The following is a 55,592-nucleotide window of genomic DNA, read 5'->3' on the forward strand; positions in this document are numbered from 1 at the left end:
CTTCTACAACATCTACAACCCGGCCCAGGGCAGCGTGGGTGGTGTGCTGTCGCTGCCCAACTTCGCCAACCCGGTGCAATTCATCTGCGGTGGCGTCTTCGACACCGGCACCACGGCCAACGCCGACAACATCAAACGCGCCGAACTGTGCCGCCAGCGGATGGGCCCGGTGCTGCGCCGGATCACGATGAACTTCCCGCCGGTGCTGTTCCACCCGATCAACAGCATCACGGCCTACAAAGGCCAGATCATCTACGACACCCCGGCCACCGAGGCCAAGTCCCAGACCCCGGTGCCGTATCTGCAGTGGCAGCCGGCCCCGGGCGTCACGCCACCGGTGATTCCACCCGGCGCCACCCTCGGTGACCTGGTGTTGCCGCCGCCGGCGGTGGAAGGCCAGATCTCGCCCGGACCGCCGCACATAGTGGGCAGTGGTCCGGCACCCGGCCCGGCACCGGATCCGGTGGCCGCGCCCGCGACTCCGGAAGGTGGTGGCTGATGCGGTTGGCTCCCATCGCGCGGATGGGCCGACTCACGGTGGCGCTCGGCAGCACCGCGGCAGTTCTGGCCGGCTGCTCGTTCGGCGGGTTGAACTCGTTGAACATGCCGGGCACCAAGGGCCACGGCGCGGGTTCGTTCACCATCACCGTCGAGTTGCCCGACGTTGCGACCTTGCCGCAGAACTCACCGGTGATGGTCGACGACGTCACGGTCGGCAGCGTTTCGGGTATCGACGCCATCCAGCGCCCGGACGGCACGTTCTATGCCGCGGTGCAGGTTTCGCTGGAGCCGGGCGTGCAGTTGCCCGCCAATGCCACCGCGCAGGTCGCGCAGACCTCGCTGCTGGGTTCCCAGCACCTGGAATTGGCCGCGCCGGCCGACGGCGGCGACGAAGGCCGACTGGTCCAGGGCTCCACCATCGGCATCGACAACGCCGGGCGCTACCCGAGCACCGAGGAAGTGCTGTCGTCGCTGGGCGTGGTGGTCAACAAGGGCAATCTCGGTGCGCTGCAAGACATCACCGATGAGGTGTATGCGGCGGTGGCGAACCGCTCGGGTTCGTTCACCGGTTTGATGCCCCGGCTGGTGGAACTCACCAGTTCGTTGCGTGGCCAGACCGGCGACATCATCCGGGCGATGGAGGGTCTCAACCGGCTGTCCACTGAGTTGGCGTCGAACAAGGAGGCGCTGGCCGACACGCTGGAAACGCTGCCGGCCGCGCTGAAGGTGCTCAACGACAACCAAGCCAACATCGTCGACACCTTCGCCGCGCTGGGCCGGGTGGGTGCGGTGGCCGCCGACGTGCTGGCCAAGACCAAGGACGACTTCGCCGCGGACTTCAAGGACCTGTACCCGGTGATCAAAGAGTTGGCCGACCACGCCGACTACCTGGTCTCGGGTTTGACCTTCATCCCGACGTTCCCGTTCGACCGTCGCTATCTGCGCAATGCTGTGCGCGGTGACTACCTGAACGTGTACGCCACCTTCGACCTGACGTTGCGGCGGTTCGGCGAATCGATGTTCACCACCTCCGCAATCGATCCGAACATGAAGCACATGTCCGAGATCCTGAACCCGCCGGACTTCATCATCGGTTCGATGGCCAACCTGTCCGGTCAGGCCGCTGATCCGTTCAAGATCCCGCCGGGCACCGTCGCAACCGAGGGAGGTGGCTGATGCTCTCTCGTCTCACCCGGATCCAGCTGGCCATCTTCTCGGTCGTCACGCTGCTGACCGTCGTCGCGATCGCGGTGTTCTACCTGCATGTGCCGGCCAAGCTGGGGATCGGCTCCTACCAGGTGGCGGCGCAGTTCGAAACCGGCGGCGGGATCTACCAGAACGCCAACGTCACCTACCGCGGTGTCACCGTCGGCCGGGTCGAATCGGTCGGGCTGGCCGAGAACGCCGTCGTCGCCAGGATGCGACTGAACAGCAACACCCCGGTGCCGGAGAACGTCACCGCGACGGTCAAGAGCGTGTCCGCGGTCGGTGAGCAGTACATCGACCTGGTGCCACCCGAGCAGCCGGCCGCCGCGCGGCTCGGCGACGGCGCGGTGATCACCCCGGACCGCACGTTCGTCGGTCAGGACATCGTCGGTCTGCTCAAACAGGCCGATGCGCTGGTGAGTTCGATCAGCAACAGTCGACTGCAGGACGTGCTGCGGGAAGCGTTCCAGGCGTTCAACGGCTCCGGCCCCGAGCTGGCCCGGATGCTGCAGTCGGCCCGGCTGCTGGTCGACGAGGCCAACGCCAACTACGACCAGACCGCGCAGTTGATCGACCAGGTCGGCCCGTTCCTGGACGCCCAGGTACGTAGCGGCGACGACATCCAATCGCTGGCCAACGGACTGGCCCGGCTGACCACCGAGTTCAACAACGCCGACCCGCAATTCCGCACGTTGCTGGCCAACACCCCGGGTGCGGCCGACCAGTTCAACGAGACGTTCACCGGCATCCGGCCCAGCTTCCCCATGCTGGCGGCCAACATGGCGAATTTGAGCCGGATCGGCGTGATCTACCACCGCTCGATCGAACAGGCCCTGGTGATCTTCCCGGCCCTGATCGCCGGTCTGATCACGGTGGCCGGCGGGGTGCCGCCGGACGAAGGCGCCAAACTGGACTTCAAGGTCGACCTCGGTGATCCGCCGCCGTGCCAGGTGGGGTTCATCCCGGCCACCGAGATCCGCTCGCCGGCGGACCTGACGGTGCGCGAGCTGCCCAAGGATCTCTACTGCAAGACCGCGCAGAGCGATCCGACCGTGGTGCGCGGTGCGCGTAACTACCCGTGCATGGAGTTCCCGGGCAAGCGAGCACCGACGGTGCAGTTGTGCCGCGATCCGCAGGGTTACGTCCCGATCGGCAGCAACCCGTGGCGCGGGCCGCCGATCCCGTACGGCACACCCATCGAGGACGGCCGAAACATTCTGCCGCCCAACAAGTTCCCGTATATCCCGCCGTCGGCAGAGTATGATCCGGGCAACCCGGTGGTGCAGTTGCCGCCCGGTGAGGTCTCCGGTCCGGGACCGGCGCCGCACGCGCCGTTCCCGTTGCCGTATCCGCCCAACGACAACCCGCCGGCGCCCAACTGGCCGTTCTTCGCGCCCGAGGATCAACTGGTGCCGCCGTACGCCCGGCCCGCGCCCCCGGCGGACCCCGCCGCCCCGGCCGCAGAACAACCGGCTCCGGCCGAACCCGGGCCGCTACCCGCCGAGGCCGGGCAGCCGCAGGCCAGTGCGGGCGCGTACGCTACCTACGACCAGAACGGCAAGTTCGTCGATCCGGTGACCGGCGAAGTCGGCATCCTGGAGCACCGGCCGGCCGAGAACTGGGTCGACCTCATGCTGGATCCAAGGCAGGTTTGATGGCGGACAACACGACTTCGGGGTCCGATGCGGCCACGAAGCCGGTGCGTCGGCGCGCGTCCCGCGCGGCCGGGCCGACGTCGGACAACCCCGCTGCGGCCACCATCACGACCCGCAGCGAGCCGAGCAGCGAAACCGAACTCGGCCCCGACGTGACGGTGCCCTCGGCGAGTTCGCGCAGCTCGCCGGTCTCCGCCGCCCGCCGCCGGCCCAACGCCACCGCGGCTGCAGTGGCGGCCGTCGGGCTCGGTCTGGTGCTGGCCGCACTGCTCGGTGCGGCGGTGTTGTTCCTGGGCTGGCAGCAGAACGAGACGGACCGCCAACAGGCCCGGGAACAGCGGTTCGTCGACACCGCCAAACAGACCGTGACCAACATGTTCACCTTCACCCAGAACGATGTGGACGAAACCGTCAACCGGTTCGTCGACGGCACCAGTGGCCCGCTGCGGGACAAGATGAGCCAAGGCAACAACGTCGACAACCTCAAGGCACTGCTGCGCGATTCGCAAACCAGTTCGGAGGCGACCTTCGACGGTGTCGCGCTCGAGCAGGTCGACCCGGAAGTCGATCAGGCTGCCGTGTTGCTGGCCGTGCACGTCACCCCCACGGACATCAACGGCGTCAACCGGCCGTCGCAGAGTTTCCGGATGCGGATCATCGTGCGCGAAGACGACAACGGGCGGATGACCGCCTACGACCTGATGTATCCCGAGGGTGGTAACTGATGCCCCGGTTGCTGCGCGCCCTGGGTGTGGCATTGGTGGCCTTCACCGTCGCTGCCCTGGTGGTTCTGGGCGGGGTGGCGGGCTGGCTGTACTGGGGCCGGATGCAAACGCATGCCGCGGAGGTGACGGCCGCCGAGTTGGTGCCGTTGGCCGAGCAGAACGTACCCGAGGTACTCACGTTCGACTATCAGAACGTGGAACGCCGGATGATCGAGGCTCAGCCGTTGCTCACGCCCGATTTCCGGCAGGAGTTCGAGCAACGCGCCAACACCGAGATCATCCCGCAGGCCCGCGCCGGTGAGGTGGTCAGCCAAGCGCACACGGTGGGCGTCGGCGTGCTCGAAGCCGAGCGCAACTCCGGTACCGTCCTGGTGTTCTTGAACAGCGCCATCACCGACAAGTCCAAGCAGACGGTGCACCGCGGCAGCCGGCTGAAGGTCAGGTTCGAAAAACTCGACGGCAAGTGGCTGATCGACTCGATCAACCCGATCTAGACCGAGTCGGCCGATTCCTCTGGCTGTCCCGACGGACTGGGGTTCCGATCGGCCAACGCGTCCAGGAACGACCTGGCCCACAGGTCCACATCGTGGGTCAGCACCTGGCGGCGCAACGTGCGCATCCGGCGTCGGCCTTCTTCGGGCTCCTGTTCCAGCGCCGCCTGGATGGCGTCCTTGACATTGTCCAGGTCGTGCGGATTCACCAGGTAAGCCTGCCGTAATTCGGCTGCGGCACCGGTGAATTCGGACAGCACCAGGGCGCCGCCGAGGTCACTGCGGCAGGCTACGTACTCCTTGGCCACCAAGTTCATCCCATCGCGCAGCGGAGTCACCAGCATCACGTCGGCGGCCACGAAGAAAGCGATCAGCTCGTTCCGCGGGACCGGGCGGTGTAGATACTGCACCACCGGGCGGCCGACTTCGCCGAACTCGCCGTTGAGGTGACCGACTTGGCGTTCGATGTCGCCGCGCATCGCGCGGTAGCTCTCCACCCGCTCCCGACTGGGGGTGGCCAACTGGACCAGCACGGTGTCCTCGCTCTTGGCGCGACCTTCCTCGAGCAACTCGGTGAAGGCGTCCAGTCGGACGTCGATGCCCTTGGTGTAGTCCAGTCGGTCGACGCCGAGCAGGATCTTGCGTGGGTTGCCCAACTCGGCGCGGATCTCCCGGGCGCGACGGCGGATGGCGCGGTCGCGTGCGGTGGCATCCAGGGCGGCCGAGTCGATCGAGATCGGGAATGCGCCCACCTTGACGGTGCGGAACCCGACTTGCACCTGGCCGAACTTGGAGCGCACCCCGACGGCTGCGCGGGTGGTGTTGCTGCCGATCAGGCGGCGGGCCAGGAACAGGAAGTTCTCCGCGCCGCCGGGCCGGTGAAAGCCGACCAGGTCGGCGCCCAGCAGACCCTCGGTGATCTCGGTGCGCCACGGCATCTGCATGAACAGCTCGACCGGCGGGAACGGGATGTGCAGGAAGAACCCGATGGTCAGGTCCGGACGCAGCATCCGCAGCATCTTGGGCACCAGTTGCAGTTGATAGTCCTGCACCCAGACGGTGGCGCCGTGCGCCGCGGCCCGCGCGGTGGCCTCGGCGAACCGGCGGTTGACCTGGACATAGCGTTCCCACCAGCGCCGGTGATAGATCGGTTTGACGATCACATCGTGATACAGCGGCCACAGGGTGGCGTTGGAAAATCCTTCGTAGTACTCGGCTATGTCCTGCTCGCTCAACCGCACCGGGTAGAGCCGAAGCTCCTCTTCGAGCAGTGGGTCATCGATCTCGTCGACGTCGTCCTCGGCGATGCCGGCCCAGCCGATCCAGGCGCCCTGACGTTTGCGCAGCAAAGGCTCCAGGGCGGTGACCAAACCACCCGGGCTGCGCTTCCAGGTGACGGTCCCGTCAGGATGGCGCTCCATGTCGATGGGCAACCGATTGGCCACCACGACGAAGTCGGAGGCGCCGACGTCTGCGCGACTGCCCTGCTCGGGCGCCGTCATTTAGGCCTCTAGCTTCGACGGACCAATGCCGAGCATGGAAAGGAACACCCGACACTCATCGGCGTCGGTCGCGTAGGCGGCCACCACGCGCCGAGCCTGGCTCGCCGTATCGTCGGCAAGTGGTTCGACGTCGCCTAGTTCGGCGGAATCAGATTTTGCGGGCATGATCCAACCTTAGGCGACGCCCCCGGTTGCGTCACGCTCCGCTGATTACGGGCTCGACGACAGCGTGGAGTGCGGGTGCACGATCGGCATCTGGCCGGCCTCCGACTCCTCCAGGCCGATGCACTGGCCCGGGTTGTTGCAGGGCACCCCGTCGATCTCGGGGACGCTGAACTGACTTCCGGGTGTGGACGGCGTGATCTGGCCGGCATCGTTGGGGGTCGCCACCACGGGCGCCTGCACGGTCACCGTGGGATGGTGCCCGCCCGCAACGTTGGGCGACAGCTCCGGGATGCAGTGGTGGGTGTAGACGTCCTCGGCCTCGCCGGCGGGGCAGGCCAGGGCGGCACCGGGGGCCGGTTGCGACAGCACCGTGGCAAACGGTGCGGCAGCGGCCGCGGCCGCGAACATGCCGACGCCCAAGGCGCGCCGCAAAGGTGAGGAAGACATGTGCTGGGGTGTCCTTTCGATTGGGGAATCGCTGCTGGTCTGGTGATCGCTGCTGGCTGTTGGAGCCCCGGACGGCCTGGCGGGCATAGGTCGTGGTGGGCGCACCTCGACTGCGGGGGACATGGGCACGCGCTTTCTTCCGGGCGAATTCGGGTCGTCGCTGGTGGCAATGCTAGTACGGCAACGCCCGAATGCGCTCGGGATGCGGATCGAGCGGGCGGGTCCGGGCTGCTTTCGCCAGGGTCGAGAGTTTACGACTGCGGGCGTGGACGTAAAGTGCAACCATGGCCCGGCCCGAAGAGTTCAACCCGACTTCCACCAACGGTGACGCCCCCGAATTCGTCTCCTACGAGACGCTCGACGACGGGCGAATCGCCCGGATCTGGCTGAACCGGCCCGAAGAGCACAACGCGCAGAACCGCACCCTGTTGGTGCAGCTCGACGATGCGTTCCGGCGCGCCGAGGCCGACGACGAGGTCAGGGTGATCATCCTGGCCGCGCGCGGCAAGAACTTCTCGGCCGGTCACGATCTGGGCTCCGAGGCCGCGCTGGCCGAGCGCACCCCCGGCCCGACCCAGCACCGCAGCTACCGGCAGGACGGCGCGACCCGGGCCAGCATGACCGAGACGCTGTACCTGCAGGAATGGCACTACTACTTCGAGAACACCTCCCGCTGGCGGGATCTGCGCAAGATCACCATCGCCCAGGTGCAGGGCAACGCGATCTCGGCCGGACTGATGCTGATCTGGGCCTGCGACCTGATCGTGGCCGCCGACAACGCCAAGTTCAGCGACGTGGTGGCGGTCCGGCTCGGCATGCCGGGTGTCGAGTACTTCGCGCACCCGTGGGAGTTCGGGCCGCGCAAGGCCAAGGAACTGCTGCTCACCGGTGACAGCCTGGACGCCGAGGAAGCCTACCGGCTCGGCATGGTGTCCAAGGTGTTCCCGGTCGACGACCTTGAGGACAAGACCTTGCAGTTCGCCCGGCGGATCGCTGATCGGCCCACCATGGCCAGCCTGTTGATCAAGGACTCGGTCAACGCGGCCTCGGACGCCATGGGCTTCGCCGAGGCGTTGCGGCACGCGTTCCACATCCACGAACTCGGGCACGCGCACTGGTCGACCAAGAACGAGAACCGCTTCCCGGTTGCGCAGCCGCCGGACGTCGAAGACTGGCGCACCGCCAAGCGGACCGAACCGGCCCGCAAGGATGTGCCCTGACGCTAGCCTGACCGGGTAACTAGAACCTGTTTCAGTTCGCTAGGAGGTATGGCGTGCAGCTGTCGTTCGACGATCGGGTCTACCTGGTCACTGGTGGCGGCAGCGGAATCGGCCGGGGCGTGGCGCTGGCTCTCGCGGCTGTCGGTGCGCACGTGCTGATCGTCGGCCGCACCGCCGACCGACTGGCCACTACCGCAGCCGATAACACCGGTCCCGGTGAGATTCGTTCGCTGGCAACCGATGTCACCGACGAGGACCAGGTCGCGGCAGCGGTCGAGGCGGCTGCCGCCTGGCGGGGCCGGTTGTCCGGGGTGGTGCACAGCGCCGGTGGCAGCCACACCATCGGTCCGATCACCCAGATCGACTCCGAATTGTGGCGCAGCACGGTGGATCTGAACGTCAACGGCTCGATGTACGTGCTCAAACACGCCGCGCGCGAGATGGTGCGCAAAGGCGGCGGATCATTCGTCGGGATCTCCTCGATCGCGGCCAGCAATACCCACCGCTGGTTCGGCGCCTACGGGCCGGCCAAATCCGGGCTGGAAGCGCTGCTGCTGATGGCGGCCGATGAACTGGGCCCGTCATCGGTGCGGGTCAACGGGATTCGGCCCGGCCTGACCCGCACCGACATGGTGGAGCCGATCTTCGCCGTACCCGAGGTCGTCGAGGACTACCGGGCCTGCACGCCGCTGCCGCGGGTCGGAGAAGTGTCCGACATCGCGAACCTGGCGCTGTTCCTGCTTTCCGATGCCGCCGATTTCATCACCGGGCAGCTGATCAACGTCGACGGTGGACATTGCCTGCGGCGCGGCCCGGACATGTCGGCCATGCTCGGGCCGGTGTTCGGTGCCGACGGGTTGCGCGGCGTGGTCTGAGCTGAACCGGTTGCCGGACTACAGAATTGGTCGGCCACCGGTGACGGCCAGCCGCGCCGCCGTGATGTAGCTGGCTTCATCGGAGGCCAACATGACGTAGGCCGGCGCCAACTCAGCCGGCTGCCCGGCGCGACCCAACGGGGTGTCCGCGCCGAAGTTCTTCACCTTCTCGTCGGGCATGGTGGACGGGATCAGCGGTGTCCAGATCGGGCCCGGCGCCACACTGTTGACTCGAATTCCCTTGTCGCCCAGCAGCTGTGCCAAACTGGCCGAGAAGTTGGCGATCGCTGCCTTGGTGGCTGCGTAGGGCGCCAACGTGGGTGAGGGCATGTCCGAGTTCACCGAGGAACTACCGATGATCGACGCACCCGGCGCCAAATGCGGCAACGCAGCCTTGACCAGATAGAAGTAGTCACCGACGTTGAGCCGGAAGGTGTAATCGAACTCCTCGTCGCTGATTTCGGTGAGGTCGTCGTGGGTCATCTGATAGGCCGCGTTGGAGACCAGGATGTCGATGCCACCGAGTTCGGCCACCGCGCGGTCCACCACGGCGCGGCAGTGCGCGGGATCGGACAGATCGCCGCTGACCAGCACACAGGTGCGGCCGGCTTCGCGGACCCAGTTGGCGACTTCTTCGGCGTCGCTGTGCTCGTCCAGGTAGGAGATCAGCACATCGGCGCCCTCCCGCGCGTAGGCGATCGCCACCGCGCGGCCGATCCCGCTGTCCCCGCCGGTGATGATGGCGCGCTTGCCGTCCAGCCGACCGGAGCCGACGTAGCTGTACTCACCGCAGTCCGGTACCGGATCCATCTTGGACTGCAGACCCGGCGGCTCCTGGTGCTGGACGGGGAAACCCATGATCGACTCCTCGTTTTGGGGGGTGCGGCATGGGTCGGATAGCCGTAAAGCTGCGCGACGAAACGCTGTCGGCTCGCCGATGACGGTGAGCAGCTACTGACCGGCACCGAGGAAGATCGGTGTGCGTGGAGCCTCCTATCGGGATTGAACCGATGACATTCCGCTTACAAGGCGAACGCTCTACCACTGAGCTAAGGAGGCAGGTGGTCGGCACCGCAGACGCGACGGGACCGACGGTCAGGATATCTGGTCAGTCCTCGACGTCGATAATCCGCTGCGATGTCACCGGCCGCGGGTTGGGCCGACGGGGCCGGACCCGGCCCGGCAGCGGGATCCGGTCGGCGATGTTGGACAGCGGGTTGACCACCTGACTCAACGAGATCACCGCCTCGCGCAGGGTGTCGATCGTCGGCGCCAGAGCCTCCAGCCCGGGTGCGAGCCGGTTCAGGGTGTCGGCGACGTCGGCGAGCTGCTCGAGCGGACCATTTCGGGCGGTCAACGTCTCCACCACACCGCCGGGCGCCAGCAGCCGGTCGGCGACGCCGTCGTCGGCCAGCAGCCGTTCCAGCACCCCGTCCTCGGCGAGCAGCCGGTCGATGAGTCCGTCCTCGTCGAGCAACTGATCGACCAGCCCGCCGGGCGCCAATGCGCGTTCCAGCCCGCCGCCCTCGGCGGTGAGCTTGTCCAACAGCCCGTTCGGGGCGGTGAGTCGGTCCAGGATTCCGTCCGGCCGCATCAGCCGGTCGATCGGGCCGCCGGGCGCCAGCGCGCGGCTCAGCGGCGCGTTCTCGTCGAGCAAATCATCGGCCAGCTTGGCGAACCGGTTCGCCCGGGCGACGGTGTCATCGAGGCGCAGCAACTGCACCACCGGATTCCCACCGCCGCTGTCCTCGGAGTCGGCACCGTCGAATGCGCGTTTGACCAGGCCCAAGCCGGTGCCGGCGAGGTCGAGGCCGGCCTCGGTGGCGGCCAGGCCGATCCGAACCGGCGCGGTGGCCAGACCGCTGATGGCTTTCCCGAGGTCCATGAGCGCCAGTGTAGGTGCGCTGCTGCGAAGCGAGCCGGTAACCGCGGCAACCGACGATCCGGATCTCTTAGCAAGTGCACAGCGACCTGCCAGGATGGGTGTCAACCAGATGGAGGACATTGGAAGGATGCCGGCCGTAGCACGTACCGAGAACCAGCCCGAAGCCCGCGTCCTGGTGGTGGACGACGAGGCCAACATCGTGGAGTTGTTGTCGGTCAGCCTGAAGTTCCAAGGGTTCGAGGTCTACACCGCGAGCAACGGCGCCGCGGCGCTGAACACCGCGCGTGAAATCAAACCCGACGCGGTGATCCTCGACGTGATGATGCCCGGCATGGACGGCTTCGGTTTGTTGCGTCGCCTGCGCGACGACGGCATCGACGCGCCCGCGCTGTTCCTCACCGCCCGGGACAGTTTGCAGGACAAGCTCACCGGGCTGACCCTGGGCGGCGACGACTACGTGACCAAACCGTTCAGCTTGGAGGAAGTGGTCGCCCGGCTGCGGGTGATCCTGCGCCGCACCGGGCGCGACGCCGAGAAGCAGCCGCAGACTTCGCGATTGACGTTCGCCGACATCGAGCTCGACGAGGACACCCACGAGGTGTGGAAGGCCGGTAAGCCGGTGTCGTTGTCGCCCACCGAGTTCACGCTGCTGCGGTACTTCATGATCAACGCCGGCACGGTGCTGAGCAAGCCCAAGATCCTCGACCACGTCTGGCGGTACGACTTCGGCGGCGACGTGAACGTGGTGGAGTCCTACGTGTCCTATCTGCGGCGCAAGATCGACACCGGGGAGAAGCGGCTGCTGCACACGTTGCGCGGTGTCGGTTACGTACTTCGTGAGCCGCAGTAACCGTCGGCATCGCAGAATGACGGGATGACCGAGCACGTCCGGCGCGGCGTCCCACTGCGCGTGAGTTTGGTGGCCGCCACCCTGGTTCTGGTGACCCTGGGTCTGCTGGCCTCCGGGGTGGCCGTCACCTCGATCATGCGCCACGACCTGATCAGCCGGGTCGACGAGAGCCTGATGGCCGCATCCAGGGGTTGGGCGCAGGCGCCACGCGGGGTACCGGTGCAGAGCAACGAAGGCCCCAATCCGGTACGGCCACCGTCGAACTTCTACGTGCGCGGCATCACCGAGGACGGTGTGACGTGGATGGCGATCAACGACCGGGAGTCCGAGCCCGCCCTGCCGGAGAACAACGACGTCGGGCCCACACCGGTCACGGTCGACTCGGTGGACGGTTCGGTGCGCTGGCGGGCGGTGTCGCTGCGCGCCGACGGCGGTGAGATCACCACGGTCGCGATCGACCTCACCGATGTGCGCGCGACTGTGCGCTCACTGGTCTACGCGCAGCTCGGTATCGGCGGTGCAGTCCTGGTGGTTCTCGGGATCGCGGCCTACATCATGGTGCACCGCAGCCTGCGACCGTTGGCCGAGGTGGAGAGCACCGCGGCGGCCATCGCAGCTGGTCAGCTGGACAGCCGTGTGCCACAACGGGATCCGAACACCGAAGTGGGTCGGCTGTCGCATGCGCTGAACGGCATGCTGGCGCAGATCCAGCGCGCGGTGGCGTCCTCGGAAGCATCCGCCGAGCAGGCCCGCACCTCCGAGGAACGGATGCGTCGCTTCATCACCGACGCCAGTCATGAATTGCGGACCCCGCTGACCACGATCCGGGGTTTCGCCGAACTGTATCGGCAGGGCGCCGCACGTGATGTCGAGATGCTGATGTCGCGCATCGAGAGCGAATCCAGCCGGATGGGTCTGCTGGTCGAGGACCTGCTGCTGTTGGCCCGCCTGGATGCTCAGCGACCACTCGATCGATACCGGGTGGATCTGCTGGCGCTGGCGACCGACGCGGTACGCGACGCGCAGGCGATCGAACGGCACCGCGACGTCAAGCTGGAGGTGTTCGAGGGTCCCGGTGTGCCCGAGGTGCTCGGCGATGAACCCAGGCTGCGGCAGGTGCTGGGCAATCTGCTGGTCAATGCGCTGCAACACACCCCGCAATCCGCCCGCGTCACGGTGCGAGTGGGCACCGAAGGCGCCGACGCCGTCGTCGAGGTGGCCGACGAAGGCCCCGGCATGAACCAGGCCGACGCCGAGCGGGTGTTCCAACGCTTCTATCGTGCCGATACCTCGCGCGCCCGGTCCAGCGGCGGCACCGGGCTGGGGCTGTCGATCGTGGATTCACTGGTCAGTGCGCACGGCGGCGGTGTCACGTTGGACACCGAACCCGGAAAGGGGTGCCGTTTCACGGTGCGGTTGCCGCGCACCGACGACGACGCCGAGCAGGACGCGGTGTCCTGAACTCCGCTCCGCTCAGCTCAGTTCGGCCAGGGCCGCCTTGATCTTGGCTTGGGCTTCGTCCAGCGATTCCGGTGACGGGTTGCGGTCGACGTTCGCGAAGCCGAAGTCGGACAGGTTGCGGGCCGGGAAGACGTGCACGTGCAGGTGCGGTACCTCGAGCCCGGCGATGATCACGCCGGCGCGTTCGGTGTGGAACGCTTTGCACACGGCCTTGCCGATCCGCTGGGAAACCCCCATCACCTGAGCGAAGACCGCAGGGTCGAGATCCTGCCAGTTGTCCAGTTCGGCGCGCGGCACCACCAGCGTGTGACCCTGCGTCATGGGTTCGATGGTGAGGAATCCGACGACGTCGTCGCCCTCGTAGACGAACCTGCCCGGCAGTTCCCGGTTGATGATCTTGGTGAAGACGGTGGCCATGGCTTGAGCATAGGCTCAGCTGCACCGAATGAGACTGCGCCCAGGGCTGTTGCTTCCGATTCGGAACAACCCTGGACGCAGTCGCGACTCGTCGAATGGAGTGCTTACCGGTCGGCGTCGGTGTAGCGGATCACGCCACGGATGTTGCGGCCTTCCAGCATGTCCTGGTAGCCCTCGTTGATCTGCTCCAGCTTGTACTGGCGAGTGACCATGTCATCGAGGTTGAGCCGGCCCGCCTTGTACATCGACAGCAGCGACGGGATGTCGTGATGCGGGTTGCCGCCGCCAAAGATGGTGCCCTGCAGGTTCTTCTGCAGCAGCGTGAGCATCGACAGGTTCAGCTTGACGTCGGTCTCGGCCATGTTCGCCACCGCGGTCACCACGGCGGTGCCGCCCTTTGAGGTGATGTTGAGGTAGTGGTCGATGTCCTCGCCCTTGAGCTCGCCGACGGTGATGATGGTCTTGGCGGCCATCCGGCCTTCGGTCGCCTCGGCCACACCTGCCATCGCGCTGAAGATGTCGGGGTAGGCGTGCGTGGCACCGAATTTCAGTGCCTGCTCGCGCTTCCACTCCACCGGGTCGACGACGAAGATGTTGCGGGCACCGGCGTTGGCCGCGCCCTGCAGCGCGCCGGTACCGACACCGCCGACACCGACGATCACGACGTCGTCGCCGGGACGCACGTCGGCGCTGCGCACCGCCGAGCCGTAGCCGGTGGTGACGCCGCAGCCCACCAGGCAGGCGACCTCGAACGGGATGGATGGATCGATCTTCACCACCGAACTCTTGTGCACCACCATGTACGGGCTGAAGGTGCCCAGCAGCGTCATCGGGATGACCGGGGTGCCGTCGGCGGCGTGCACCCGGTGGGTGCCGTCGGACACCGCGACACCGGCCAGCAGGCCCGCACCCAGGTCGCACAGGTTGCGCAGGCCGGCCTGACAGGACGGACATTCGCCGCAGGACGGGATGAACGACAAGACGACGTGATCACCGGGTTTGATGTGTTCGACGCCCGGTCCCACCTCGGTCACCACGCCGGCACCCTCGTGGCCGCCGAGCACCGGGAAACCGGCCATCGGGATGTCGCCGGTGACCAGGTGGTGGTCGGAGTGGCACATGCCCGAGGCTTCCATCTGGATCTTGACCTCGTCCTTGACGGGGTCGCCGATCTCGATCTCCTCGATGGACCACGGCTGGTTGAATTCCCAGATCAGGGCACCTTTGGTCTTCATCTGCACCTGCTTTCACGTAGAGCTTGTTGTGATCAGACTAGAGCCTCTAGTTGTGTACGTCACAGGCCCCCCAAACAACCGCTTGGCCGGGAAGCCGTCGCGAGGCGTTGACCAGCTCAGATCGATCTGGTGCGGTGCCCGCAGCAGCCCGGTTGGCCGGGTGCACCGGCCGATTGGACTCGGTTCACCATAGTGGGGTCAGCAGCCCCGGACGGTTCACCACAGCGGCACCGGACCCTGCCCCAGCGGGTAGTAGCCGGGCAGTTTCTCGCCGGACAGCGCCCGCTCGATGCGCTTCTGCATGGTGGGGGTGAGGTCGCCGGATTCGATCAACTTCATGTACGCCTTCTGCACGTGGCCGAAGTCGAAGAAGTCGCGCTGCCACTCGATCAACAGATCGTCGTTGAGCCGGAACCAGCTGCCGCCGATGCCGTAGATCTCGTCGCGGCTGCCGTCGCTCTTGTTGGCGATCTGCTTCCAGAACCCGACGATCTCGTTCTGCTTCTCGTCGATGATCGTCTTCTGGTACTCATAGACCCAGTTCTCCAGGCCCTCCATCTCCAGACCCAGTGCGACGTCGCGGATCTCGTCGCGACCCACGCACATCACGTCTTCCTTGGGCCCGATGTTCCAGCCGTAGGTGGCGTCCTCGGTGAAGAACTCCGCCAACGGCTTCCAGTCGCCGGCTGCCTCGGCATCCTGGTTGGCCTTCAGCCAACGCTCGACCCAGTCTTCCAGTTGTGCACGTGAGGCCATGGGCTCAACCCTTCTCGTTCTCTGTGATTGACAGTGCTCGGGTGGGACACATCTCGATTGCCATTTCCACTGCATCGCGCAGCTCGTCGGGCGGTTCGGGGTCGAGGATCTCGACGACGCCGCGCTTGGGCACCTTGAAGACCTCGGGGGCTTCCAGCTCACACATCGCATGCCCCTGGCACAGGTCATCGTCGAGTTCTATCCGGTAGCAACCCACGGGACTACCCCCTGGTTCGCCTGCGATAGCGGACCTTGGCCGGTCTGGCCAGCTGCACCACCATCTTGGAATGGTCGTTGCGGTAGCTGTCCGCGGGCTGCGACATCTCGAACTCGTAGTCGCGCAACAGCACTGAGAAGATCGCCTTGATCTGCATCTGCGCGAACGCCGCGCCCACGCACCGGTGCTTGCCGGCGCCGAACGGAATCCAGGTCCAGCGGTTGATCAGGTCTTCCTGCCGCGGCTTGTTGTACCGGTCGGGATCGAAGGAGTCCGGGTCCGGGAAGTCCTCCGGGATCCGGTTGGAGATGGCCGGGGAGGCGGCCACCATCTGGCCCCGATGGATCGGGTGGCCGGCCACCTCGTACTCGTCCTGGGCCACCCGCATCAAGATGATCAGCGGCGGATGCAGACGCAGGGTCTCCTTGAGTGCATTGTCCAGATTCGGGATCTGGCGCAGCGCATGGAAACTCACTTCTTGCCCGTCGGAGTAGAGCTCGTCGAGCTCGTTCTGCACCTTGGCGTAGAACTCCGGATTGCGCAGCAGTTCGATCAGCGTCCAGGACGCGGTACCGGAGCTGGTGTGGTGACCGGCGAACATCAGCGAGATGAACATGCCGGTGACCTCGTTGGCCGAGAACCTCGGGTTGCCGTCCTCGTCCTTGATCGACACCAGCACGTCGAGCAGGTCGCGATCGCTCTTGTCCTTGGGCGGGTTGGCAACTCGACCGTGCATGACCTCCTGCACCAACTCCACCAGGCTGGCCCGGGCCTCGTCGCGGATCCGGAAGCTTTCGATCGGCAGGTACGGATCGACGTAGCAGAGCGGGTCGGTGCCGCGTTCCAACAGGTGGTAGTAGTTGGCGAACCGGGAGTCGAGCTGATTGCGGAATTTCAGGCCGATCAGGCAGGCCGTCGAGGTGTAAATGGTCAGCTCGGCGAAGAACTCCAGCAGATCGATCTCACCTTCGTCGCCCCAGTCGGCAATCATCCGGTGCACTTCGTTCTCGATGGTGGCGGCGTGACCCTTCATCTGCTCACCGCGCAGCGCGGTGTTGTGCAGCATCTCGGCGCGCCGCTCCGGGTCGGCGTCGAACACCACGCCCTCACCGAAGATCGGCGTCATGAACGGATAGGCCTCGGCCTGGTTGAGTTCACTGTCGCTGGAGCGGAAGAAGAACTCGTTGGCCTCCGCGCCGGAGAGCAACACCACCTGTTTGTCGGCCAGCTGGAACCAGCCGACGTCACCGCATTCGTCGCGGACCCGCTGCATCAGACCGATCGGGTCGGTGCGGAACTCCTCGAGGTGGCCGTGTTCTGCTTCGCCACCGGAGACCCGTTGCACCTGTTCAAGTTCTGAGCTCGTCATGACCTTCTCAGCCTTCCACTTTCAGCTTCTGGCGATCCGTGACGTCGGACAGCGGCGCCTCGGGTTGAATCTCCAGTTCGGCGATGAAGCCGCCGCGGGGAGTTTCCGCGACGAAGGTGATGGCCCGGGCGAGATCGGCTGCGCGCAGGAAGTAATCGTGTCGAGCCTGACCCCATTTGGCCCAGTCCTCGAGCATCTCGCCGACCTTGTCCATCGGCGCACTCCAACCCATTGCCGTCTTGGTGGGGCCGGGATGGACGACCGATGCCCGAACTCCGGTGCCCTCGAGCTCCATCTGCAAGGTCTTGGCCATGCCCAGCAAGCCGGCCTTTGCAGCGCCGTAACCGCCCATGTGCGGACGTGGCCGCAGTGACACATCGGAGCCGACGAAGATGATATCCCCCCGACGGCGCTCGACCATGCCGGGCAGCACCGCGGCGGCCAGCCGATTGGCGCCGATCAAATGGATCTGGATCTGGTTCTCGAATTCGTCGGTGCTGATTTCGTAGAGCTGACCGAAGTGGGTGTCACCGGCGCCGGCCACCAGCAGTTCGATCTCGCCGAGCGCCTCGGTGGCCGCGTGCACGAACGACTTGACCGAATCGGCGTCGGTCACGTCCAGCGGCAGCGCAACCGCTTCGCCGCCATTGCTTGTGATCTGGTCAACCAGTTCCTGGCATTTCTCCACCCGGCGCGCGCCGAGCGCAACCGGGAAGCCATGCGCGGCCAACTCGGTGGCTGTCGCTGCGCCGATACCGGACGACGCGCCGGCGACGATCGCCGGCCTGCGGTCGGGGTGCGGTTCGAAACGGGCCATTTAGCGTGCCTCCACGGTGTCTCTCAACGTCTTTCGACGGTCATCGGTAGATGCGCGAATCCGCGCACGGAACTGGAATGCACCCGCACAGCCGCGGATTCATCCACTTCGTAGCCACGGATCCGTTTGAACCACTCGGTCAGCGCCACCCGCGCCTCCATCCGGGCCAGGTGCGCGCCCAGGCAGAAGTGCGCGCCGCTGCCGAAACTCACCAGCTTGGAACCGATGTCGCGGCCGATCCGGTACTCGTCCGGATCGTCGAAGGCGCGCTCATCGCGGTTGGCCGAGCCGGCCAGCAACAGCAGCACGTCACCTGCGGGCACCAGGGTGTCGTAGTAGGTCAGGTCTTCGACCACCAGCCGGGCCAACAGTTGGCTGGAGGTGTCATAGCGCAGTGTCTCCTCGACCCACAGCGGGATCCGGGAGTGGTCGGCGAACACCGGGGTCAGTTGGTCGGGGAACTTGAATCCCCAATACGCAGCGTTGGCAAGCAGTTTGGTGGTGGTCTCGTTGCCTGCGACGACCATCAGGAACAGGAACGCCATGATCTCGTCGTCGGTGAGCTTGTCCCCGTCGATCTCGGCGTCCACCAGCGCCGAGGTCAGATCCGCGGTGGGCTGTTTGCGGCGCTGCTTGACCATGTCGGAGTAATAGACCAGCAGTTCCCCGGAGGCCGCGATGGCCGACTCGGGAACATCGGCCACCCCATCCTCGCGGTGCATGACGCCGTCGGCCAGCGCCCGGATCCGCACCCGGTCCGGTTCGGGCACCCCCATCAGTTCGGAGATGACGTCCATCGGCAGCTTGCCGGCGAAGTCGTCGACGAAGTCGAAACTGTGCTGCTGCAGCGCAATATCGAGGTGCTGCACCGCGATCTCGGTGACCCGGCCCTCCAGTTCGCGGATGCGTCGCGGCGTGAAACCCTTCGACACCAGGGTGCGGAGCCGCAGATGCGCCGGATCGTCGAGCGCCAGGAACGACATCACCCGATGGGCTTCGTCATTGCGCGAGATCGGGTCCAGCGACACGCCGTGCCGATTCGACAACGCCACGCTGTTGCGGAAGCCCTTGACCACGTCGTCGTGCCGGGACAGCGCCCAGAACTTCAGTTCATCGTTGCGGTACAGCGGCGCTTCGTCGCGCAGCCGCCGGTAGTACGGGTAGGGATCCTGGTGGAAGTCGTAGTCGTACGGGTCCAGGATCGGCTGGTCGATCTGCACGCTCATCGGATTCCTTTGTCGCTGGGGGCGTCCGGCACACCGTCGCTCAAGATCAGCTGCACCAGGTAGCTCAATCGATCAGCGATCTGGTGGTAGCTGAACGCGCCGCTACCGGCCTGCACCAGCGCGCCGAAGAAAGTCATCTGCAGCGCGCCGGCGGTGCGCGGGTCGGCGTCGGGACCCAACGCCGAGGCGATCCGGCGATGGATCTGGGCGCCGATCCGCTCCCGCACGGTCAGCACCGCCGGATCACCGCCGGACATCAACGCCGTCGTGCAGGCCGCGGCCACCTCGGGGTAGTCGGCGACCACCAGCGCCAACTGGCGCAGCGTGGTGTCCACCCGGGTGAACCGGCTGTCGTTGACGTCGGTGAAGTACGGCACCTGCTTGACCAGATCCAGGTAGACCTCGGCGATCAGGTGATTCTTCGACGAGAAATAGGTGTAGGCGGTGGCCGGGGCGACGTTGGCGCGCTTGGCCACCGCGCGCACCGTCAGGTCTGCGTAGGACGTCTCCCGCAACATCTCCACGCCGGCGGCCAGCACCTTGCGGAAGGTCTCCTGCTGGCGCCGGTTGCGAGTGCTCTCGCCGGCGGCCTGCGTGACGTCTACCACGGCCTCACTGGACACATGTCCAAGTTAGAGGACAAACTGGGCCGGAGGCAAGGCCGGGACCGATAACAGCAGTAAAACATCGGTATTCACTGGATCGTCCGGGCTCTCGCCACGCCCCTCTTGCCCGCGGCGGCATGCTGAGGCTATCTTCAGACCACCAGTCACCGGACACATGTCCAGTACCTCGACCGTGGAGATGCAATGGCGCTACTCGCCGATCGCGACAGCCGACTACTGATCGACGGCAAGCTCGTCGCCGGGGGCGGTGGCACCTTCGAGACCGTCAACCCGGCCACCGAGGAGGTGCTCGGCACCGCGGCCGACGCCGACGCGGCCGACCTGGGCAACGCCGTCGAGGCGGCCCGCCGGGCGTTCGACGACACGGACTGGTCGACGAACACTGCGCTGCGGGTGCGCTGCCTGCGCCAACTCCGCGGTGCGCTGCGCGAGAACGTCGAGGACCTTCGGGAGTTGACGATCTCTGAAGTAGGTGCCCCGCGCATGCTCACCGCCGGGGCGCAGCTGGAAGGCCCGATCGACGATCTGGCGTTCTCGGCCGACACCGCCGAGAACTACTCGTGGCGCACCGAGCTGGGTTACGCCACCCCGCAGGGCATTCCGACCAATCGGGTCCTGGCGCGCGAAGCTGTGGGTGTTGTCGGTGCCATCACGCCGTGGAACTTCCCGCACCAGATCAACCTGGCCAAGGTCGGTCCGGCGCTGGCCGCGGGCAACACCTTGATCCTCAAGCCGGCCCCGGACACTCCGTGGGCGGCGGCGGCCGTCGGGCAGATCATCGCCGAGCAGACCGATTTCCCGCCCGGCGTGATCAACATCGTCACTTCCAGCGACCACGCGGTCGGCGCGCTGCTGTCCAAAGACCCTCGGGTGGACATGGTTTCGTTCACCGGGTCGACCGCAACCGGACGCGCGGTGATGACCGACGCCGCGGCCACCATCAAGAAGGTGTTCCTGGAACTCGGCGGTAAGTCGGCGTTCCTGGTGCTCGACGACGCCGACTTGGCCGGGGCGTGCTCGATGGCGGCGTTCACCGTCGCCATGCACGCCGGTCAGGGGTGCGCGATCACCACCCGACTGGTGGTACCCAGGGCCCGCTATGACGAGGCAGTCGAGGCCGCCGCGGCCACCCTGGCGGGCATCAAGCCCGGTGATCCCACCAGCAAGCGCACCGTATGCGGCCCGCTGATCTCCGCGCGGCAACGCGACCGGGTGCAGTCCTACCTGGATCTGGCGCTGCAGGAGGGCGGCCGATTCGCCTGCGGCGGTGGACGTCCCGCCGACCTGGACAAGGGATTCTTCATCGAGCCGACCGTGATCGCCGGTCTGGACAACGACGCCCGGGTGTCGCGCGAGGAGATCTTCGGTCCGGTGCTGACCGTGATCGCCCATGACGGCGACGACGACGCGGTGCGGATCGCCAACGATTCGCCCTACGGTCTGTCCGGCACGGTGTTCTCCGGCGACGACGCCCGCGCTCAGGCGGTGGCGGACCGGATGCGGGTGGGCACCGTCAACGTCAACGGCGGCATCTGGTACGCCGCCGACGCGCCGTTCGGCGGCTACAAGCAATCCGGTGTGGGCCGCGAGATGGGCCTGGCCGGATTCGAGGAGTACACCGAGGTCAAGGTCATCGCAACCTTGGCAACCTGACCGCGGCCCCGATTCATCCCCCGCGCTGCATCGAAAGATCAGCGCTCACACAGCATTCGAGGAGAGACATGGGACGGTTCGACAACAAGGTCGGCATCATCACCGGTGCCGGCGGCGGCATCGGACAGGCCTACGCCGAGGCGCTGGCCCGCGAAGGGGCCGCGGTGGTGATCGCCGACATCAACCTCGACGGCGCCAAGCAGGTGGCCGACGGTATCAAGGGCGAGGGCGGCACCGCGCTGGCGCTGCCGGTGGACGTCTCCGACCCGGCCTCGGCCAAGGAGATGGCCGATGCGACGCTGGCCGAATTCGGCGGTATCGACTACCTGGTGAACAACGCCGCGATCTTCGGCGGTATGAAGCTGGACTTCCTGGTCACGGTGGACCCGGAGTACTACCGCAAGTTCATGAGCGTGAACCTCGACGGGGCATTGTGGTGCACTCGCGCGGTGTACAAGAAGATGGCCAAGCGCGGCGGCGGTGCGATCGTCAACCAGTCCTCGACCGCGGCCTGGCTGTACTCGAACTTCTACGGGCTGGCCAAGACCGGGATCAACGGCCTGACCCAGCAGCTGTCCCGCGAACTGGCCGGGCAGAACATCCGGATCAACGCGATCGCGCCGGGTCCGATCGACACCGAGGCCAACCGCACCACCACGCCGAAGGAGATCGTTGACGACATCGTCAAGGGACTTCCGTTGAGCCGCATGGGAACCCCCGAGGATCTGGTCGGAATGTGCCTGTTCCTGCTGTCCGACGAGGCATCCTGGATCACCGGACAGATCTTCAACGTCGACGGCGGTCAGATCATCCGGTCCTGACCACCGCCCGTCGTCGCGGCGAGCACCGACTAGCTGAGGAGCAATGTGGGCGAACTGAAACTGGGGTACATCGGACTGGGCAACCAGGGCGCACCGATGGCCAAACGGCTGGCCGGTTGGCCGGGCGGGTTGGTGGTTTTCGACGTGCGCTCCGAGGCGATGGCGCCGTTCGCGGAACTGGGCGCCGAATTGGCCGGCAGCGTCGCCGAGGTGGCCGGCGCCGACCTGATCAGCGTGACCGTGCTCAACGACGAACAGGTGCGCACCGTGGTCGCCGAACTGGCCGAGCACGCCAAGCCCGGAACCGTCGTCGCGGTGCACTCCACGATCGCTGCCGGCACCGCAGCTGAGCTTGCCGAGCAGCTGAAACCCAAGGGGATCCACATCGTCGACGCGCCGGTCAGCGGCGGCGCCGGGGCGGCCGACAAGGGTGAGTTGGCGGTCATGGTGGGTGCCGACCGCGAGGTGTACGAGAAGCTCAAACCACCGTTCAAACTGTTCGCCTCGCTGGTGGTGCACGCCGGTGAGCCGGGCGCGGGCACCCGGATGAAGTTGGCCCGCAACATGCTGACCTTCACCAGCTATGCCGCGGCCTGTGAGGCGATGCGGCTGGCCGAGGCGGCCGGCCTGAGCCTGTCGCAACTCGGCCGGGTGGTGCGGCACAGCGACGCGCAAACCGGCGGGCCGGGCGCCATCATCGTGCGCGAGGACATGTCGGATCTGGCCCCGGATCACTGGCTGTTCGAGGCATTCACCCACACCCGCGGACTCGGCGAGAAGGATCTGAGCCTCGCGCTCGGGTTGGGCCAAGGATTGGACGTCGACCTGCCGCTGGCCGAGGTCGCGCTGCAGACCCTGGCTGCGGGTCTGGGCGTGCCTCACCAGGCAGCGACAACCACGAAGGAGTCATGATGGACGAGTTGCGCAAGGCCGGCCTCGGCAAGATGAACGAGGTCTACGGCTGGGAGATGCCCAACATCGAGGGCGACCCCTATTTCGACCTGACCGTCGACCACCTGTTCGGCAGCATCTGGACCCGGCCCGGGCTCACGATGCGTGACAAACGGCTGTTGACGCTGGCCGCCGTGACCGCGGTGGGCCGCCAGGATCTGGCCGAGATCCAGGTCAACGCCGCCCTGCTGAACGGTGAGCTCGACGAGACCGAGCTCAAGGAAACTGCGGTCTTCCTCACCCAGTACCTGGGCTTCCCGCTCGGCTCGGGCTTGAACGGCTCGGTCGACAAGGTGGTCCGCAACCGCAAGAAGGCTGCCGAGCAGGGACAGGGCGAGGACAAGAAGGCCAACGTCAACGCCGCGCTGAAGATGCACAGCGGCACCTCGCTGGACGAGCTGTAGCTACGCCTCAGCCTTGGGCGAGTGTGCACTGACCTGCATTCCACGGCGATGCAGGTGCTTGTGGCTGCACGCTCGTGCCGGGTAAAGCGCCGCCAGTAGGCTGGTGGCCCATGCGCGTCCTCGTAATCGGATCCGGTGCCCGTGAACACGCTCTGTTGCTGGCGCTCAAACGCGACCCCGCCGTGCAGAGCTTGGCCGTGGCGCCGGGCAACGCCGGCACCGAGCTGATCGCCGATCAGTACGACGTCGACGTCAGCTCGGCCGACGCGGTGGTCGGGTTGGCCCGCAAGATCGAGACCGACCTGGTGGTGATCGGCCCCGAGGTGCCCCTGGTACTCGGCGTGGCCGATGCCGTGCGCGCGGCCGGTATCGCCTGCTTCGGGCCGTCCAAGGACGCCGCCCGGATCGAGGGTTCGAAGGCTTTCGCCAAGGACGTGATGGCCGCTGCCGGGGTCCGCACCGCGAGCAGCGAGGTGGTCGACAACCCGGGTCGGCTGGACGCCGCGCTGGATCGGTTCGGGCCGCCGGCGGGCCAAGCCGCCTGGGTGGTCAAGGACGACGGGCTGGCCGCCGGCAAGGGCGTGGTGGTCACCGCCGACCGCGACGTGGCCCGCGCGCACGCCGCCAGTCTGCTCGACGACGGTCACCCGGTGCTGCTGGAGTCCTTCCTGGATGGCCCCGAGGTGTCGCTGTTCTGCGTGGTCGACGGCGAAACCGTGGTGCCGCTGCTGCCGGCCCAGGACTTCAAACGGGTCGGCAATGGCGATACCGGACCCAACACCGGCGGTATGGGTGCCTACGCGCCGCTGCCCTGGCTGCCCGCCGAGGTGCTCACGGCCATCGTCGACGATGTCGTCAAACCCGTTGCTGCCGAACTGGTTCGACGTGGGAGCAGCTTCTCCGGGCTGCTCTACGCCGGTCTGGTGATCACTTCGACCGGCCCGGCCGTGGTGGAATTCAACTGCCGTTTCGGTGACCCGGAGACCCAGTCGGTGCTGGCGCTGCTGGAGTCTCCGCTGGGCGAGTTGCTGCACGCGGCCGCCACCGGAACCCTGGCCGATGCGGCGGCACCGCGCTGGCAGCCCGGTTCGGCGGTCACCGTGGTGGTCGCGGCCGAGAACTACCCGGGCCGGCCGCGGACCGGTGACGTGATCACCGGATCGGAGGCCGCCGGCGTGCTGCACGCCGGCACTGCCCGGCGCCCCGACGGGGCCATCGTCTCCTCCGGTGGTCGGGTGCTCGCGGTGGTGGGGACCGGTGCCGATCTGGCCGCCGCGCGCGCTGATGCGTACGCCAGGGTGGAGTCGGTTCACTTGCCGGGCAGTCATTTTCGTTCCGACATTGCACTGGCCGCCGAGCGCGGCGACATCTCGGTCTGAGTCCGAACGGGCCCTGCCGCGGCCCGACCGGATCCGGGCGGGCCGGTAGTTTTCGGGTCTTCCCAACACGGTAGCCGTGGTTTACGGTTGAGCGGTTGATTGTAATGACCGGCCCGGCGGGGCCGGGCTAGGAGCCGCTCGTGTCCTACGCATTCGCCGGCAAGCAGGCCCTCGTGACCGGCGCCGGTTCGGGTATCGGTGCGGCCCTGTGCCGAGCGCTGGCACAGCGCGGTGCGCACGTCTTGTGCACCGACATCGACGCTGCCGCCGCGGCGGCCACCGCAGACGCGTTGGGCGCACCGGCGCGGTCAGCTCAACTCGACGTCACCGACGCCGCAGCCGTGCAGGCCGCCGTCGACGACGTCGTCGACCGCGCCGGCGCGCTCGATCTGATGTTCAACAACGCCGGGATCACCTGGGCCGCCGATACCGAGGTGCTCACCCTCGAACACTGGAACTCGATCATCGACGTCAACATTCGCGGCGTGGTGCACGGCGTGGCCGCGGCCTACCCGCAGATGATCCGGCAGGGCGGCGGGTTCATCGTCAACACCGCGTCGATGGCCGGTCTGGCGGCAGCCGGGCAGATCACCAGTTACGTGATGACCAAGCACGCCGTCGTGGGCTTGTCGCTGGCGCTGCGGTCCGAAGCGGCCGGGCACGGGGTTGGGGTGCTGGCGATTTGCCCGGCCGCGGTCGAAACACCGATCTTGGACAAGGGCCTGATCACCGGCATCAACGGCCGGGACTTCTACCGAATGGGTCAGCGCAGCAAGGGTTTCTACGATCCGGACCGACTGGCTCGGGACACCCTGCGGGCGATCGAACGCAACCGGGCGTTGTTGGTGGTGCCCGGAACGGCTCGCGCCGGTTGGCTGCTGGCCCGGCTGGCTCCGGGACTCATGCAGCGGATGTCGATCCGTTTCGTGGCCCGGCAACGTGCGCTGCAGAGTGCAGCCAAGGGAGGACTGTCATGACCGTTCCGGTGTCGATTCCCCGCTACCCCGACGACGTCACGGCCGGCTGGCTGACCTCGGTGCTGGGTGCCGCCGGCGAGGGCGTCGACGTCGACGCCGTCGAGGTGACCGCGGTGGGTACCGGACAGACCGGCGCCACCTACCGGGTCGCGGTGACCTACCGGCGCAACCCCACCGACCTGCCGGGGACCTTCATCATCAAGCTGCCCGCCACCGACGACGCTGTGCGGGAACGCGTGGCGCTGGGCTACCGCAGTGAATGCGCCTTCTACGCGCAGGTGGCCGACCGGGTCGCGGTGCCGATCCCACGCTGCTTTCACTGCGAAATCTCCGAGGACGGCGCCGATTACGCGTTGCTGCTGGCCGACCAGGCGCCCGCCGTGCAGGGCGATCAGATCGCCGGGTGCGGGGAGACCGAAGCGCGTCTGGCAGCCGCCGCGATCGCCGGACTGCACGGACCCACCTGGGGTCAGTCGGAGTGGCTGACCTTCCCCGGCTTGGCCATGACCCTGACCGACGAGGCCGGCAAGCGCGGGCTCGGGGACATCGCGGCCATGAGCGCGGGCATCACGATCGAGAAGTTGGGCGAGCACCTCGGTGCCGCCGATCGGGACACCTTCGTCGAAGCCATGGACCTGGTTGCGCCCTGGCTGATCAACGACTTCGACCGGTTCAGCCTGATCCACGGCGACTATCGCCTGGACAACTTGTTGTTCGACCCGGAAGGCGAACGGGTGTCGGTGGTCGACTGGCAGACCCTCGGCGTCGGGATGCCCAGTCGCGACCTGTCCTACTTCGCGGCCACCAGCCTGGATCCGGAGCTGCGCCGGGCCATCGAGAAAGACCTGGTGGCCGACTACCACAATGCGCTGCTGGATCAGGGTGTGCGCGACTACGATCTGGAAACCTGTTGGCGGGATTACCGATACGGCATGCTGCAGGCCCCGCTGATCACCGGCCTGGGTACCGCTTTCGCGGTGGGCACCGACCGTGGTGACGACATGATGGTCACCATGTTGCGCCGCGGCTGCCAAGCCATCCGCGATCTGGAAACGCTCGAGCTGATCCGCAGCACCGCCGGGGTCTAGGGGCCGGTTTGCGGCCGTGGCCGCGTCCTAAACCGCAGAGCCTGCGCTTTGATCCGCTTCCGACGGCGTGTTGCGTATGAAACTGCAGAATCCGCGGGGGTGGGGGGCGTAGGGCTGACGAAACTGCAGAATCCGCGGGGGTTGGGGGTGGGGTAGCAAGGCTGGTTTACGCACGTCAGAATTCATTGACGCGCGTCAGCACAACTGTTAGCGTCGTCACATCGACTCCGCACGTCCCGCAGGAGGGTGCTCGTGACGTCTCTGCCCAACACCGCGATCATTGGTGCCGGCATCAGCGGTCTGACCTCGGGCAAGATGCTGTCCGACTACGGAGTGCCCTACACCACCTTCGAACTGTCTGACCGGATCGGTGGCAACTGGGCCTTCCAGAACCCCAACGGGCTGAGCAGTGCCTACCGCTCGCTGCACATCGACACGTCCAAGTTCCGGTTGTCGTTCAAGGACTTTCCGATCCCGGAGGACTACCCGGACTTTCCGCACCACGCCGACATCAAGCGCTATCTGGACGACTACGCCGATACCTTCGGGCTGCTGGACAACATCGAGTTCAACAACGGTGTGCAGCATGCGCGTCAGGTCGACGGTGGCTGGGAGATCACCGATCAGCGCGGCGACACCCGGCATTTCGACCTGCTGGTGGTGGGCAACGGGCACCACTGGGACGCGCGGCTGCCGGACTTCCCGGGCACTTTCACCGGGGAGACCATCCACTCCCACCACTACATCGACCCGCACACCCCGCTGGAGCTGACCGGCAAGCGCATCCTGGTGGTCGGCATCGGCAACAGTGCCGCCGACATCACCGTCGAACTGTCCTCGAAGTCGTTGCAGAACAAGGTGACTCTGTCGACCCGGTCCTCGGCCTGGATCGTGCCGAAGTACCTGGCGGGTCAGCCCGGCGACAAGTTCTTCAAGACGACGCCGTATCTGCCGCTGTCCTGGCAGCGCAAGCTGGTCCAGAAGATCGCGCCCTATCTGGGTACCGACCCCACCGCCTACGGCCTGCCGCCGGCGAATCACAAACTGTTCGAGGCGCATCCGACGCAATCGGTGGAACTGCCGCTGCGGCTGGGCTCCGGTGACGTGATCCCCAAACCCAACGTGAGCCGACTCGACGGTGACACCGTGCATTTCGACGATGGCACCAGCGACACCTTCGACGCGATCGTCTACGCCACCGGCTACAACATCACCTTCCCGTTCTTCGACCCGGAGTTCATCAGCGCACCGGACAACCAGATCCGGCTCTACAAGCGGATGTTCAAACCGGGCATCGACAACCTGGTGTTCATCGGCTTCGCGCAGTCCATCCCGACGCTGTTCCCGTTCGTGGAATGCCAATCCCGGCTGTTGGCGGCCTACGCCGTCGGGCGCTATGCGCTGCCGTCGGTGGCCGAGATGGAGCAGGTGATCGACGCCGACCAGAGGCTGCACGCCGGCCATTGCGTCGACCGGCCGAGGCACACCCAACAGGTCGACTACTTCTACTACGAACACGAGCTGCGCACCAAGGAGTTGCCGGCCGGCTTGGCGCGGGTCGGCTGATGCGCTCGGCTACCGATCGACGCGCTCCGCAGCGCAGCGATCTGCGTCGCGATGCCATCCTGGATGCGCTGGAAACCTGTTTGCGGGAACGCGGTTTCGATGACGTCGGAATCGCCGATGTCACACAGGCTGCCGGGGTGACCCGGCCGGCGTTCTACTTCTACTTCGAGAACAAGGCCGCCGCGGTTGCCGCGCTGATGGAGCGGATGGTCGACGACACCTTCTTCGTCAACGACGTGTTCACGCTCGCCGATGCGCCGCCGCAGACCCGCATCCACGTCATGCTGGACGGGCTGTTCGACACCTGGGAACGGCATCGGCACATGTTCAAGGCGATGCTGGAAGCACGAGGGCGCAGCGCGGCGGTGCGTGCGGTGTGGGATCAGGCCCGGGCGTCGTTCGTGGATTCGGTCGCCGAGATGATCCGCGCCGAACGTGCGGCCGGCACCGCGCCGGACGGCGTCGACGCCACGGTGTTGGCCACGGTACTGCTCGAGGTCAACGACCGGCTGCTGGAACGATTGACCTTCGGCGGGTCGCTGTCTCGGGCCGAACTGCTCACCGGGGCGGCCGCGATCTGGCTCGGCGCCGTGTACGGACTGACCTTCGCGGCCGAGGAAACCCAGGAGATGTCATGACTCATCAAGAAACAACCTTCTCCTCGCACGGCACCACGTGCAGCGGGTGGCACTTCCGCGCGGCCGGATCGGGCCGGCGGCCGGTGGTGGTGATGGGACACGGATTCGGCGGCACCAAGGACTCCGGCTTGCAACCGTTCGCCGAGCGACTCAGCGCAGCCGGTCTGGACGTATTCGCCTTCGACTACCGCGGCTTCGGAACCTCGGAAGGCGAACCGCGGCAGAGCATTTCGATCGACCGGCAACTCGACGACTACCGTGCGGCGATCGCCGCGGCCAAGGCGCTGCCCGACGTGGATCCGCAGCGGGTGGTGCTGTGGGGGTCATCGCTGTCCGGTGGCCACGTCATCCGGGTGGCCGCAGATCGCGGCGACATAGCTGCGGTGATCGCAATGACACCGCTGACCAGTGCGCCGGCCACCGCGCGGGCGGTGCTCAAGCAGTACCGGCCCGCTGCGGCAGCGCGCGCCACCGCCGAGGGGGTGGCCAGCCGGGTCGCAGTGGCCCGCGGCCGTCAGCCCGTGCTGATGCCGTTGGTCGGTCGGCCCGGGGAGCCGGGCGCGTTGGCGCTCGACGGTGCCTACGAGAGCTACCTGTCGATGGCCGGACCGTCCTGGCGCAACGAGGTGGACTCGGCGGTGGGCCTGGAGTTGGTCAAGATCCGAACCAAGCCGTACGCCAAGCGGTTACGGGCCAAGCTGCTGGTACAGATCGCCGACTTCGACCGGTACGTGCCGGCCGACGCGGTCGCCAAGACCGCCGAGCAGGGCCGCGCGATCGTGCACCGCTATCCGTGCGATCACTTCGACGTGTGGCCGGGCCACGACTGGTTCGAGCGCGCAGCCGCCGATCAGGTGCGGTTCCTGACCCGGGTCCTGGACCTGCCGGGTCGGGTTCCCGCGGCCGAACAGGCCGAAGCGACTAAGCCTGCCGCTGCGCGGCCTTGACCAGTCCGCCGCCGATGATCAACCGCTGGATCTCGCTGGTGCCCTCGTACAGTCGCAGCAGCCGGACATCACGGTAGATCCGTTCCACCGGGACCTCGCGCATGTAACCGGAACCGCCGTGGATCTGCACGGCCAAATCCGCGACCTGTCCGGCCATTTCGGTGCAGAACAGTTTGGCGGCCGACGGCGCGATCCGGCGGTCCTCGTCATCGACCCACTTGCGCGCAGCGTCGCGCACCAGGGCGCGGCCGGCCAGCACGCCGGTCTGCTGGTCGGCGATCATGGCCTGCACCAGCTGGAAGTTGCCGATCGGCGTGCCGCCCTGGGTGGCGGTGGCGGCGTAGGCCACCGATTCGTCCAGCGCGCGTTGTGCGGTGCCGACCGCCAGCGCAGCGATGTGCACCCGGCCGCGCGCGAGCGATGTCATCGCGGCCCGGTAGCCGATGTCCTCACTGCCGCCAACCAGGGTGGCATTGCTGACCCGGACGTCGGTGAACGCGACGTCGGCGGTCCAGGCGCCCTCCTGACCCATCTTCTTGTCCTTGACCCCGACCTGCACGCCGGGCGCATCGGCGGGGACCAGGAACACCGCGATGCCGGCGCCCTTTTCGTCGGCCGGCCGGGTGCGGGCGAACACCACGAACAAGGTGGCGGTGGGTGCGTTGGTGATGAACCGCTTTTCGCCGTTGATCACCCAGTCGTCGCCGTCGCGCACGGCCTTGGTGCGCAGGCCGGCCGGGTTGGATCCGGCGCCGGGTTCGGTGAGGGCGAACGAAGCCACCACGTCACCGGAGGCTATGCCCTCCAGGTACTGCGCCTTCTGCTCGTCGGTGCCGAAACCGACCAGCACCTGTCCGGCAATCCCGTTGTTGGTGCCGAACATCGAGCGCAGCGCCAGCGAGGTGTAGCCGAGCTCCATCGCCAGTTCGACGTCCTGGGCCAGGTTCAGGCCCAGACCGCCCCACTGCTGCGGGATGGCGTAGCCGAACAGCCCCATCTTCTTGGCCTGATCCCGGATGTCGTCGGGCACCCGGTCGTCGTTCAGGATCTCCATCTCCCGCGGCACCACTGCGCTGCGCACGAAGTGCCTTGTCTGATTCAGGATCTCGGCGAAGTCCTGGTCGCTGACCTCAGCTGCAGTCATGGGTCTCCCGTCCTCGGCGGCGCCCGTCCGGACCCCGCGACGATCATGGATCATATATGAAATACGATATTGGCCAGCACGGGTATTGCCCACGCGCGGTGGGCGCACAGAAGGGACGGTGACCTGATGGCGTTGTTGACTGGCCGGACGGCGGTGATCACGGGCGGTGCCCAGGGCTTGGGTCTGGCGATCGCCGAGCGGTTCGTGGCCGAGGGTGCCCGGGTGGTGCTCGGCGACGTGAACCTGGTGGCCACCGAAGCGGCTGCGGCGGGCCTGGGCGGTGCCGACGTCGCGGTGGCCCAGCAGTGCGATGTCACCTCCGCCGAGCAGGTCGACGCCCTGGTGGCCGCCGCCATCGAGAAGTTCGGCGCCTTGGACATCATGGTCAACAACGCCGGTATCACCCGGGACGCCACCATGCGCAAGATGACCGAGGATCAGTTCGACCAGGTGATCGCGGTGCATCTGAAGGGCACCTGGAACGGGTTGCGCGCGGCCGCGGCGGTCATGCGGGAGCAGCAGCGCGGCGCGATCGTGAACATGTCCTCGATCTCCGGAAAGGTCGGCATGGTCGGCCAGACCAACTATTCGGCTGCCAAGGCCGGCATCGTCGGGATGACCAAGGCCGCCAGCAAGGAGTTGGCGTATCTGGGCGTTCGGGTCAATGCGATCCAGCCCGGATTGATCCGGTCGGCGATGACCGAGGCCATGCCGCAACGTATCTGGGATTCCAAGGTGGCCGAGGTGCCGATGGGTCGGGCCGGTGAGCCCGACGAGGTCGCCAACGTGGCGCTGTTCTTGGCCTCGGACCTGTCGTCGTACATGACCGGGACGGTGCTCGAAGTGACCGGCGGGCGGCACCTGTGAGCACCCTGCGCGAAGCCGTCATCTGCGAACCGGTCCGCACTCCGATCGGTCGCTACGGCGGCATGTTCAAGTCGTTGACCGCGGTCGAGCTGGGGGTGACCGCGTTGACCGGACTGTTGCAGCGCACCGGGGTGGCCCCCGACGCGGTGCAGGACGTCATCCTGGGGCACTGCTATCCCAGCATGGAAGCGCCGGCCATCGGTCGGGTGGTCGCGCTGGATTCCGGTCTGCCGGTGACGGTTCCGGGTATGCAGCTCGACCGCCGCTGTGGTTCGGGGCTGCAGGCCGTGATCCAGGCCTGCCTGCAGGTCGGCACCGGTCAGCACGACCTGGTGGTTGCCGGCGGCGTCGATTCGATGAGCAACGTGGTGTTCCATTCCACCGACATGCGCTGGGGCGGCGCGCGCGGCGGCGTCAAGGTGCACGATGCGCTGGCACGCGGGCGCACCACGGCCGGCGGCAAGGATTACCCGGTGCCCGGCGGCATGCTGGAGACCGCGGAGAACCTGCGCAGGCAGTACTCGATTGCGCGCGAGGAGCAAGACGAGTTGGCGGTGCGCTCGCATCAGCGTGCCGTGGCGGCGCAAGGCAATGGCGTGTTCGCCGAGGAGATCATCCCGGTCACGGTGACCGACCGTAAGGGTTCGACCGTGATCGACACCGACGAGCATCCGCGGGCCGACACCACGGTCGAGGCGCTGGCCAAGCTCAAACCGGTTCTGCTGAACCAGGATCCGGAAGCCACCGTCACCGCCGGCAACTCCAGCGGCCAGAACGACGCGGCCTCGATGTGTCTGGTCACCACGCCGGAGCAGGCCGCCGAGCTGGGCTTGACCCCGCTGGTCCGGCTGGCCTCCTGGGGGGTCGCCGGAGTGCCGCCGAACGTGATGGGCATCGGTCCGGTACCGGCCACCGAAGTGGCGCTGCGCAACGCGGGCCTGTCGCTGAGCGACGTCGATCTGATCGAACTCAACGAAGCCTTCGCCGCCCAGGCGCTCGCGGTGATGAAGGAATGGAAGTTCACCGAGGCGGACTTCGAGCGGACCAACGTGCACGGTTCGGGAATCTCGCTGGGCCACCCGGTGGGCGCGACCGGTGGGCGGATGCTGGCCACCCTGGCCCGTGAGCTGCACCGCCGGAATGCCCGCTACGGGCTGGAGACCATGTGCATCGGCGGCGGCCAGGGCCTGGCCGCAGTGTTCGAGCGGGTTTAGGAGGAACGGGCTCACTATGGCACGACTTGCGCAGACCCTGGGGCTCACCGAGTTCCAGACCGAAATCGTGGCGACTGTACGGCAATTCGTCGACAAGGAGATCATCCCGGTCGCCCAGGAACTCGAACACGCCGACACCTACCCGCAGGCCATCGTCGACCAGATGAAGGAAATGGGCCTGTTCGGGTTGATGATCCCCGAGGAGTACGGCGGCCTGGGCGAGTCGCTGCTCACCTATGCGCTGTGCGTGGAGGAACTCGCGCGCGGCTGGATGAGCGTGTCCGGTGTGATCAACACGCATTTCATCGTGGCCTACATGATCCGCCAGCACGGCACCGATGCGCAGAAGAGCTATCACCTGCCGAAGATGGCCACCGGTGAATCCCGCGGTTCGTTCTCGATGTCCGAACCCGAACTGGGCTCCGATGTGGCCGCGATCCGCACCAAGGCCCGTCGCGAAGACGGCGGCTACGTGATCGATGGCCAGAAGATGTGGCTGACCAACGGTGGCAGCTCGACCCTGGTGGCTGCACTGGTCCGCACCGATGAAGGCGCGGACAAACCGCACCGCAACCTGACCGCATTCCTGATCGAAAAACCGTCCGGTTTCGGTGAAGTGGTGCCCGGCCTGACCATCCCGGGCAAGTTGGACAAACTGGGTTACAAGGGTATCGACACCACCGAGCTGGTCTTCGACGGTTACCGCGCCGGTGCCGACCAGATCCTGGGCGAGCAGCCCGGCCAAGGCTTCTTCCAGATGATGGACGGCGTCGAGGTGGGCCGGGTCAACGTCTCGGCGCGGGCCTGCGGGGTCGGGATCCGGGCGTTCGAACTGGCAGCCCGCTACGCCCAGCAGCGTTCCACGTTCGGCAAGCCGATCGCCGAGCACCAGGCGATCGCCTTCCAGCTGGCCGAGATGGCCACCAAAGTCGAAGCAGCGCACCTGATGATGGTGAACGCGGCCCGCTTGAAGGACTCCGGTGAGCGCAACGACGTCGCCGCCGGGATGGCCAAGTATCTGGCCAGTGAGTTCTGCGCCGAGGTCACCCAGCAGAGCTTCCGGATCCACGGCGGCTACGGCTACTCCAAGGAGTACGAGATCGAGCGGCTGATGCGCGATGCCCCATTCCTGTTGATCGGTGAGGGCACCAGCGAGATCCAGAAGCAGATCATCAGCAAGCGGCTGCTCGACGAGTATCGGATCTGATTTGAGCGCACCGGAGTTCGCCGCCCGGCCGCAGCTCGCCGAAGACGTTGCGCGGCTGGTGCGCCGACGCATCTTCGAGGGCACCTATCGGGCCGGCAGCTACATCCGGCTCGATCAACTGGCGGCCGAACTCGGGATCAGCGTCACCCCGGTGCGCGAGGCACTGTTCGGGCTGCGCGCCGAGGGATTGCTGACCCAGCAGCCGCGGCGCGGATTCGTGGTATTGCCGGTCACCCGACGCGACATCGCCGACGTCGCCGAGGTGCAGGCCCATATCGGTGGCGAACTGGCGCACCGCGCGGTCGGTGAGATCACCGATGAGCAACTGCGCGAACTCGAGCAGATCCAGCGCCGGTTGGAGCAGGCCTACGCCGACGGCGACCACGAACTGGCGGTGCGGCTCAATCATGAGTTCCACCGCGGCATCAACGTGGCGGCGTGCTCACCCAAGTTGTCCCAACTGATGTCGCACACCACGCGCTACGCGCTGGAATCGGTGTTCCCGACGGTCGCCGGCTGGGCCAAACACTCTGCGCGCGACCATCGTCGGGTGCTCGCCGCACTCCGGCGCCGCGACGGCGAGGCGGCGCGCCAAGCGATGTACGAGCACCTGTGTGCGGCCTCGGTGCCGCTGATCGAGCATCTGGCCGAACTGGGTGTGGTCGAAGACTGACGTGAACGGTCCGCGGTTCGGGGCTGCTCGCGGCATGGACGAAGGGGAAGCGATGGGCGTGCTCGACGGGATCAGGGTGCTGGACTACGGGCGGTTCATCGCCGCCCCCTGGTGCGCTGCGCTGCTGGCCGATCTGGGTGCTGACGTGCTGCGGGTGGAGAAGCGCGAAGGCGGCGAGGACCGCTGGGTACAGTCGGTCTCCGAAAGCGGCGAGGGCGGCACCTTCCTACAGTGCAACCGCAACAAGCGGTCACTGACCCTGGATTCGACCACACCCGAAGGCGCCGAGATCACCCGCAAGCTGGTGGCCAGTGCCGACGTGGTGGTGGCCAACATGCCCGCGGCCGGAATGCGGGTCAGCGGCCTGGACTACGAGACGCTACGGGCGGTCAAGCCCGACATCATCTTGGCCAGTGCAACCGCGTTCGGTGAGGGCGGGCCATACAGCGACCGGGTTGGTTTCGACGGCGCCGGACAGGTGATGTCGGGTGCCACCTACCGGCAGGGTCTGCCGGATCAGCCAATCCGGACCGTGGTGCCCTACACCGATTTCGGCACCGCACAGAACTTGACCATCGGGGTGCTGGCGGCGCTGTTCCACCGGGCCCGCACCGGCGAGGGACAACATGTCGAGGGCGCTCTGCTGCCGACCGCGTTGATGCTGTCCAACGCGTTTCTGATCGAGCGGGATCTGCTCGGGGTGGACAAGCCGCGGATGGGCAACAGGGGCACCTCGGTGGCGCCGTGCGATCTGTACCGGACCGCTGACGACGGCTGGGTGCTGCTACAGATCGCCGGACCGTCGATGTTCAAACGCTGGTGTCGGCTGGTGGGCCGGGAGGAGTTATTCGACGATCCACGGTTCGCCGACGACGATCTGCGCTGGACCAACGGCGACGAACTCAACGACATCATGGCGGCGTGGTGCGCGGACAAGACCAAGGCCGAGGTGATGAAACTGCTGGAGGCCGCCAAACTTCCTGCCGCACCCATGCATTCGACCGCTGAGGTACTCGAGGACCCGCATGTGCAGGCGATGGGTTTTCTGCAGCGAGTTCCGTTCCCGGGCACCGCGCACGATGTGCCGCTGATCGAGACCCCGGTGCGGATGTCGGCCACGCCCGGCGCCATCCGGACCCGGGCGCCGCTGCTCGGTGAGCACACCGACGAGGTGCTCGGCGAAATCGGTTACAGCGCCGCCGAGATCGCCGGGCTGCGAGAGCGCGGCATCGTCTAGCCCAGCATTGAGACGTGCATCAGGTAGGGATTCTGCGAGTAGGTAGCGACGCCAGTTCTATCTGAATGTCGATGAAAGCAGCGCGCGTAGCGCGCCGACATCCACTTTGCCGGTGCCGCCGCGCGGAATGTCATCGACGCTACCCACCAGCTTCCACACCGTGGGCACCTTGAACGCGCTCAGCAACTCGCGGGCCGCGGCGCGTAACTGATCGACCGTCAACTGGGGTTCACACACCACGAGCGCGCCCACGGCATTGCCGTCCGAACCAGCAACATTGGTCACCGCCGCCGCCGTGACGCCGGGGATGGTGCGCAGTGCGTCGACCACCTCCGCGGGGTACACGGTTGCGCCTTTGACCTTGAACATGTCGTCGACGCGGCCGTGGAAGAACAGGAAGCCGTCGGCGTCGAGATGTCCGCGGTCGCCGGTGCGGTAGAAACCGTCGGTGGTGAAGACCTCTTCGCGGCTGCGCCGGCAGATGCCCCGCAGGACGTGCGGCCCGCGGACCTCGATCATGCCGGCGGTCCCGGCCGGCACCGGTTCGCCGGTGTCGACGTCGGTGATCCGCACTGCGATTCCCTCGAACGGTTTTCCGCAACTGCCCCAGGCGGATTCGGGCAGGTCGACATCCGCCGGATACCCACAGTAGGGACCGAACGTCTCGGTCATCCCGAACAGATTCGCCCGGGCTCCCTTCGGTGCGCGCTGTTCGGCCGGCAGCAGCGCCTCCAGGCTGCCGACGCGCAGCGCGGACAGGTCGACCTCCTGGCGGGCGGCATGTTTGGCCAGCGCCTCGGCCTGGTCCGGCCAGCCGCGGAACAACGTGACCTGTTCGCGTTCCAGCAGGTGCAGCGTCTGTTCTGGCCGCGGTGTCGGTTCGGTCACCAAGGTCGCACCGGCCAACAGCGCGGACAGGATCCCGGCGCCGAATCCGCCGACCCAGAAGAACGGCATCGGCAGGTACAACCGGGTGTCGGCCGTCACGCACCGCGCTGCCAAACCGGACCGCACGGCGCCGAAGGCGCTGCCGTGCGAATGCTGCACGGCCTTGGGGGCGCCGCTGCTGCCCGAGGTGAAGATGATCGTCAGCGGGTCGGCGGGCCGCACCGTAGCCGCCAGTGCCGCGGCCAACGCGTCATCGCCGGCCGGCAACGCATCGAGGTCCTCGACCCGCCACACCGTGCGCAACGCGGGTGGATGCGGTTGGCCGGCAAGGCCATCCAGGTAACGATGACCGCGGAACTCCTCGACGCAGATCAACTGGGTGACCGCGGCGGTGCGCAGCTGCGCACCGAGCTCGCGGGCCGACAGCAGCGTGCTCAACGGCACCAACACCGCGCCGACTCGCATCACCGCAACCGCGATGCGCACCCACTGAACACCGTTGGGCGCCAGCAGGCCGACCCGAGTGCCCTTCGAAACACCCGCGCAGATCAGCTTCGCCGCCAACTCCAGGCTGCCGGCGTCGAGTTCGCGGTAGCTGATCCGCTCTGCCGGATCGATCACCGCTGCGTTGCCCGGGGCCTGAGCCGACCGGGCCCGGATCAGCGCGTCGACAGTGTCGGCCTGCGTTGTGCGGTCATTCATCGAACAACCTCGACAGCGCCGGCAGGTCGATCTTGCCGCTGGACAGCAGGGGCAGCTGGGCCGGCGTGACCACCGCGAAGCGGCGCGGCACCTTGTAGGCGGACAGTTCGGCGCGCAGGGCGGTGCGGACCGCGGTCTCGTCGAATGCCGCAGGATCGGGGGAGACGACGACGGCTGCGACCAGTTGGCCGCGGTCCGGATCCGGTAACCCGATCACGTAGGCCGGGTGGTCGGTCAGTTTGGTCAGCGCCTTCTCCACCTCGGACGGGGTCACGTTGGCCCCGGCGGTCTTGATCATCGAACCGGACCTGCCCAGAAAGTAATAGAACCCGTCGTCGTCGACCCGGAACAGATCACCGGTGTGGAACCAGCCGTCGGCGTCAAAGCATTCCTCGCGGCTGCGCCCGTAGTAGCCCTGCATCAGATAGGGGCCGCGGATGCACAATTCCCCGACCTGGCCGGCCGAGACCGGTGCGCCGGAGTCCGGGTCGACCAGTTGGACATCGAAGCCCGGCGCAGGCTTTCCGTAGCAGCCGCGCCGATGTTCGGGCTGATCGGTGTCGTCGGCGCTGAGTAACACCACGCTGCCGGCCTCGGTCATGCCGAGCATGTTGTGCCGCAGTTCGGGATCGGTGGGCTGGGCCTCCGGCGCCATGATCGGGTACAGGTTGCCGCGACGTAGTGCCGAAAGATCCCGCACGCCGAAGCTGGGATGGCGGGCCAGTGCGGCCACGCCCGCGGCAAAGCCGTTGGTCACATTGGGCGCTTCGCGCTCCAGCAGGTCCAACGTTTCGGCTGGGTCGACGGCATTGGAGCACAGCAGCGTGGAACCGGCCACCAGGGTGGCCAGCAGACCGAAGGCGAAACCTCCGATCCAGAAGAACGGGGAATTGCAGAACAGTTTGTCCGACTCGGTCAGGTCACGGATCGCGTTCAGATTGCGCTGATGTTCGAGCAGGCCGCGATGCGTGAGCACCGCACCCTTGGGCGGACCGGTCGAGCCCGAGGTGTGGATGATGGCCAGCGGATCGCAGCCGTCGACATCGGACTGCAGGGCCGCCAGCAGCGACTCCGGAGTGCCGGTGCCGGCGGCCTCCAGCTCCTCGAGGTCGAGGACCACCTTTCGCAGCTGCGGCACCGCGGGGCTGAAAACCTGATCAGCAGACCATGTTTGGCCGAGCATCTCGGTGAGGGCAGCGCGATAGTCGTGCCCGCGGTAACCGGGGGTGGCCAACAGTATCGAGATGTCCGCGCCGACCAACTGACTGCGTAGCTCGGTGCTGGTGCTGAAGGTGGAGAACGGCACCAGCACGGCGCCGATCCGGGCGGCCGCGAACGCCGCGATGACGAAGTCGACACCGTTGGGGTAGAGCAGGCCGACATGGGTGCCTTTGCCGGCGCCGACGGCGATCAGCCCGCGCGCCACCCGTGCTGAGCGTTGGTCGGCTTCCAGGTAACCGATCCGTTGTTGATCGCAGATCAACAACGGATTGTCGCGATCCTGCCGGTCGGCCAGCAGCTCGCCGAGTGTGACCGGCTGTGCCGGATCAGGAACCGTCATCGGCGACACTGGGCGCAGTCGCGGTCAACTCGGCGCGGACCGCGCGGAGATCGGGCTTACCGGACGGAGTGCGCGGGATGGCCGACACCACGTCGATGTGCACCGGAATCTCATAGCGGGACAAGCGTGTTCGCAGAAACTCGGCCAGCTCGCCGGCGTCGGTTTCGGTCTCCGGCCGCAGTTCCACCATGGCCACCGGGACCTCACCGAGCCGGCCGTCGGGGCGGCCCACCACCACGGCTCCGGCGACGGCCGGGTGGCGTTCCAGCGCGGCACCGACCTCGTCGGGCATCACCTTGAAGCCGCCGCGGATGATCGCCTGATCGGCCCGGCCCAGGATCCAGACGAATCCGTCGGCGTCGATGCGGGCCAGGTCCGTGGTCCGCATCCAGTCGGCGCCCGGCCCCACCTGGGCGGGGATCACCTCGAGCAGCCCGGGTTGATCGACGCCGACCGGGTTACCCTCGTCATCGACCACCCGCAGCTGGGCGCCGGGATTGATCCGGCCCACGCTGCCGCGTTTGGTGTGCCAGTACTCGCGATGATCGGCCAATGTCCAACTTGCCACGCCACCACCGAATTCGGTTGCGGCGTACGAGGTCAGCACCGGAACGCCGAACTTCTCGGTGAACGCGTCCGCGTCGTCGGCCGACAGCGGCGCGGTGCCGGAGGTGACGACCTGCAAGCTCGACAGGTCCGCACGGGTCAGATCCGAATGCAGCACCATCCGCAGCGCGGCCGGCACCAGTGACACCGCGCGCGGCCGGTGCTCGCGCACCGCGGCGGCCCAGCTGTTCAGCTCGAAGCGCTCCAACAGTACGAAGGGCCGCGCCTCGGCGATGCACAGCAGCACCCGGAACACGCCGCCGACATGCACCAGCGGCGAATTGACGATCGCCACGCCGCGGCGCAGTTCGGCAGGTGCCGGGGATGCCTCGGGGTCGGCCCCGATCACGCTGCGGGCCAACATGTCATAGGTCAGGTCAACCCGCTTGGGCGGCCCGGTGGTGCCGCTGGTCAGCATCCACACCGCGACACCGGGCCGGGAGGCCGCGCCCGGGGTCGGGGACCCGGGCGCGGTGACGACGGGCCCGGAGTCGGTCAGCGTGACGATCCGGGCACCGAGGCCGGGGCCGGTCAGCGCGGCGACGTCGTCGCCGGCACCGATCAGCACCGGAAGATCCAGTGCCGCCAAGTCGGCGCGGGTGCGTTCGTCACCACGCGCCGGGTTGATCACCACCACTGTGCCGCCGGCCCACAGCACGCCGAGCAGCGCTGCCAGCTGGGGTGGGCGGTTGCGCAACATGATTCCGACCAGCGGGGGGTCCTGCGCAGCGGAGTCGGCCACCAAATCGCGCACAACCCCGGCAGATTCGGCCAACTGCCGCCAGGACAGCCACGACCCGTCGAACTGGACCGCACGGGCGTCCGGGTCGAGGTTCAGCACATCGGCGATCCGACGGCTCAGCGGATGCGTCGTCATCGGATCCGGGGTTGCCGTGCCGCTGGGCCACCGGCCGCGCGTTGAGCGGCCAGCTCGGCCTTGCCCAGCGGATTGCCCAACCGGGTGTAGATCAGGCCGTGGTCCAGGGCCGCGCGGTAGGGCTTGTCCAGCGACTCCCAGATGGCCTTGACCGTGCCCTGGGTTGCCGACGGTGGCTTGGCGGCGATGGTGGCGGCGAGCTCGTGCGCCCGGTTCCACAGTTCGTCGGTCTCGACCACCTCGGTGACCAGACCGATCTGCAGCGCAGTCTCGGCCGAGACCCGTTCGTCGTTGCCCAGCAGTGCCATTCGCAGTGCGTCACCGAGGCCGACCTTGCGCATCAACCCGATCGGCTCCAGTGCGGACACCAGCCCGGCGGTGACGTGCGAGTCGAAGAACGTCGCCTCCTGTGAGCAGATGACCACGTCGGCTTCGTTGACGAAGTACAGCGCCCCCGCGGTGCACATGCCCTGCACCGCGCAGACCACCGGTTTCCACATCTTCTGCCACTTCGGGCTGAGCAGTTCGCCGGGGTCTTCGTGGTTCCAGACGTTGTCGGGTTGGCCGTAGTCGGATTTGATGTCCAGCCCGGCGCTGAACGCCCGGGTGCCGGCAGCCCGGAGCACCACAGCGTTGGTGGATTCGTCGAGCTTGACGATCCGCCAGGCGGCCTGCATCTCCTCGCACATGGTGCGGTTGAAGGTGTTCAGTCGGTCTGGCCGGTTCAAGGTGATGGTGGCGACCTTGTCGGCGCGGTCGAACTCCAGCAGGATGGTTTCGAACGGCTGTGCCGCCTCGGTTTGCATGTCGGTCATCTCAGCGGCACTTCCAGTTCGGGGCCCGCTTCTCGACGAACGCCAGTGGGCCTTCGTTGGCGTCCTCGGTGCGCACCACCCGTTCCCGGAACGTCTCGGCCAGGATCTCGCCTTCCAGCAGCGGCAGATCCAGCGTCTTGTGAATGGCCAGCCGGGTGCCGCGGACGGCCAGCGGCGCATTGGAATTGATCACGTCGGCGATCTGGTGGGCGCGTTCGAGCAGCTGCTCGTGCGGCACCACCTCGCTGATCATGCCGAGGTCATACGCGCGTTGGGCATCCATGCGTTCGTGCTTGCCCATCAGCGCCATCCGCAGCGCGATGTTGCGCGGCAGCACCCGAGCCAATCGCACCATCTCGCGCGCGGCCACCAGGCCGATGCTGACGTGCGGGTCGAAGAATGTCGCCTGATCCGAGGCGATCACGATGTCGCCGGTGGTCACCCAGTCCAACCCGGCACCGCAGCAGATGCCGTTGATGGCCGCCAGCACCGGCTTGGCCATCCGGCGAAACGGCGGCGTGCCTTCCTGCGGTGCTTCCCACTGGTCGTAGCTGGACAGGTAGGGCCGTTCGTAGATGACCTTGCCGTCCTCGGGGATCTCCTTGACGTCGGCGCCGGTGCAGAACGCCCGCCCGGTCCCGGTGACGATCGTCAACCAGATGTCGTCGTCGTTCTCGGCTTCGTCATAGGCGGCCCGCAACTCGCTGATCATGTGCGGACTCAGCGCGTTGAGCGCCTCGGGCCGGTTCAGCGTGATGGTGGCGGTGTGGCCGGCCACCTCGTAGCCGATGGTGTCGTAAGCGACCATGTGTTTCCCTTCGTCACCGGCCCCGGAAGTCCGGGGTGCGTCGCTCTCGGAAGGCCGCCAGGCCCTCTTTGAAATCAGAAGTGCGGCATGATAATTCGAGATCAGATAGTTCGGCGGCCATGCTCTGGGTCAAGGTGGCGTGTTGGCCGTAGGCGAGTGCCCGTTTGGCCAGGCCCAACGCCACGGTCGGCCCGGCCGCCAGTTTGGCGACCAACGCCTCGGTGACCTCGGCCAGCTGGCTGCTCGGTACCGCGTCGTGGATCAGCCCCCAGTCCAGCGCCTGGGCTCCGCTGACCCGTTCGCCGAGCAGCAGCATGCGGCGCGCGCGGGCCACACCCGCCAGCCTGGGCAACAGCCAGGTGGACCCAGAGTCCGGACTGAAGCCGCGATCGACGAACGGTTCCCACAGCGTGGCGCCCTCTTCGGCAATGGTGAAGTCCGCTGCCAACGCCAGGTTGCAGCCCAGTCCGACCGCGTACCCGCGCACACTGCACACCACCGGTAGCTGCACCGAGGTGATCAACTCCACGACGCGGTTCGCGCCGTGCGGGACCCGTCGCACCAGATCCCCGGCGCGTGGCCGCTTCCCGCTGGAGTTGGTGGCCACCCAGTCCGCGCCGCTGCAGAAGTCCCCGCCGGCCCCGGTGATGTGGATGGCCCGCAGCGAGTCATCGCTGGCGGCCGACGTCAACGCCTGCACCAGATCCTCGATCATGGCATGGCTCAGGGAGTTTCGCCGCTTCGGGCGATCCAGGGTGATGCGCAGGACACCGGCGTCGTGCGTCAGCGTCACGACGCCGCCGGAGTCGCCGTCGCCGTGCTGGTCGGCTTGCTCGCTCACCTGGGGAGCCGCCTTTCCGGAGGGGTTATAGATAGGGCTACAGTAGACGATACGAGTCCAATCCTGTACAACTTAGCAAGGAATGGGCGTCGGCGAAACAGGGACCCACGACGGCTGGGATCCGGAAGGGAGGCGGCGATGACACCGCCTCGCATCCGGCCACCCCGGGTCGCCGAACTGGTGGCCTCCCGACTGCGTGACGACATCCTGTCCGGCCGACTGGCCGAAGGTGACGTACTGCCGACCCAGGAAACCCTGTTCGGTCAGTTCGGTGTCAGTCCGCCGGCAGTCCGGGAAGCCATCCACATCCTGGAATCCGAAGGCTTGGTCTCGGTGCGTCGCGGCAACGTCGGCGGCGCCATCGTGCACCAACCGTCGGCACAACGCACCGCGCACACCATCGCGATGGTGCTGCAGGCCCGGGCGGCTACCCCGGCCGACGTCAGTGGCGCCCTGATGCAGTTGGAACCGCTGTGTGCCGGCATGTGCGCCGAGCGGCCCGACCGCGCGACCGAGGTCATACCGCATCTGGAAGCCGAGATAGCCCGGCAGACCGAAGCTTTCGACGACGCCGGACAGTTCGTGCCGAACGCGCGACGCTTCCACGAAGCCTTGGTGGCTCGGTGCGGCAACGAGCCGATGATCCTGTTGATCGGTGCGCTGGAGGTGATCTGGTCTGCCCATGAGTCTTCGGTGTGGAGTAGCGCCGACGACGTCGGCGCACCGAGTGAAACCAACACCGTCGCGACCCGGCGGGCCGCACTGCGGGACCATCAGCGGTTGCTCGACGCGATCCGGGACGGCAACTCCGAACGTGCGGTGCGACTGGCCCGCACCCATCTCACGGCCGCACGCAACAACACGCTGGCGGCGGTCCGTGCGCCCATCGATGCCAACAAGATCGTCGGCGTCGGACAGCAATTCGATCCCGGCCGCAACGGCCACGGCAAGACACCTCTGAAGGAGCGGTACTGATGACTTCAGCCCAGAACGGGTCGGCAACCGATGGCCGTGTGCTGTTCGACGTCGATTACGACACCCGGATCGCGACCATCACGCTGAACAACCCGGCCCAACGCAATTCGTATGACGCCGGCATGCGGGATGCCGTCGAACGCTGCCTGGACCGGGTGGCCGAGGACGATGACCTGACCGTCGTACTGCTGCGCGGTGCGGAGGGCGTGTTCAGCACCGGCGCGGACATGAACAACGCCTACGGCTGGTACGGCGAACGCGCCGACGGCAGCCAGCGCACGCCCGATGCCGCACCGGCCAAGTCCCGGCCCAGCCAGCGGCGTCGACTCACAGTGGACCGCAAGACCTTTGGCTTCTATCACAACCTGATGGGCTTCCCGAAGGTCACCGTCGGCGAGATCAACGGCTACGCACTCGGCGGCGGGTTCGAGATGGCGCTGATGATGGACATCTCGGTGATCGGGCGCGACACCAAGATCGGGATGCCGGCGACCCGGTTCCTCGGACCCGCGCTGGGCAGCCTGCACATGTTCTTTCACCGGCTCGGCCCGGTGCTGGCCCGCCGACTGCTGTTGACCGGCGACATCATCGAGGCCGGCGAAGTCGAGAACCTGGGTGTGTTCACCGAAACCTGTGCACCCGAAAAGGTTTCAGCGCGAGCCAGCTATTGGGCGCAGAAGGCGGCCAAGATGCCGGCCGACGGCGTGGTGATCGCCAAGGAGGCGTTCCGGCTGGTCGAGCAGAGCCAGGCGTACCAGGGCGAAGAGGTGTGCAGCTATCTGTTCCACGCCTACGGCACCAACCTGCAGTTCGCGCCCGGCGAGTTCAACTTCGTCAAGACCCGGGCGCAGCACGGCACCAAGGAAGCGTTCCGGCTGCGCGACGAGCACTTCTTCGTCCCGGAACCGTGAGGCCTCCCCGCCGGGAGGGTCAGGACCGCTTGGCCTTGCGTGCCGGCTTCTTCGCCTCAGCGATGGCCTGCTCGGCCCGGTCCAGAATGCAGCCCAGTACGTAGTCGAAGTTGGCGTCGTCGGCGGCACCGATCCGGTGCCCCGCCTGGGTGACCTTGGACAGCAACGGTGCCACATCCGGGTCGATGGTCATGGCCTCTTCGAAATCTCCTGGGCCACCGTCGATTGCCCGGTTCTTCTCATAGAGCCGTTGCAGCACCACCGACCCGCGAACGTGCACCGACACCGCCGAATAGGTGTCGAAGGCCTGCTCGGGTGACAGGCCGGCCTCGACCAAACCCGCGATCGCCTTCTCCACCTCGGTGACGCCCATGGCGGCCGCCCGCGGCGACAGCGCAGAGCGGATCAACACCAGATCGCACAGAATCGGGTTGCTCAGGAACGCCTTTCGCATTCCGCGGGCGTGGTTGGTCAGGGTGTCGCGCCAGTCCTTGGCCTCGACATAGGGAGTGTCGACGACGAACTGGCGCAGCGCGCGGTCGGTCATCGCATTGAGCAGATCGTCCTTCTTGCGGAAGTACCAGTAGATGCTGGTGACGCCGACGCCGAGATGCTTGCCCAGCAGCGGCATGCTCAGGTTGTCGATACCGACCTGTTCGGCCAGCTCGAACGCTCCCGCAATGATGTCGTTGGGATTGATGGAGCCGCGCTCACGCCGCTGCCGTTTGACGGCGGTCGCCTGCTTTGCCACGACGGGCACCTCCAATGAATTCGTCGCTTGCCGTCAACGTTACCGGGAGCCATCCAGTTTGCCCTCGTCCGCAGCCGGTGCTGAGACGAGCAACACAGTGCAGCGACCTCCGATCTCGTTGCCGAACTGCTCTACGGTAACCGGTATCGTAACTCTTTCCGGTAGCTTGGGTGCGGACCTCGGCGAGGAGGGTGGCAGATGGCGACGGCGGCAGAAGCGCGGGACTGGGCCCCGGTGGCACTGCGCGGAATCGGCGATTCGCTCTACACACCGTTTGCCGGACCCGATGGCGAAGACATCGACTGGGCTGCCTACCGCACTCTGGTGCGGTACTGCGTCGCTGACCTCGGCCATGAAATGCTCTGGTGCACAAGCGGTGTGGGAGAGTTCTGGGCGCTCACGCTCGATGAGCGCAAGCGGTTGCTGGAGGTCGCGATCGAAGTGGGTCGCGCGGCGAATCCGGACTTGGTGGTGCAGGCCTGCACGGCCGCGACCTCGCCCAAGGACTGCGTGGAGTTGACCCGGCACGCCCAGCAGGTCGGCGCCGACATCGCCTACCTGCAGACGCCGATGATGGAAGCTCACGGCGGCGCCGGGGTGCTGGCGTTCTTCCGCTACGTCGCCGACCGCACCGATATTGCGCTGGGGATGTTCAACTCGCCGTCGTCGGGCTATGTGCTGAAGGCGGCCGAGAGTGCGCGCATCTACGCCGAGATACCGGCGGTGTGCGCCACCAAGGAAGGTGCGTTCCGCCCGCACAACAGCCGCAAACTGCATGAACTGGCGCCGGAACTGGTGATCTGGGAATGCGATCTGACCGTGTATCGGGCCGGTTGGCTGCGGGCCGGGATCGTCTGCCCGGCACAGTTGGGCACGGTCGGCTACCTGCACGAGACACCGCAGGACAAGATCCTGACGGCCTACTGGCAGCTGATCTACGCCGACCGGTTGACCGAGGCGATGGACTATGCGGCCGACCGCGGCATGGACCAGTTCGATCTGGACACCGCCGGATTGTTCACCTGCTATCCGGGACGGCCGGACTACTTCACGCACTGGGCCGGGGCGTTCAAACACGCCGCGGCCGTGCTGGGACTGCCGATCGGTTCCTATCCGCACTCCCGCGCCCCGCAGGTCCCGGTGCCCGATGCAGCGAAGGCGAAGATCGAAGCCGCCTACCGTCGGCTGGGACTGCTGAGCGCCTGCTGAACTGAACCTGGGGAAGAGCCGGTGTGGCTCTTCCCCAGGTCTGTCCTCAGTCAAGCTTCAGGTCAGCGACGAATCACTCCGTGTCGCCACCGGTCTTGGCTGCCTTGCGCTCGCGCTTCTTGCGATCGAAGCGCTTCTTCGGCTTGTCGTCATCCGAAGCGCCCGCCTTGGTTTCGGACTTCGTTTCGGACTTGGTGTCCGGCTGCGACGACTGCTGCTCCGGTGCGGCGCTGTTGGCGCCGACGTTGCCGGCTTCCGAAGCCGGGGTCGGCTTGCTGGCGATGGTCGGACGCTTGAACGGATTCAGCTTATTCAACGTGCCGCTGAGGCTGGGCCGGGTGGGCTTCTTGACCACGTCGTTGACCACCGGGGTGTTGGTCTGCGGATCCTCGGCAGCCAGCACCTCGGCAGGCGGCACCTCGGCGTCCGGCGTCACCGGATCCGGAGTGCCGCCAGGTGCGTCGCCCTCAATCTCGGGGGCGTCGGGCACGATGGCCGGAGCAGGCGCGATGCTCACGTTGAAGGTGCGATCGCTGCGCTTGTTCAGGTTCGGGATTGCACCGAGTTCCTGCTGTTCATCGACACTCTGGCTGGTGGCGACGACGGAATTCTGCGGCTCCGGCTCGGCCTCCGGCGGCGGAACCGGCCGCGGCGCGTTGAGCGCCCTGACGATCTGTTCCGGCACCTGGCGCAGGAAGAAATCGACCGTACCGGTGTTCGAGAACACACCCGGGAAGGTCTGGCCCGGCGCGCCGCCTTCCACGTAGTAGGGATGGCCCGGGGTGTCCATGAAGACCGGCCGGTACCCGTTGAGGAAGGCGTTGGTGACCTTGGCCGGCGCATTCACCAGGTGGCTGACCGCGGCGACCGGGTCTTCATCGTCGATGGCCGCGACGACCTCATCGAGGATCTCGGTGGTCTGGAACATCGCGGTGATGAACGGTGCCAACGCGGCCCGGCCGAAGTTGCCGACCACTGTGCGGGAGAGCAAGCCCGGGCCATCGATCTGACCGTTATTACCGGTCTTGGCCATCCAGCTGGTGCCGAGGATGCGGGCCAGTGGTTCCAGGCCGAGGTCATCGAGGATGTCGCCGGGGACCCGCAGGCCATCCAGCAACTTGGCCCTGGTGCCGGACAGGCCGGTGGTCAGGAACACATAGTTGAACTCGCCGAAGGCCATCAGGAACTCGCCCTTGGACAGGTGATCCAGCGAAACCTCCAGCACTGCGAGGATCTCGTCGACCGCGATGCCCCCTGCTTCTTCTGAACCCGCCAGGGCCTGGGCGATCCGGTCACCGTACTCGGGAAGCTTGCCCAATACGGTCTGGATCCGCTCCGGGTCGGCCAGGTTGCTGAACATGTTCTGGAACTGCGCCTGCACGGCAGGGCTCTGCAGCGTGTCTCCCAGACCACCGAAGGCGGCCTCACTGGCCGGGAACACACCAGGCCAGTTCGATGCGCCGTACCCACCATCCCCGGTGAACATCGACGTACCCAGGTTCGCAAACGTCGTGCCCCACACCAGCAGCGGGTTCTCGAACGCCGAAAGCGTCACCGGCGTGCTCGAGGTGTAGGTGGTATCGCGAAGTTCGGGCGTCGTGGCGGCAACCGGGCTGACCGCCATTGCGCCGGCCGTGGCGACCGCGATGCCGGCGGCCGCCAGCTTGGTCCGGCGCGTTCTCGGTGGTGCCGCCGTGAGCTGGTAATCGCAATCCGCAGCGGTACGACGAGGTTGTTGCATCGATTCTCCCCTTGTGTGACACAGCCCATGTTTGGACTGTGTGAACCCTGGACAATAGCTGAGAACTAGCTGTGAAACAATAGGTCTGGCTAACCTAATGAAAGAGTTCGCCCACGATTCACTTTCGCCGAATGACCTGCGGTTATTCGGCCTCTTGGCGTCTCCGGGGAATCTGCGACTTCGTGGCCGAGGCTGTGCATGGCTGTGCATGGTCCCGACTTCACATGAGGTCCAGGCGCCTGGCCGAGCCGCACAGACCGGCGATCCGCCACCTCGCGCATCCGTCGTGCGCCCGTTGCAGAAGGCGCTACCGATAGGTGTACAGTATGCGCATACAACCGGGTCGGATCGGCTGAGGAGGACTGCGGGGTGAGCGCTTCTGATGGCGTCGTGGAATCCATTGCGTCCGAACGGGATTCCGCTGTGCTCTACGAGGTTCGAGAGTCCGGTGTGGCGGTGCTGACCTTCAACCGGCCGGACCGGATGAACGCGTGGGGCCACGCGCTCTCATCGGGCTTCTACCGCTGCATCGACGCCGCCGAGGCCGATCCCGAGGTCCGCGTCATCGTCGTGACCGGCTCGGGCCGGGCCTTTTGCGCCGGCGCGGACATGGGCAACCTGGACTCGATCTCGGCCACCACGGTGGAATCGGCCAACCAAACCGACGTCAGCGCGCTGGTGGCGGCCAAGCACCCGTACTTCCTGACCCAACTGAGCAAGCCGGTGATCGTCGCGATCAACGGCGCCGTCGCCGGCATGGGTTTGTCGCAGGCGCTGATGGCCGACATCCGCTTCGCCGCCGCCGGGGCGAAGTTCACCACGTCGTTCGCCCGGCGCGGCCTGATCGCCGAGTACGGCATCTCCTGGATCCTGCCCCGGCTGATCGGCTGGGCCAAGGCGGTCGAACTATTGCTCAGCGGACGCACGTTCCGGGCCGAGGAGGCCGCCGAACTGGGTTTGGTCTCCAAGGTGTTCCCACCTGAGGAGCTGATGCCCGAGGTGTTGGCCTATGCCGACGAGATGGCGCGGAACTGCTCGCCCACCTCGCTGGCAGTGATGAAGCAACAGCTCTACGCCGACGCCGGAATGGGGCTGGTGGACACCAGCAACAAGGCCGAGAAGCTGATGCACGACTCGATGCAGCGCACCGACTTCATCGAGGGCATCACCGCGTTCTTCGAAAAGCGCCCGCCGAACTTCCCGCCGCTGAACAACCAGTCGGCGCAGGATTGAAACAGGATTGAAAAGGACCGGGAGGACACCACGATGACCACTCTGGAGACCAAGCCGGACGCCAAGCTCGACTACCGGGCCATCGACGTCGACAACCACTACTACGAGCCGATCGATGCCTTCACCCGACACCTGCCCAAGGAATTCCGTTCCCGCGGCGTACAGATGGTGCAAGACGGTAAACGCACCCTGGCGGTGTTCGGCGGGGTGGTGAACCACTTCATCCCCAACCCGACCTTCGACCCGATCATCGAACCCGGCTGCCTGGACCTCCTGTTCCGGGGCGAGATCCCCGAAGGCGTGAACCCGGCGTCGCTGATGAAGGTCGACCGGTTGGCCGACCACCCCGAGTACCAGAACCGCGATGCCCGCGTCGCGATCCTCGACAAGCAGAACCTGCAATCGGTGTTCATGCTGCCGACGTTCGCCTGCGGTGTGGAGGAGGGGCTCAAGCACGACATCGAGGCCACCATGGTCTCGATCCACGCCTTCAACCTGTGGCTGGACGAGGACTGGGGCTTCGACCGTCCCGACCACCGAATCTTCAGCGCCCCGATCATCTCGCTGGCCGATCCGGACAGGGCAGTCGAAGAGGTCGACTTCGTGCTGAGCCGGGGCGCAAAGCTGGTCTGTGTGCGGCCCGCGCCGGTGCCCGGCGCGGTGCGGCCACGCTCCCTCGGCGATCCGGTCCACGATCCGGTGTGGGCTCGGCTCGCCGAAGCCGGCATCCCGGTGGTGTTCCACCTCTCCGACTCCGGCTACATGGCCATCCCCGCATTGTGGGGCGGCAGCGGTGTGTTCAAGGGCTTCGGCAAGCGCGACCCGCTGGACATGGTGATCATGGATGACCGCGCGATCCACGACACCATCGCATCGATGATCGTCCACCAGGTGTTCACCCGGCATCCCAAGCTGAAAGTGGTCAGTATCGAGAACGGTTCGTACTTCGTCTACCGACTGATCAAGCGGCTCAAGAAGTCTGCCAACAATGCTCCGTACCACTACCAGGAAGACCCGGTCGAACAGCTCAAGAACAACGTCTGGATTGCGCCGTACTACGAAGACGATGTGAAACTGCTGTCCGAAACCATCGGCGTGGACAAGATCCTGTTCGGTTCGGACTGGCCGCACGGCGAGGGCCTGGCCGACCCGACCAGCTTCACTGCCGACATCCCGCAATTCCCCGAGTTCAGCTATCAGGACACCCGAATGGTCATGCGGGACAACGCACTGACGCTGTTGGGGCCGAACGTCAATCTGACGGACTGACCGGACGGCTCACCAGATGACGCAGTGGACACTCGGCGCGGTGCTGGATGCCATCGCCGAGGTGGTGCCGGATCGCGTGATGACGATCTCCGGTGACCGGCGCAGCACCTACGCCGAAACCGCCGAGCGGACCCGGCGGCTGGCCAACTATCTGGCGCAGCAGGGTTTTGGCGCGCACACCGAGCGTGCCCAGTTGCAGAACTGGGAGTGCGGCCAAGACCGGGTAGCGCTGATCATGCACAACGACCTGTACCCGGACATGGTGCTGGCCTGTCTGAAGGCGCGGGTGGTGCCGGTCAACGTGAACTATCACTACACCCCAGGCGAGGTCGCTGAGCTGCTGGCCTACCTCGCTCCGCGCGGGGTGATCTATCACCGCGGGTTGGGAGCGAAGTTCGTCGAGGTGCTGCCCGGCGGCGCCGAACTGCTGATCTCGATCGACGACGGCAGCGCCGCACCGGATCTGCCCGGAGCGATTTCCCTCGACGATGCGGTGGCGGCCGGCGGCACCGACGCGCACATCCAACCGTCCCCGGACGATCTGATCATGGTGTGCACCGGTGGCACCACCGGTCGGCCCAAGGGTGTGCTGTGGCGCCAGGCCGACATGTACGTCGCCTCGATGAACGGCGCCGACCACGCGACGGTCAGCGAGATTCACGACAAGCTGGGCAGCCAGGGCCCGCCGTGGTTCGCGGTGTCACCATTGATGCATGCGGCCGGACTGTGGACGGCGTTCTCGGCAGTGCTGAACGGACAAACCGTTGTGCTGCACGACACCTCGAAGAGTTTCGACCCGCGCACTGTGCTGCAGACCGCTGAACGTGAGAAGGTCGGCCTGATGACGATGGTCGGTGACGCCTACGCCGGGCCGATCGTCGAAGAACTCGGCCGCAACAGCTATGACCTCTCGGGCCTGTTCGCGATCGGGACCGGGGGAGCGGGCACCAATCTGCGCAACCAGCAGGCCCTGCTGGAGCACCTGCCCAACATCACGTTGATCAACGGTTACGGGTCCTCGGAAACCGGCAACATGGGATTCGGCCACAACCAGCGCGGCAACCACACCGAGACGTTCACCTTCCGCGACGGCGGACTGGTGCTGGCCGACGACTACAGCCGATTCCTGGAGCCGGGCGAGGACCAGGTGGGTTGGGTGGCCCGCACCGGACGAATTCCGCTCGGCTACTTCAACGATGCCGAAGGCACCGCCACCACCTTCCCCGAAGTGGGCGGTGTCCGGGTGGTGATCTCCGGGGATCGGGCAGCCATCGAAGCAGACGGCACGCTGCGGCTCTACGGCCGAGATTCGTTGGTGGTCAACACCGGTGGTGAGAAGGTGTTCGTCGAAGAGGTCGAGGAAGTACTGCGCGCGCACCCCGGGGTGCGCGACGCTCTGGTGGTGGGCCGGCCCAGCCCCCGCTGGGGCGAGGAAGTGGTCGCCCTGGTGGCCCGCAGTGCCGGCGCGGCCGTCGACGCCGCCGAACTGCACGACGCCGTCGTGGCTCGGCTGGCCCGGTTCAAGGCTCCGAAAGAGGTGCTGTTCGTCGATCGGGTGCGCCGGCTGGGCAATGGCAAAGCCGACTATCGATGGGCCAAACAGCAGGCAACCCGGGAAAACTCCGTTTCGGCCGGGTTGGTCGACGTCGAACGAGGGACGAGATGACAGAGCACGAACAGCGCGACGGTGCCCGGAGTCGGGTCATCGACTGTCTGGTCAACGTGCACTTCGGCGAGACCGAGGTGCAACCGAAGTTCATGACCAAGGTGCGCGACGACTACTTCAAGGGCCCCAAGTCCATGTTCGACCCGGTCGACATGGGCGAACTGCTCGAGGAGATGGACGAGCACGGGGTTGAAAAAGCGATCCTGATGGACAACCTGGCCAAGCCGTCGGTGACCGCCCGCAAGTTCGTCGAAGCCCGCCCGGACCGGTTCACGCTCGCAATGGGCGGCGTCAACCTGCTGCGACCGGTCGCCAGCCTGCGGGAACTCACCGCGGTGGCGGCCGACCTGCCGGTCACCTATACCGTTGTCGGGCCCAGCTTCTGGGGCGACGGACAGTACCCGCCCAGCGACGCGGTGTACTACCCGCTGTACGCCAAGTGCGCCGAGATCGGTTTGCCGCTGTGCGTCAACACCGGCCTGCCCGGCCCACCGATCCCGGGCGAAGTGCAGAACCCGATCCACCTGGACCGGGTGTGCGTGCGGTTCCCGGAGCTCAAACTGTGCATGATTCACGGTGCGGATCCCTGGTGGGACATCGCGATCCGGATGCTGATCAAGTACCAGAACCTGCGCCTGATGACCTCGGCATGGTCGCCTAAACGGCTGCCCGAAGAGTTGCTGCACTACATGCGCACTCGGGGGCCCAACAAGATCATCTTCGCCTCGGACTGGCCGGTGCTACGTCAGCACCGGGTGGTTCCCGAGGCCAGAGCACTCGACCTGCCGGCTGAGGTGCTGGACAACTACCTCTACGGCAACGCACAGCAGTTCTTCTTCGAAACCCAGGAGCAGTAACCCGATGGATCGCTACGAATTGCGTCGGCTGGACTACAGCCTGACCGAAGACCACAAGGACCTGCAGACGGCCTACCGGCAATTCTTCGACAGTCACTGCTCCATCGAAACCGTCTGGGCAGCAGAGGAAACCGGGTTCGACAAGAGCCTGTGGGAGCGGCTGTGCGCGATGGGGGCCACCACCATGGCGGTCGGCGAGCAGGCCGGCGGTGACGGCGCCACACTGGTGGACCTGACCCTGGTGGCCGAGGAACTCGGCCGGTCGTTGGCCCCGGTACCGTGGATCGACCACGTCGTCGCGGTGCGGTTATGGGAACGACTCGGCGGCGTGGACGCCGAAGCCGTCGCCGGAACCCGGGTGGTCGCCTTCGACGCGCACCCCGAGGCCAAGTCCGGGCGCCGGTTGATCGGATCCGCCTCGATCGCCGATCATGTCATCGTCCGTGACGGCGACGACGTCGTACTGCTCAGCCATGACACCCGCCCGGCGCGGGTGAACAACCTGGGCCGGTTGCCGATGGCCTGGGTGGACCCGGCCGCCGCCGATCACCGGGCGGTGCTCGGGTCAGGGGCGGCAGCAGCGGCGGAATGCGCTCGGGCACTTGATGAATGGCAGGTTCTGCAGGCCGCCGCACTGGCCGGCCTGGTGGAGCAGACCATGACCGTCGCCGCGGAGTTCGCCAAGACCCGCTACACCCTAGGGGTGCCGATCGGCACGCTGCAGGCCATCTCGCACCCACTGGCCAACATGGCGATCGTGGTGCAGAGCGGGCGCAACCTGGCGCACCGGGCGGCCTGGTTCCTGGACAACGAACCCCAAGAGCGTCCGGAACTTCCCGGTTGCGCGTTCGTGTTCATGACCGAGGAAGCGGCCAAGGCCGCCACCATGGCCACCCACATCCAGGGCGGACTCGGGGTCTCCACCGAGGCGGCCGCCACGGCATACCTGGTCCGGGCCCGGGGTTGGCCGTTGGCCGGCGGCGACCCAGGCGTCACCGCGCGCCACATCGCCGAACTCGTTGCCACCCGAGAAGCCGCTCAGGCCGGATAGGACAATCCCATGGATTTCACCAAAGTCGAACTCTCCGAAGAGGATCAAGCGTTCTACGACGAAGTGCGCAGATTCCTGGACGAGATCATCACCGAGGATGTGCTGCGCCGCGACCGGGAGACCGGTGACAACTTCGACGAGACCGTGCACCTGGCGCTGGGAGCCGCAGGTTATCTGGAAGGTGAGTGGAAGGCGCCCGAGGACGGCGGCTTCTCCCGGGTGCGGCGCCGGATCTGGGAGTTGGAGAAACGCCGGCATCATGTGCCCTGGGTGACCTGGGGGACGACGTCGTTGGTGGCGCGTTCGGTGCAGGCGTACGGCAAGCCCGAGCTGGTCGAGGAAGTAATGCCCAAGGTGTTCAGCGGACACGCGCGAATGTGCCTGGGCTACACCGAACCCGAGGGCGGATCGGACATCGC

General features: G+C 66.7%; 55 protein-coding genes and 1 tRNA gene (2 of these 56 cut by a window edge). 33 read left to right on the forward strand and 23 right to left on the reverse strand.

Features of this window, described 5'->3' with window-relative positions; all coding sequences use genetic code 11:
* The 5 genes in view from AC5Y3P_RS00230 to AC5Y3P_RS00250 are tightly spaced (each overlapping or abutting the next) and all read left to right on the forward strand, a layout consistent with a single transcriptional unit that may run on beyond the window.
* A protein-coding gene (locus AC5Y3P_RS00230; protein WP_500043881.1) for an MCE family protein crosses the window boundary here: on the forward strand, window positions 1-499 show its end. It extends 917 nt beyond the left edge of the window; the window shows 499 of its 1,416 coding nt (coding positions 918-1,416); its start codon lies off the left edge, out of view; it ends in the stop codon at window positions 497-499.
* Entirely contained in the window at window positions 499-1,677 is a 1,179-nt protein-coding gene (locus tag AC5Y3P_RS00235) for an MCE family protein (RefSeq protein WP_500043882.1), read from the forward strand. Before AC5Y3P_RS00230 ends, AC5Y3P_RS00235 begins: the two co-directional genes overlap by 1 nt.
* Window positions 1,677-3,362: an MCE family protein gene (locus AC5Y3P_RS00240; RefSeq protein ID WP_500043883.1), complete on the forward strand. Its 1,686-nt coding sequence runs from the start codon at window positions 1,677-1,679 to the stop codon at window positions 3,360-3,362. Before AC5Y3P_RS00235 ends, AC5Y3P_RS00240 begins: the two co-directional genes overlap by 1 nt.
* Entirely contained in the window at window positions 3,362-4,087 is a 726-nt protein-coding gene (locus AC5Y3P_RS00245; protein ID WP_500043884.1) for an Rv1363c family protein, read from the forward strand. Before AC5Y3P_RS00240 ends, AC5Y3P_RS00245 begins: the two co-directional genes overlap by 1 nt.
* Window positions 4,087-4,581, forward strand: coding sequence for an Rv1363c family protein (locus tag AC5Y3P_RS00250; protein WP_500043885.1), 495 nt, complete (start codon window positions 4,087-4,089; stop codon window positions 4,579-4,581). The genes AC5Y3P_RS00245 and AC5Y3P_RS00250 overlap by 1 nt, the downstream gene beginning before the upstream one ends.
* Here AC5Y3P_RS00250 and AC5Y3P_RS00255 read toward each other — a convergent pair.
* The 3 genes from AC5Y3P_RS00255 to AC5Y3P_RS00265 are packed head-to-tail and all read right to left on the reverse strand — an operon-like array spanning window position 4,578 to window position 6,692.
* The gene (locus tag AC5Y3P_RS00255; RefSeq protein ID WP_500043886.1) at window positions 4,578-6,080 is read right to left on the reverse strand and encodes an alpha,alpha-trehalose-phosphate synthase (UDP-forming); all 1,503 of its coding nucleotides are present in this window, start codon (window positions 6,078-6,080) and stop codon (window positions 4,578-4,580) included. The genes AC5Y3P_RS00250 and AC5Y3P_RS00255 overlap by 4 nt on opposite strands.
* Complete coding sequence (locus AC5Y3P_RS00260; protein WP_500043887.1) at window positions 6,081-6,245, reverse strand: hypothetical protein; 165 nt, start codon at window positions 6,243-6,245, stop codon at window positions 6,081-6,083.
* 45 nt (window positions 6,246-6,290) lie between these two features.
* Entirely contained in the window at window positions 6,291-6,692 is a 402-nt protein-coding gene (locus tag AC5Y3P_RS00265) for an intersectin-EH binding protein Ibp1 (protein ID WP_500043888.1), read from the reverse strand.
* A 284-nt stretch (window positions 6,693-6,976) separates the two neighbouring features.
* On the opposite strand from AC5Y3P_RS00265, the gene AC5Y3P_RS00270 reads away from it, so the two are divergent.
* Both AC5Y3P_RS00270 and AC5Y3P_RS00275 read left to right on the forward strand, forming a co-directional pair.
* Entirely contained in the window at window positions 6,977-7,912 is a 936-nt protein-coding gene (locus AC5Y3P_RS00270; protein ID WP_500043889.1) for an enoyl-CoA hydratase, read from the forward strand.
* Between the two features lie 53 nt (window positions 7,913-7,965).
* The gene (locus AC5Y3P_RS00275; RefSeq protein ID WP_500043890.1) at window positions 7,966-8,787 is read left to right on the forward strand and encodes an SDR family oxidoreductase; all 822 of its coding nucleotides are present in this window, start codon (window positions 7,966-7,968) and stop codon (window positions 8,785-8,787) included.
* An 18-nt stretch (window positions 8,788-8,805) separates the two neighbouring features.
* On the opposite strand, the gene AC5Y3P_RS00280 is transcribed toward AC5Y3P_RS00275, so the two are convergent.
* The 3 genes from AC5Y3P_RS00280 to AC5Y3P_RS00290 all read right to left on the reverse strand — a co-directional run bounded on the left by AC5Y3P_RS00280 (window position 8,806) and on the right by AC5Y3P_RS00290 (window position 10,672).
* Entirely contained in the window at window positions 8,806-9,645 is an 840-nt protein-coding gene (locus AC5Y3P_RS00280) for an SDR family oxidoreductase (protein ID WP_500043891.1), read from the reverse strand.
* A gap of 126 nt (window positions 9,646-9,771) precedes the next feature.
* Window positions 9,772-9,846 (reverse strand) — tRNA-Thr (locus AC5Y3P_RS00285).
* A gap of 49 nt (window positions 9,847-9,895) precedes the next feature.
* Window positions 9,896-10,672: a hypothetical protein gene (locus tag AC5Y3P_RS00290; protein WP_500043892.1), complete on the reverse strand. Its 777-nt coding sequence runs from the start codon at window positions 10,670-10,672 to the stop codon at window positions 9,896-9,898.
* Between the two features lie 109 nt (window positions 10,673-10,781).
* Here AC5Y3P_RS00290 and AC5Y3P_RS00295 point away from each other — a divergent pair, with 109 nt between their 5' ends.
* Both AC5Y3P_RS00295 and AC5Y3P_RS00300 read left to right on the forward strand, forming a co-directional pair.
* A complete protein-coding gene (locus tag AC5Y3P_RS00295; protein WP_500043893.1) occupies window positions 10,782-11,522 on the forward strand; it encodes a response regulator transcription factor in 741 nt (246 codons plus the stop codon).
* A gap of 24 nt (window positions 11,523-11,546) precedes the next feature.
* Window positions 11,547-12,983 carry a sensor histidine kinase gene (locus AC5Y3P_RS00300; RefSeq protein ID WP_500043894.1) on the forward strand — a complete coding sequence of 479 codons (1,437 nt, stop codon included), beginning with the start codon at window positions 11,547-11,549 and terminating at the stop codon, window positions 12,981-12,983.
* Between the two features lie 12 nt (window positions 12,984-12,995).
* Here AC5Y3P_RS00300 and AC5Y3P_RS00305 read toward each other — a convergent pair whose 3' ends face one another.
* The 8 genes from AC5Y3P_RS00305 to AC5Y3P_RS00340 form a co-directional block, all read right to left on the reverse strand.
* Entirely contained in the window at window positions 12,996-13,400 is a 405-nt protein-coding gene (locus AC5Y3P_RS00305; RefSeq protein WP_500043895.1) for an HIT family protein, read from the reverse strand.
* Between the two features lie 104 nt (window positions 13,401-13,504).
* Window positions 13,505-14,635, reverse strand: a complete 1,131-nt coding sequence (locus AC5Y3P_RS00310; protein ID WP_500043896.1) for an NDMA-dependent alcohol dehydrogenase — start codon at window positions 14,633-14,635, stop codon at window positions 13,505-13,507.
* Between the two features lie 216 nt (window positions 14,636-14,851).
* Window positions 14,852-15,391, reverse strand: coding sequence for a nuclear transport factor 2 family protein (locus tag AC5Y3P_RS00315; RefSeq protein WP_500043897.1), 540 nt, complete (start codon window positions 15,389-15,391; stop codon window positions 14,852-14,854).
* A 4-nt stretch (window positions 15,392-15,395) separates the two neighbouring features.
* On the reverse strand, window positions 15,396-15,608 hold the full coding sequence (gene fdx / locus AC5Y3P_RS00320) for a ferredoxin Fdx (RefSeq protein ID WP_500043898.1): 213 nt from the start codon (window positions 15,606-15,608) through the stop codon (window positions 15,396-15,398).
* A 4-nt stretch (window positions 15,609-15,612) separates the two neighbouring features.
* Window positions 15,613-16,977 carry a lanosterol 14-alpha demethylase gene (gene cyp51, locus AC5Y3P_RS00325; protein ID WP_500043899.1) on the reverse strand — a complete coding sequence of 455 codons (1,365 nt, stop codon included), beginning with the start codon at window positions 16,975-16,977 and terminating at the stop codon, window positions 15,613-15,615.
* A 7-nt stretch (window positions 16,978-16,984) separates the two neighbouring features.
* Window positions 16,985-17,794, reverse strand: coding sequence for an SDR family oxidoreductase (locus tag AC5Y3P_RS00330; protein ID WP_500043900.1), 810 nt, complete (start codon window positions 17,792-17,794; stop codon window positions 16,985-16,987).
* A 23-nt stretch (window positions 17,795-17,817) separates the two neighbouring features.
* Entirely contained in the window at window positions 17,818-19,020 is a 1,203-nt protein-coding gene (locus AC5Y3P_RS00335; RefSeq protein ID WP_500043901.1) for a cytochrome P450, read from the reverse strand.
* On the reverse strand, window positions 19,017-19,643 hold the full coding sequence (locus tag AC5Y3P_RS00340; protein WP_500043902.1) for a TetR/AcrR family transcriptional regulator: 627 nt from the start codon (window positions 19,641-19,643) through the stop codon (window positions 19,017-19,019). Before AC5Y3P_RS00340 ends, AC5Y3P_RS00335 begins: the two co-directional genes overlap by 4 nt.
* Before the next feature lie 186 nt (window positions 19,644-19,829).
* Between AC5Y3P_RS00340 and AC5Y3P_RS00345 the strand changes: the two genes are divergently transcribed.
* The 10 genes from AC5Y3P_RS00345 (at window position 19,830) to AC5Y3P_RS00390 (ending at window position 30,070) form a co-directional block, all read left to right on the forward strand.
* The gene (locus AC5Y3P_RS00345; protein WP_500043903.1) at window positions 19,830-21,299 is read left to right on the forward strand and encodes an aldehyde dehydrogenase; all 1,470 of its coding nucleotides are present in this window, start codon (window positions 19,830-19,832) and stop codon (window positions 21,297-21,299) included.
* A gap of 68 nt (window positions 21,300-21,367) precedes the next feature.
* Window positions 21,368-22,120, forward strand: coding sequence for an SDR family oxidoreductase (locus AC5Y3P_RS00350; RefSeq protein ID WP_500043904.1), 753 nt, complete (start codon window positions 21,368-21,370; stop codon window positions 22,118-22,120).
* 45 nt (window positions 22,121-22,165) lie between these two features.
* Window positions 22,166-23,032 (forward strand): NAD(P)-dependent oxidoreductase, encoded by an 867-nt coding sequence (locus AC5Y3P_RS00355; protein WP_500043905.1) that lies wholly within the window; start codon window positions 22,166-22,168, stop codon window positions 23,030-23,032.
* Window positions 23,032-23,475: a carboxymuconolactone decarboxylase family protein gene (locus tag AC5Y3P_RS00360; RefSeq protein ID WP_500043906.1), complete on the forward strand. Its 444-nt coding sequence runs from the start codon at window positions 23,032-23,034 to the stop codon at window positions 23,473-23,475. The genes AC5Y3P_RS00355 and AC5Y3P_RS00360 overlap by 1 nt, the downstream gene beginning before the upstream one ends.
* A gap of 110 nt (window positions 23,476-23,585) precedes the next feature.
* Complete coding sequence (purD, locus tag AC5Y3P_RS00365; RefSeq protein WP_500043907.1) at window positions 23,586-24,854, forward strand: phosphoribosylamine--glycine ligase; 1,269 nt, start codon at window positions 23,586-23,588, stop codon at window positions 24,852-24,854.
* 140 nt (window positions 24,855-24,994) lie between these two features.
* The gene (locus AC5Y3P_RS00370; RefSeq protein ID WP_500043908.1) at window positions 24,995-25,831 is read left to right on the forward strand and encodes an SDR family NAD(P)-dependent oxidoreductase; all 837 of its coding nucleotides are present in this window, start codon (window positions 24,995-24,997) and stop codon (window positions 25,829-25,831) included.
* The gene (locus AC5Y3P_RS00375) at window positions 25,828-26,919 is read left to right on the forward strand and encodes a phosphotransferase family protein (protein ID WP_500043909.1); all 1,092 of its coding nucleotides are present in this window, start codon (window positions 25,828-25,830) and stop codon (window positions 26,917-26,919) included. Before AC5Y3P_RS00370 ends, AC5Y3P_RS00375 begins: the two co-directional genes overlap by 4 nt.
* A 252-nt stretch (window positions 26,920-27,171) precedes the next feature.
* Window positions 27,172-28,485, forward strand: coding sequence for a flavin-containing monooxygenase (locus tag AC5Y3P_RS00380; RefSeq protein WP_500043910.1), 1,314 nt, complete (start codon window positions 27,172-27,174; stop codon window positions 28,483-28,485).
* Entirely contained in the window at window positions 28,485-29,123 is a 639-nt protein-coding gene (locus tag AC5Y3P_RS00385) for a TetR/AcrR family transcriptional regulator (RefSeq protein ID WP_500043911.1), read from the forward strand. The genes AC5Y3P_RS00380 and AC5Y3P_RS00385 overlap by 1 nt, the downstream gene beginning before the upstream one ends.
* Entirely contained in the window at window positions 29,120-30,070 is a 951-nt protein-coding gene (locus AC5Y3P_RS00390) for an alpha/beta hydrolase (RefSeq protein ID WP_500043912.1), read from the forward strand. The genes AC5Y3P_RS00385 and AC5Y3P_RS00390 overlap by 4 nt, the downstream gene beginning before the upstream one ends.
* Here the strand turns inward: AC5Y3P_RS00390 and AC5Y3P_RS00395 are convergent.
* Window positions 30,045-31,214, reverse strand: coding sequence for an acyl-CoA dehydrogenase family protein (locus AC5Y3P_RS00395; protein WP_500043913.1), 1,170 nt, complete (start codon window positions 31,212-31,214; stop codon window positions 30,045-30,047). The genes AC5Y3P_RS00390 and AC5Y3P_RS00395 overlap by 26 nt on opposite strands.
* Before the next feature lie 126 nt (window positions 31,215-31,340).
* On the opposite strand from AC5Y3P_RS00395, the gene fabG reads away from it, so the two are divergent.
* Genes fabG through AC5Y3P_RS00420 form a run of 5 tightly spaced genes read left to right on the forward strand, consistent with a single transcriptional unit; the run spans window position 31,341 to window position 36,412 of the window.
* Window positions 31,341-32,081 (forward strand): 3-oxoacyl-ACP reductase FabG, encoded by a 741-nt coding sequence (gene fabG, locus AC5Y3P_RS00400; protein WP_500043914.1) that lies wholly within the window; start codon window positions 31,341-31,343, stop codon window positions 32,079-32,081.
* Window positions 32,078-33,295: an acetyl-CoA C-acetyltransferase gene (locus AC5Y3P_RS00405; RefSeq protein ID WP_500043915.1), complete on the forward strand. Its 1,218-nt coding sequence runs from the start codon at window positions 32,078-32,080 to the stop codon at window positions 33,293-33,295. The genes fabG and AC5Y3P_RS00405 overlap by 4 nt, the downstream gene beginning before the upstream one ends.
* Window positions 33,296-33,311: 16 nt before the next feature.
* Complete coding sequence (locus AC5Y3P_RS00410; RefSeq protein WP_500043916.1) at window positions 33,312-34,502, forward strand: acyl-CoA dehydrogenase family protein; 1,191 nt, start codon at window positions 33,312-33,314, stop codon at window positions 34,500-34,502.
* Between the two features lies 1 nt (window position 34,503).
* Complete coding sequence (locus AC5Y3P_RS00415; RefSeq protein ID WP_500043917.1) at window positions 34,504-35,175, forward strand: GntR family transcriptional regulator; 672 nt, start codon at window positions 34,504-34,506, stop codon at window positions 35,173-35,175.
* A gap of 52 nt (window positions 35,176-35,227) precedes the next feature.
* A complete protein-coding gene (locus tag AC5Y3P_RS00420) occupies window positions 35,228-36,412 on the forward strand; it encodes a CaiB/BaiF CoA transferase family protein (protein WP_500044250.1) in 1,185 nt (394 codons plus the stop codon).
* 57 nt (window positions 36,413-36,469) lie between these two features.
* Here AC5Y3P_RS00420 and AC5Y3P_RS00425 read toward each other — a convergent pair whose 3' ends face one another.
* The 6 genes from AC5Y3P_RS00425 to AC5Y3P_RS00450 are packed head-to-tail and all read right to left on the reverse strand — an operon-like array spanning window position 36,470 to window position 43,462.
* Entirely contained in the window at window positions 36,470-38,002 is a 1,533-nt protein-coding gene (locus AC5Y3P_RS00425; RefSeq protein WP_500043918.1) for a class I adenylate-forming enzyme family protein, read from the reverse strand.
* Window positions 37,995-39,563 carry a class I adenylate-forming enzyme family protein gene (locus AC5Y3P_RS00430; RefSeq protein WP_500043919.1) on the reverse strand — a complete coding sequence of 523 codons (1,569 nt, stop codon included), beginning with the start codon at window positions 39,561-39,563 and terminating at the stop codon, window positions 37,995-37,997. Before AC5Y3P_RS00430 ends, AC5Y3P_RS00425 begins: the two co-directional genes overlap by 8 nt.
* Window positions 39,550-41,046 (reverse strand): class I adenylate-forming enzyme family protein, encoded by a 1,497-nt coding sequence (locus tag AC5Y3P_RS00435; protein WP_500043920.1) that lies wholly within the window; start codon window positions 41,044-41,046, stop codon window positions 39,550-39,552. The genes AC5Y3P_RS00430 and AC5Y3P_RS00435 overlap by 14 nt, the downstream gene beginning before the upstream one ends.
* Entirely contained in the window at window positions 41,043-41,852 is an 810-nt protein-coding gene (locus tag AC5Y3P_RS00440; protein WP_500044251.1) for an enoyl-CoA hydratase/isomerase family protein, read from the reverse strand. The genes AC5Y3P_RS00435 and AC5Y3P_RS00440 overlap by 4 nt, the downstream gene beginning before the upstream one ends.
* Before the next feature lie 10 nt (window positions 41,853-41,862).
* Window positions 41,863-42,669, reverse strand: coding sequence for an enoyl-CoA hydratase/isomerase family protein (locus AC5Y3P_RS00445; protein WP_500043921.1), 807 nt, complete (start codon window positions 42,667-42,669; stop codon window positions 41,863-41,865).
* A 13-nt stretch (window positions 42,670-42,682) separates the two neighbouring features.
* A complete protein-coding gene (locus AC5Y3P_RS00450; RefSeq protein ID WP_500044252.1) occupies window positions 42,683-43,462 on the reverse strand; it encodes an enoyl-CoA hydratase-related protein in 780 nt (259 codons plus the stop codon).
* Between the two features lie 186 nt (window positions 43,463-43,648).
* Here AC5Y3P_RS00450 and AC5Y3P_RS00455 point away from each other — a divergent pair, with 186 nt between their 5' ends.
* Window positions 43,649-44,485 carry a FadR/GntR family transcriptional regulator gene (locus tag AC5Y3P_RS00455; RefSeq protein ID WP_500043922.1) on the forward strand — a complete coding sequence of 279 codons (837 nt, stop codon included), beginning with the start codon at window positions 43,649-43,651 and terminating at the stop codon, window positions 44,483-44,485.
* Window positions 44,485-45,396: an enoyl-CoA hydratase/isomerase family protein gene (locus AC5Y3P_RS00460; RefSeq protein WP_500043923.1), complete on the forward strand. Its 912-nt coding sequence runs from the start codon at window positions 44,485-44,487 to the stop codon at window positions 45,394-45,396. Before AC5Y3P_RS00455 ends, AC5Y3P_RS00460 begins: the two co-directional genes overlap by 1 nt.
* A 19-nt stretch (window positions 45,397-45,415) precedes the next feature.
* Here AC5Y3P_RS00460 and AC5Y3P_RS00465 read toward each other — a convergent pair whose 3' ends face one another.
* On the reverse strand, window positions 45,416-46,147 hold the full coding sequence (locus AC5Y3P_RS00465) for a TetR/AcrR family transcriptional regulator (RefSeq protein WP_500043924.1): 732 nt from the start codon (window positions 46,145-46,147) through the stop codon (window positions 45,416-45,418).
* A 198-nt stretch (window positions 46,148-46,345) separates the two neighbouring features.
* Between AC5Y3P_RS00465 and AC5Y3P_RS00470 the strand changes: the two genes are divergently transcribed.
* Window positions 46,346-47,356: a dihydrodipicolinate synthase family protein gene (locus tag AC5Y3P_RS00470; protein WP_500043925.1), complete on the forward strand. Its 1,011-nt coding sequence runs from the start codon at window positions 46,346-46,348 to the stop codon at window positions 47,354-47,356.
* 73 nt (window positions 47,357-47,429) lie between these two features.
* Here AC5Y3P_RS00470 and AC5Y3P_RS00475 read toward each other — a convergent pair whose 3' ends face one another.
* On the reverse strand, window positions 47,430-49,097 hold the full coding sequence (locus AC5Y3P_RS00475) for a DNA-directed RNA polymerase I subunit RPA34 (protein WP_500043926.1): 1,668 nt from the start codon (window positions 49,095-49,097) through the stop codon (window positions 47,430-47,432).
* A 369-nt stretch (window positions 49,098-49,466) separates the two neighbouring features.
* On the opposite strand from AC5Y3P_RS00475, the gene AC5Y3P_RS00480 reads away from it, so the two are divergent.
* The 6 genes in view from AC5Y3P_RS00480 to AC5Y3P_RS00505 are tightly spaced (at most 33 nt apart) and all read left to right on the forward strand, a layout consistent with a single transcriptional unit that may run on beyond the window.
* Window positions 49,467-50,330, forward strand: a complete 864-nt coding sequence (locus tag AC5Y3P_RS00480; RefSeq protein WP_500043927.1) for an enoyl-CoA hydratase — start codon at window positions 49,467-49,469, stop codon at window positions 50,328-50,330.
* A gap of 33 nt (window positions 50,331-50,363) precedes the next feature.
* Entirely contained in the window at window positions 50,364-51,599 is a 1,236-nt protein-coding gene (locus tag AC5Y3P_RS00485; protein WP_500043928.1) for an amidohydrolase family protein, read from the forward strand.
* 16 nt (window positions 51,600-51,615) lie between these two features.
* Window positions 51,616-53,265: an acyl-CoA synthetase gene (locus AC5Y3P_RS00490; RefSeq protein WP_500043929.1), complete on the forward strand. Its 1,650-nt coding sequence runs from the start codon at window positions 51,616-51,618 to the stop codon at window positions 53,263-53,265.
* Window positions 53,262-54,122, forward strand: a complete 861-nt coding sequence (locus AC5Y3P_RS00495; RefSeq protein ID WP_500043930.1) for an amidohydrolase family protein — start codon at window positions 53,262-53,264, stop codon at window positions 54,120-54,122. The genes AC5Y3P_RS00490 and AC5Y3P_RS00495 overlap by 4 nt, the downstream gene beginning before the upstream one ends.
* Window positions 54,123-54,126: 4 nt before the next feature.
* On the forward strand, window positions 54,127-55,173 hold the full coding sequence (locus AC5Y3P_RS00500; RefSeq protein WP_500043931.1) for an acyl-CoA dehydrogenase family protein: 1,047 nt from the start codon (window positions 54,127-54,129) through the stop codon (window positions 55,171-55,173).
* 9 nt (window positions 55,174-55,182) lie between these two features.
* Window positions 55,183-55,592, forward strand: the start of a protein-coding gene (locus tag AC5Y3P_RS00505) for an acyl-CoA dehydrogenase family protein (protein ID WP_500043932.1). Its footprint extends 784 nt past the window's final position; the window shows 410 of its 1,194 coding nt (coding positions 1-410); the start codon lies at window positions 55,183-55,185; the stop codon falls past the right edge of the window.

The organism is Mycobacterium sp. NGS45 (assembly GCF_059812645.1).

What these genes read in the sequence shown, in the direction of transcription:
- AC5Y3P_RS00235 (WP_500043882.1), top strand. Translation starts at nt 499, where the DNA reads ATGCGGTTGGCTCCCATCGCGCGGATGGGCCGACTCACGGTGGCGCTC.
- AC5Y3P_RS00345 (WP_500043903.1), top strand. Translation starts at nt 19,830, where the DNA reads ATGGCGCTACTCGCCGATCGCGACAGCCGACTACTGATCGACGGCAAG.
- AC5Y3P_RS00455 (WP_500043922.1), top strand. Translation starts at nt 43,649, where the DNA reads ATGACACCGCCTCGCATCCGGCCACCCCGGGTCGCCGAACTGGTGGCC.
- AC5Y3P_RS00375 (WP_500043909.1), top strand. Translation starts at nt 25,828, where the DNA reads ATGACCGTTCCGGTGTCGATTCCCCGCTACCCCGACGACGTCACGGCC.
- AC5Y3P_RS00255 (WP_500043886.1), bottom strand. Translation starts at nt 6,080, where the DNA reads ATGACGGCGCCCGAGCAGGGCAGTCGCGCAGACGTCGGCGCCTCCGAC.
- AC5Y3P_RS00475 (WP_500043926.1), bottom strand. Translation starts at nt 49,097, where the DNA reads ATGCAACAACCTCGTCGTACCGCTGCGGATTGCGATTACCAGCTCACG.
- AC5Y3P_RS00295 (WP_500043893.1), top strand. Translation starts at nt 10,782, where the DNA reads ATGGAGGACATTGGAAGGATGCCGGCCGTAGCACGTACCGAGAACCAG.
- AC5Y3P_RS00290 (WP_500043892.1), bottom strand. Translation starts at nt 10,672, where the DNA reads ATGGACCTCGGGAAAGCCATCAGCGGTCTGGCCACCGCGCCGGTTCGG.
- AC5Y3P_RS00500 (WP_500043931.1), top strand. Translation starts at nt 54,127, where the DNA reads ATGGATCGCTACGAATTGCGTCGGCTGGACTACAGCCTGACCGAAGAC.
- AC5Y3P_RS00315 (WP_500043897.1), bottom strand. Translation starts at nt 15,391, where the DNA reads ATGGCCTCACGTGCACAACTGGAAGACTGGGTCGAGCGTTGGCTGAAG.
- AC5Y3P_RS00300 (WP_500043894.1), top strand. Translation starts at nt 11,547, where the DNA reads ATGACCGAGCACGTCCGGCGCGGCGTCCCACTGCGCGTGAGTTTGGTG.
- AC5Y3P_RS00485 (WP_500043928.1), top strand. Translation starts at nt 50,364, where the DNA reads ATGACCACTCTGGAGACCAAGCCGGACGCCAAGCTCGACTACCGGGCC.
- AC5Y3P_RS00430 (WP_500043919.1), bottom strand. Translation starts at nt 39,563, where the DNA reads ATGACGGTTCCTGATCCGGCACAGCCGGTCACACTCGGCGAGCTGCTG.
- purD (WP_500043907.1), top strand. Translation starts at nt 23,586, where the DNA reads ATGCGCGTCCTCGTAATCGGATCCGGTGCCCGTGAACACGCTCTGTTG.
- AC5Y3P_RS00390 (WP_500043912.1), top strand. Translation starts at nt 29,120, where the DNA reads ATGACTCATCAAGAAACAACCTTCTCCTCGCACGGCACCACGTGCAGC.
- AC5Y3P_RS00310 (WP_500043896.1), bottom strand. Translation starts at nt 14,635, where the DNA reads ATGAAGACCAAAGGTGCCCTGATCTGGGAATTCAACCAGCCGTGGTCC.
- AC5Y3P_RS00305 (WP_500043895.1), bottom strand. Translation starts at nt 13,400, where the DNA reads ATGGCCACCGTCTTCACCAAGATCATCAACCGGGAACTGCCGGGCAGG.
- AC5Y3P_RS00470 (WP_500043925.1), top strand. Translation starts at nt 46,346, where the DNA reads ATGGCGACGGCGGCAGAAGCGCGGGACTGGGCCCCGGTGGCACTGCGC.
- AC5Y3P_RS00435 (WP_500043920.1), bottom strand. Translation starts at nt 41,046, where the DNA reads ATGACGACGCATCCGCTGAGCCGTCGGATCGCCGATGTGCTGAACCTC.
- AC5Y3P_RS00350 (WP_500043904.1), top strand. Translation starts at nt 21,368, where the DNA reads ATGGGACGGTTCGACAACAAGGTCGGCATCATCACCGGTGCCGGCGGC.
- AC5Y3P_RS00440 (WP_500044251.1), bottom strand. Translation starts at nt 41,852, where the DNA reads ATGCAAACCGAGGCGGCACAGCCGTTCGAAACCATCCTGCTGGAGTTC.
- AC5Y3P_RS00280 (WP_500043891.1), bottom strand. Translation starts at nt 9,645, where the DNA reads ATGGGTTTCCCCGTCCAGCACCAGGAGCCGCCGGGTCTGCAGTCCAAG.
- AC5Y3P_RS00260 (WP_500043887.1), bottom strand. Translation starts at nt 6,245, where the DNA reads ATGCCCGCAAAATCTGATTCCGCCGAACTAGGCGACGTCGAACCACTT.
- AC5Y3P_RS00395 (WP_500043913.1), bottom strand. Translation starts at nt 31,214, where the DNA reads ATGACTGCAGCTGAGGTCAGCGACCAGGACTTCGCCGAGATCCTGAAT.
- AC5Y3P_RS00490 (WP_500043929.1), top strand. Translation starts at nt 51,616, where the DNA reads ATGACGCAGTGGACACTCGGCGCGGTGCTGGATGCCATCGCCGAGGTG.
- AC5Y3P_RS00330 (WP_500043900.1), bottom strand. Translation starts at nt 17,794, where the DNA reads ATGGCCCGTTTCGAACCGCACCCCGACCGCAGGCCGGCGATCGTCGCC.
- AC5Y3P_RS00495 (WP_500043930.1), top strand. Translation starts at nt 53,262, where the DNA reads ATGACAGAGCACGAACAGCGCGACGGTGCCCGGAGTCGGGTCATCGAC.
- cyp51 (WP_500043899.1), bottom strand. Translation starts at nt 16,977, where the DNA reads ATGACGAGCTCAGAACTTGAACAGGTGCAACGGGTCTCCGGTGGCGAA.
- AC5Y3P_RS00385 (WP_500043911.1), top strand. Translation starts at nt 28,485, where the DNA reads ATGCGCTCGGCTACCGATCGACGCGCTCCGCAGCGCAGCGATCTGCGT.
- AC5Y3P_RS00265 (WP_500043888.1), bottom strand. Translation starts at nt 6,692, where the DNA reads ATGTCTTCCTCACCTTTGCGGCGCGCCTTGGGCGTCGGCATGTTCGCG.
- AC5Y3P_RS00410 (WP_500043916.1), top strand. Translation starts at nt 33,312, where the DNA reads ATGGCACGACTTGCGCAGACCCTGGGGCTCACCGAGTTCCAGACCGAA.
- AC5Y3P_RS00445 (WP_500043921.1), bottom strand. Translation starts at nt 42,669, where the DNA reads ATGGTCGCTTACGACACCATCGGCTACGAGGTGGCCGGCCACACCGCC.
- AC5Y3P_RS00360 (WP_500043906.1), top strand. Translation starts at nt 23,032, where the DNA reads ATGGACGAGTTGCGCAAGGCCGGCCTCGGCAAGATGAACGAGGTCTAC.
- fabG (WP_500043914.1), top strand. Translation starts at nt 31,341, where the DNA reads ATGGCGTTGTTGACTGGCCGGACGGCGGTGATCACGGGCGGTGCCCAG.
- AC5Y3P_RS00245 (WP_500043884.1), top strand. Translation starts at nt 3,362, where the DNA reads ATGGCGGACAACACGACTTCGGGGTCCGATGCGGCCACGAAGCCGGTG.
- AC5Y3P_RS00335 (WP_500043901.1), bottom strand. Translation starts at nt 19,020, where the DNA reads ATGAGCGTGCAGATCGACCAGCCGATCCTGGACCCGTACGACTACGAC.
- AC5Y3P_RS00250 (WP_500043885.1), top strand. Translation starts at nt 4,087, where the DNA reads ATGCCCCGGTTGCTGCGCGCCCTGGGTGTGGCATTGGTGGCCTTCACC.
- AC5Y3P_RS00270 (WP_500043889.1), top strand. Translation starts at nt 6,977, where the DNA reads ATGGCCCGGCCCGAAGAGTTCAACCCGACTTCCACCAACGGTGACGCC.
- AC5Y3P_RS00420 (WP_500044250.1), top strand. Translation starts at nt 35,228, where the DNA reads ATGGGCGTGCTCGACGGGATCAGGGTGCTGGACTACGGGCGGTTCATC.
- AC5Y3P_RS00460 (WP_500043923.1), top strand. Translation starts at nt 44,485, where the DNA reads ATGACTTCAGCCCAGAACGGGTCGGCAACCGATGGCCGTGTGCTGTTC.
- AC5Y3P_RS00240 (WP_500043883.1), top strand. Translation starts at nt 1,677, where the DNA reads ATGCTCTCTCGTCTCACCCGGATCCAGCTGGCCATCTTCTCGGTCGTC.
- AC5Y3P_RS00425 (WP_500043918.1), bottom strand. Translation starts at nt 38,002, where the DNA reads ATGAATGACCGCACAACGCAGGCCGACACTGTCGACGCGCTGATCCGG.